Below are 57671 nucleotides of genomic sequence, written 5' to 3' on the forward strand. Positions count from 1 at the left end.
CCCGCTCGATCTCGGTGTCGATGTTGTACAGGTCGAAGATCGGGCGCTCGCCCTTGTAGTGCTGCAGCTTTTCGACCGAGGTGGGGGTGAACTCCTCGCCGAAACACTTGAGGGCGTCGAACTGGATCAGCGAATCGATGCGGATGCTTTGCACCTGCTCGCTGACGAGGTCGCGCAGCACGCGCTGGGCCAGGTTCAGCTCCTGGTACAGCAAGGTGCCCGGCGGGGCTTTCATGCCGTGTTCGCGGACGGTGGCCCACGTCTTGCGCAAATAGGCAATGTCCACCGCCAGCTCATCGTCGCTGGCGTCTTCGGCATTGGTGCGCAGGATGAAGCCGCCCGAGCGGGTGCGGCCCTCGCGGCTGTCGGCCTCGCCCAGCAGGCGCAGCATGCGTTCACGCAACTGGTCACGCAGCTCGGGTGAGCCAATCTTTTGTGAGATGCCCAGGTGATCGTCTTGGGGCAGGAACACCAGCAGGCGACCGGCCACACTGATCTGGGTGGACAGGCGTGCGCCCTTGCTGCCAATCGGGTCCTTGATGACCTGCACCATCAGGGTCTGGCCCTCATGCAGGCGCTTTTCGATCGGCACCTGCACCTCGGCCGAGCGCGGGTGTACACGCGCCGTGCCGTCTTCGCGGTGCAGGTCGGCCACGTGCAGAAAAGCCGCGCGCTCCAGGCCGATGTCGATGAAGGCCGACTGCATACCGGGCAGCACGCGCACGACCTTGCCAGCGTAGATGTTGCCCACCAGGCCACGCTCCAGCGTGCGCTCGACGTGCAACTCCTGCACGGCCCCGCTCTCGATGATGGCCACGCGGGTTTCCTGGGGCGTCCAGTTGATGAGGATGTCTTGTGAATGGGGCATGAGCGGCAATTTACCGCATGCCACGCAGATGGACGTTGCTCAACACATGCCAGCCGGGCCGCTCGTCGCGCGCCGCAGACAGCAAACCGGCCGCTACCTGGGCAGCCTGTACGGGTTTGTAGCGATCGGGCATCAACCAGCCCAAAGCCAGTCCCAGGCGTTCGGCCAGCCGGAACTCGCCGCGCTCGCCCGCCAGCAGCGAAGGCTGGGCCACGCACACGCTGCGATAGTCGAGCTCGGCCAGCGCGTCTTCCAACTCCCCCTTGACGCGGTTGTAGAACACGCGTGAGTCGGCGTTGGCCCCCATCGCGCTGACCAGCAAGAGCTGGCGCGCCCCTTGAGCGCGGGCCAATTGAGCCAGCTTGAAGGGGTAGTCGAAATCGACCTGGCGAAATGCGGCTTGCGAGCCGGCCTTGCGGATGGTCGTACCCATGGCGCAGCAAACCCAATCGACCTCGAACAAGGCCACGTGGCGATCCAGCCGGTCGAAGTCCACTTCGCAGACCTGCAGACGCTCGTCCCCGGTGGGGTGGCCCGCATGGCCGAGCAGATCACGGCGCGACATCGGACGCCGGGTGAGCGCCCTCACCTCCCCCACCGTCGGGTCGGTCAGCAACTGGCGCAACAGCTCACGCCCAACCAGGCCAGTGGCACCGGCCACCAGCACCCGGCGGAGCTCAGACGAGGATGGAACGGACGCAGACATGACCATGGCGCACCCGACAAGGCAAAAAACTAGAACGCCCAACCCAGCGGCTTGAGCAACTCGGCCGTCTCGAACAGCGGCAGGCCCATGATGCCACTGTAGCTGCCGTCGATGTGCTGCGTCCAGGCGCCGGAGCGGCCCTGGATGGCGTAGGCCCCGGCCTTGCCCATGGGCTCGCCGCTGGCCACATAGCGCCGGATCTCGTCGGCGTCCAGCGTGCGCCACGTCACGTGCGAGGTGCTCAGGCGAAGTTGCCCATGCACCACCACCGCCGTCAACACGCGGTGCGTGCGACCCGACAGCAGACTCAGCATGCGGGCCGCATCGGCGTCGTCCACCGGCTTGGCCAGAATCTGATCGCCCAGGGCCACCGTGGTATCGGCGCACAAAATAGGCGCCTCGACCCAGTCGTGGCCCACCTCGGCACGCCGGCGCACCAGACGCACGCACGCGGCTTCCCACTTGGCGAGGGTCACCCGCTGCACATAGTCTTCGGGAGACTCACCGGCACGCTCGGCTTCCAGCGCCTCGGCGTCTTCGTGCGCGTCGGGCAGGAGCAGGCGATGACTCACGCCCAGCTGGTCCAGCAACTGGCGGCGACGCGGACTTTGCGAGGCCAGATACAGCCAGGGAGGGTTGGCGTGATCAGACATCTCAGGCACGGTGATAGGGATGGTTGTTGCGCAAAGACCAAGCCCGGTACAGCTGCTCCAGCAGCAACACACGCGCCAAGGCATGCGGCAAGGTCATGTCCGACAGGCGAATGGCCTCATCGGCCGTTTGCTTGAAAGCCGGATCGATGCCGTCAGCCCCGCCGATGATCAGCGCCACATCGCGGCCATCGTGCAGCCACGCTTCGGTGCGCTCGGCCAGTTGCACACTGGTGAGACGCGAGCCACGTTCATCGAGGATGACGCGGCGCACGCCCCGGTCGATGGCCGCTTCCATGCGGACCGCCTCGGCCTGCATGATGACGGCCACGGGCTTGCCCTCACGGGGTTCGGCCTTGAGGGCCTTGACCTCCACCTTCCAGTCGGGCGGGAAGCGCTTGAGGTAATCCTCACACGCTTCGTTCGCCCAGTCAGGCAGGCGGTGGCCAATGGTGACCACCGTCAGCTTCATCAGCGTGCCGTCTTCTTGGCGGGCGCCTTTTTGGCAGCGACTTTCTTGGCCGCCACCTTCTTCACGGCCACCGGCTTGGCTGCAACCTTCTTGGCTGCCACCTTCTTGACGGCGACCTTGCGGGCCGGCGTCTTCTTCTCCGGCGCGTTGATGACCATCTTCTTCACGTTCGCCGCGGTCTTGGTGGCCACTTTCTTGGCCGCCACCTTCTTCACGGCCACCGTCTTGCTGGCAGTCTTCTTCGCAACCACAGGCTTGGCCGTTGCCGACTTGCTGGTGGACGCGGTACGGGTCGTGGTCTTGCTGGCGACCTTCGTGGCAGCAACCTTCTTGGCAGCAACCTTTTTCGTCGCCACCGGCTTGACGGCCGTCGCTGTCTTGGTGGCAGGCTTCTTGGCGGCAGCCTTCTTGGCGGCAGGCGCAGTGGTGGCCGCCTTGCGTGCAGGCGTGGTCTTGCCAGCAGCCTTCTTGGGCTTGGCGGGGGCCTCGTCTTCGGGCTCGGACGCCTTCACCAGGCCGGCCTTGGCCTTGGTCTTGATCGCCACGGGCTTCTCACCCCAGATCTCTTCGAGCTGGTAGTACTGGCGGATGGCGGGCTGCATGATGTGCACCACGGCAGCGCCACAGTCCACGATGATCCACTCGCCGTTTTCTTCGCCTTCGACGCGGGGCACCGGGAATCCGGCATCCTTGACCGACGTGCGCACGCTGGAGGCCAGCGACTTGGTCTGACGGTTGGAAGAGCCCGTCGCGATGATCACGCGCTCAAAGAGCGGCGACAGGTGTTCGGTGTTGAACACGGCGATGTCTTGGGCTTTGACATCTTCCAGGCCATCGACGATGGCGCGTTGCAGTTTACGGATGTCCATTCAGTGGGGTGCGCGCAGGGGCGTAGAGTTGATGGTTGGCAATATAGCGCGCCACTGGCAAGGACACCAGAGCGGGCACGAGGGAGAAAGGATCGTCACCGCGACCCAGACGTGTCCGGATTTCGGTAGATGAAACGTGTTGCGCCGGCAAAGGCAGGGTGATCACCCGGTGGGGGTGGGCCGCCAGTTCGGGCGAGGGCTGCGGTTGATCGTGGCCGCGACAGGCGACCGCCACGGTGACACGGGCCAGCAGCTCCGGCCAGTCGCGCCAGGTCGTCAGGTTGGCGTACTGATCCTGACCCATGATCAGGAACCACTCGGCATCCGTGCCCTGGGCCTGTTGCAGCGCCCGCACCGTGTCCAGTGTGTAGGACGGACCGGGACGCTGTACCTCGATGGCGTCCACCGTGAAACGGGGCTCGCCTGCGATGGCCGCCTGTACCATGGCGATGCGGTGCGCGCCCGCCACCAGGGTGCGTTGCTTCTGCCACGCCTGCCCCACCGGAATCCAGCGCACCTCGTCCAGTTGCAGGTGCGCCAGCGCGGTCTCGGCCAGCGCGACGTGCGCCACGTGAACAGGGTCGAAGCTCCCACCCATCAGGCCGATGCGGCGGGCCACGGGGCGAGCAACAGTCGCAGAGGTCGTCAAGGGATCAGACCCAGTCCCGCGCGGGCAGGAAGTCGGTGTACAGCGCGGCTTCGGGCGTGCCCGGCTCGGGGTGCCAGTCGTAGCGCCACTTCACGATGGGCGGCATCGACATCAGGATGCTCTCGGTGCGGCCACCCGATTGCAGGCCGAACAAGGTGCCCCGATCCCAGACCAGGTTGAACTCGACATAGCGACCGCGACGGTAGGCCTGGAAATCGCGCTCGCGCTCGCCATAGGGCGTGTCGCGGCGACGCTGCAGAATGGGCAGGTAGGCTTCGGTGAAGGCATCGCCCACCGAGCGGATCATGGCGAAGCCACCATCGAAGCCCAGCTCGGAGAAGTCGTCAAAAAAGATGCCGCCAATGCCGCGCGCCTCGTTGCGGTGCTTGAGGAAGAAATACTCGTCGCACCAGGTCTTGAAGCGCGGGTACTTGTCGTCACCAAACGGGGTGAGTGCGTCCTTGCACACCTGATGGAAATGCACGGCATCTTCCGCAAAGCCGTAGCTGGGCGTGAGGTCCATGCCGCCACCAAACCACGCCACCACGCTGCCGTCGGGCTTATGGGCCGCGAGCATGCGCACGTTCATGTGCACGGTGGGGGCATAAGGGTTGCGCGGGTGGAACACCAGGGACACACCCATGGCCTCGAAGGGGCAACCGGCCAGCTCGGGCCGGTGCTGCGTGGCCGAAGGGGGCAGTTGCGGCCCCTTCACGTGCGAAAAATTGCAGCCACCGCGCTCCAGCACCCGGCCCTCTTCGACCAGACGTGAACAGCCGTCGCCCTGCAAGCGTTCACCGGGCGCACGCGTCCAGGCATCCCGCACGAACGGGGTGCCGTCTTCGGCCTCGAAGGCCGCCACGATGCGGTCCTGCAGGCCGAGCAGGTAGGTGCGAACGGCATCGGTGTTCATGGGCGTGCTCATGGGGGTCGTGAGGGCGTCAGGTCAACGGGGGCCGGCAAGGGATCAGCGGGCCTTGATGGCACGCCAGCCTATGTCGGTGCGGAACTGCATGCCGTCAAACTGGATGCCGCGCATGTAGTCGTAGGCACGCTGCTGGGCCAGCTTGGCCGAATCGCCCAAGGCGGTCACGCACAGGACGCGGCCACCGCTGGTGCGAACCTGGCCGTCGTCGCCCATGGTTGTGCCAGCATGGAACACCATGGCATCGTCAGCCTCGGCCGGCAGGCCCGTGATGACGTCGCCTTTGCGCGGGTTGAGCGGGTAGTCGGCAGCCGCCAGCACGACGCCCAGGGCCACGCGGCGGTCCCAGTCCAACTCGACCTGGTCCAGCGTGCCATCGGTGGCGTGCAGGAACACGTCGATCAGATCGCTCTTGAGGCGCATCATGATGGGCTGGGTTTCCGGGTCGCCCATGCGGCAGTTGAACTCCAGCGTCTTGGGGTTGCCGTGTGCGTCGATCATCAGGCCGGCGTACAGGAAGCCGGTGAAGGGCACACCGTCCTTGGCCATACCGGCCAGGGTCGGGTTGATGATTTCCTGCATGGCCTTGGCGTACACATTGGGCGTGACCACCGGGGCGGGCGAGTACGCGCCCATGCCGCCTGTGTTGGGGCCTTCGTCGCCATCGAGCAGGCGCTTGTGGTCCTGGCTGGTGGCCAGCACCGACACGTTCTTGCCATCGGACATGACAATGAAGCTGGCCTCTTCCCCGGCCAGGAACTCTTCGATCACCACGCGCGCGCCGCCCGCGTTGTGCTGCACGCCCAGCGTGTTGTCCAGCAGCATCCAGTCGACGGCCTGGTGCGCCTCTTCCAGCGTCATGGCCACGACCACGCCCTTGCCCGCGGCCAGGCCATCGGCCTTGATGACGATGGGGGCGCCATGCTTGTCCACGAAGGCGTGGGCAGCCTCCACCTCGGTGAAGGTCTCGTAAAAGGCCGTGGGGATGCCGTGGCGCTTCATGAAGTCCTTGGCGAAGGCCTTGGAGCTCTCCAACTGGGCAGCCTTCTGTGTGGGGCCGAAGATGCGCAGGCCGCGGGCACGGAACTCGTCCACGACACCGGCGGCCAGCGGAGCCTCGGGGCCCACCACGGTCAGCACGATCTTGTTGGCCTGGGCGAAATCGGCCAGCGCCTTCACGTCGGTGATGGGCACATTGACCAGGCGCGCATCGCGCGCCGTGCCGCCATTGCCCGGCGCGACATAGACTTTGCCCGCCTTGGGCGACTGAGCCAACTTCCAGGCCAGTGCGTGTTCGCGGCCACCAGAGCCAATGACGAGGATGTTCATACGGGGACCTGTTCTCTCAGTTCACTCAGTTCAATTCGGCGTTGTGGAACACGTCCTGGACGTCGTCCAGGTCTTCCAGCACGTCCAGCAACTTCTGCATGCGGGTCGCATCATCGCCTGACAGCTCAATGGTGTTCTCCGCACGCATCGTCACCTCGGCCATTTCCGCCTGCAGGCCAGCGCCTTCCAGCGCGGCTTTCACCGCCTCGAAATCAGGCGGGGCACTCATCACTTCCACGGAGCCGTCTTCGTGGGTGATGACGTCTTCGGCGCCGGCCTCCAGGGCCACTTCCATGATCTTGTCTTCGCTCACGCCTGGGGCAAACAGGAATTGGCCCACGTGCTTGAACTGAAAGGCCACCGAGCCTTCGGTGCCCATGTTGCCACCGTATTTGCTGAATGCATGGCGCACATCGGCCACCGTGCGCACCCGGTTGTCGGTCATGCAGTCCACGATGATGGCCGCCCCACCGATGCCGTAGCCTTCGTAACGAATTTCTTCGTAGGTGACGCCATCGAGGTTGCCCGTGGCCTTGTCCACGTTGCGCTTGATGTTGTCGGCCGGCATGTTGGCCGCCTTGGCCTTCTCGATGGCCAGGCGCAGGCGGGGGTTCATGTTGACGTCAGCCCCCCCGGCGCGGGCGGCCACGATGATTTCACGGGTGATGCGGGTCCAGATCCTGCCGCGCTTGTCGTCCTGACGACCCTTGCGATGCTGGATATTGGCCCATTTGGAATGGCCGGCCATGGTGTCTTGCTCCGGATGAGAATGTGCGGTGTGAACGACAGAAGGCGCCCCGGTGAGGCACCGGCGCGCGCTTGAACAGAGCCACAGCACAAGCTGGGCGATACTGTGATTTTACCTGCCGGCGGACTTGACCCGGATCATGGGACCTGCCCGCACTGTCAAACCGACAGAAGTCCGACTATTTTTGACTGTTGTGGAGCCCAGCATCATGGCCAACCCCATCCTGATTGCCCGGAACAAAGACACCGAGTGCCACCTGCTGCCTGCCCTGGCCAACCGCCACGGACTGATCACCGGCGCCACGGGCACGGGCAAGACCATCACGCTGCAAGGCTTGGCCGAGGGCCTGTCGAACCTGGGCGTGCCCGTCTTCCTCGCTGACATCAAGGGCGACCTGACCGGCATCTCGCAAACCGGCAGCATCGCACCCAAGCTGGCTGCCATCCTGACCGAGCGCGGCATCGAACCGCCAGCGCCGCAGTCCTGCCCCACCACACTGTGGGACGTCTTCGGCGAGCAGGGCCACCCGGTGCGCGCCACCATCTCGGACATGGGCCCGCTGTTGCTGGGCCGCATGCTCAACCTGAACGAGACCCAGGCGGGCGTGCTGCAACTGGTGTTCAAGGTGGCCGACGACAACGGCCTGCTGCTGCTCGACCTCAAAGACCTGCGCGCCATGCTGCAGCATGTGGGCGACAACGCCAGCCAGTTCACCACCAGCTACGGCAACATCAGCCCGGCGAGCATCGGCGCCATCCAGCGCGGCCTGCTGCAGATCGAAGAGCAAGGCGGCGACCGCTTCTTTGGCGAGCCCATGCTCAACATCAGCGACTTCATGCAGACGGTCGATGGCAAGGGCGTGGTCAACATCCTGGCGGCCGACAAGCTGATGCACTCGCCGCGCCTGTACGCCACCTTCCTGCTGTGGATGCTGTCGGAGCTGTTCGAGACCCTGCCGGAGGTGGGTGACCTGGACAAGCCCAAGCTGGTGTTCTTCTTTGACGAGGCCCACCTGCTGTTCAAGGACGCGCCCGCCGCCCTGGTCGAACGCATCGAGCTGGTGGTGCGGCTGGTGCGCTCCAAGGGCGTAGGCGTGTACTTCGTGACCCAGAACCCACTGGACATTCCGGACACGGTGCTGGGCCAGTTGGGCAATCGCGTGCAGCACGCACTGCGCGCCTTCACGCCGCGTGATCAGAAAGCCGTGAAGTCGGCGGCCGACACGATGCGCGCCAACCCGGGACTGGACATCGCCACGGCCATCACCGAGCTGGCGGTGGGCGAGGCCCTGGTGAGCCTGCTGGACGAAAAGGGCCGCCCCGGTGTGACCCAACGCGTGTTCGTGGTGCCACCGGGCAGCCAGATCGGCCCGATCACCGCCGCGCAGCGCCAAAGCCTGATCACCCAGTCGCTGGTGGCCGGCGTGTACGAGCAGGTGGTGGACCGCGAGTCGGCCTACGAGAAGCTCAAGGGTCGGGCCGCCGCCGTGCCCCAAAAAGAAGCCGAAGAGCGCAGCCTGCGGGACGAGGTGCAAGACGCCGTGCGTGCGCCCCGCTCCACCCCATCAGGCGCGGGCCGCAGTGCCCCGGCTGAATCGGGCGGTGGCTGGCTGGGCGACCTGCTGCAAGGCAGCGGCCGCAAGGACTCGGTGCTGGAGACGGTGGCCAAGTCGGCCGCGCGCACGATTGGCTCGACCGTGGGCCGCGAAATCATTCGCGGCGTCCTGGGCTCCTTGCTGGGCGGCAGCCGCCGACGCTGACGGCCCGCGGGTCACCCGCCCGGATCAGCGGTCCCGCCAACCGCGGCGCCCCTCGTCGCGGTCGTCGCGGTCATCACGGCGATGATCGTGATGGTGGTGGTGACGATGACGGTCATCGCGATCCCAACGTCCGTCGCGGTCTTCACGGTACATGCGGGTGCGCTGCTCATAGACCACCGGGGCCGGACCGTAGCCATAGCCGGGCATCACGACCATGGGCGGACGCTGCGGATAGACCACCACGGGTGGCGGAGGCGCGTACACGACCACGCCGGGCTGCGTGTACACGCCACCGCGGGTGTTGGAGACGGCGGTGCTCACGCGCCCCATCCCCTGCACGGGTGCGTCCACATTGACGGCCCAGTAGACCCGATCTCCGGCCTGAGCCGACACCGCTGCCAGACCCAGCCCAACCATCGCCGTCAGACGCGAGAGCCAAGTATTCATTGAGGTACGCATGAAGATTCTCCTTTGAGACTTCAACGCACCATCGTCGCGCACCGCGGACACACCGTGTGTAAAGCGATGTAAGGGCTTGTGTCGGAGCGCCTCAATGGTGATGGCCGTCGCTGCGCGCAATGGCCAGCAGGCGCGCCAACTCGTCAGGGTGCTGGCGCACATTGCGACGGTGCCACAAGCCGATCAGCAACATGGTGCTGGCCACAAACAGGCCGAACGCCGTGATGGCCCCGTAAGCCGACAAGCCCGAACTGGTCAAGCCGGTGTACATCAGGCCCAGCACCAGGATGCAGGCCTGTTCATTGAAGTTCTGCACCGCAATCGAACGGCCAGCCCCCATGAGGTTGTGCCCCCGATGCTGCAACAAGGCATTCATGGGCACCACCAGGAAGCCACCCAAGCCGCCCAGGATGATCATGAAGGGGATGGTGGGCGTGATGTCACGCAGGAAGTTCATGCCCAGCACGAGCAGGCCCATCGCCACGCCCAGCGGGATCACCAGCGTGGCCTGGTCCAGTCGCATCTTGACCGAAGCCAGCACCGCCCCCACGGCCGTGCCGATGGCCACCACCCCGACCAAAGCTGACGCCTTCGTGGTGTCGTAGTGCAAGGCCACGGCCGCCCAGGCCAGCACGATGTAGCGCAGATTGCCCGACACCCCCCAGAACAGCGTGGTGGTGGCCAGCGAGATCTGCCCGAGCTTGTCATGCCACAGGCGCGAATTGCACGAGACGAAATCGCGCACCAGGAACAGCGGGTTGGCCGCGTAGGGCTGCAAGGGTGTGTCGGTGCGCGGAATGCGCAGGTTGAACAGCGACGCGATCACGTAAAAAATGATCAGGGTCGAGATGGCGGCTTCAGCCGGGGTGGTGATGCCCGTGTCCACCCATGGCAGATCGAGCGACAGCAACCACGGCGCGATGGTGTGCCCCATCAACTGCCCCCCCAGCACCACACCCAGGATGATGGAAGAGATGGTCAGCCCCTCGATCCAGCCATTGGCCTTGACCAGTTGGGAGGGAGGCAGAAGCTCGGTGAGGATGCCGTACTTGGCCGGCGAATACGCCGCTGCGCCAAGCCCGACCACCGCGTAGGCGATCAGGGGGTGAGAGCCGAAGAGCATCATCAAACAGCCCACCACCTTGATGGCGTTGGACATGAACATGACCTTGCCCTTGGGCCAGGCGTCGGCGAACGCCCCCACAAATGGGGCCAAAATCACATAAAAGAGCGCAAACATCGGCACCAGGGCCGCCCGCTGCCATTCTGGCGAGCCGTCGGTTCTGAGCAGTTCAACCGCCGCGACGAAGAGCGCGTTGTCGGCCAGCGAGCTGAAGAACTGCGCCGCCATGATGGTGAAAAAGCCTTTTTTCATGCGCGAGCGTCGTGAGAGATCGTTTTCGTGAGTTGCATGCCAGACCGACGAACATGTCCTGGCACCACGAAGCCCCGGTCACATCTACGGCCGCCGGTTATAGCACGGCCTCCCATTCTGCACGCCCGGAGCCCGACAAGCTGACGCATGAACAGAGGGAGCCGATGGCGCTGTGGCGTCAGGGTGGCAAAATCACGTTCATGCCGCGCCCGCTCCAAGCCCTGATCCATCTCGACGCCCTTCACCACAACTTGCAGCGAGCCCGCGAATGCGCCCCCGATGCCCGCGTCTGGGCGGTCGTCAAGGCCCACGCCTACGGTCACGGCCTGCAGCGCGTCTACGAAGGGCTGCGTGGCGCCGATGGCTTTGCCTTGCTCGACATCGCTGAGGCCCAGCGCCTGCGCGACCTCGATTGGCGCGGACCCATCTTGCTGATCGAAGGCGTGTTCGATGCGCGCGACTTGGAATGGTGTTCGCGCCTGGGCCTGTGGCATGTGGTGCACTGCGACGAGCAGATCAACTGGCTGGCCCAGCACAAGACCGAATGGCCCCACCGCGTGTTCCTCAAAATGAACACCGGCATGAACCGCCTGGGCTTCACACCACAGGCCTTCCGCAATGCCTGGTTGCGCCTGAGCGCCCTGCCCCAGGTCGAAGAAGTCTCGTTCATCACGCACTTTTCCGATGCCGACAGCCCCAAGGGCATTGCGCAGCAGGCCGAGGTCTTCCTGACCCACACGTCCGACCTGAGCGGCGAGCGCAGCCTGTGCAACAGCGCGGCCACGCTGCGCCATGCGCACGATCCGGCCATCCGCGGCGACTGGATCCGCCCCGGCGTGATGCTGTACGGGGCCTCGCCCGACTACCCGGAGCACGACGCCAGCCACTGGGGGCTGCAACCGGCCATGACGCTGCACAGCAAGCTCATCGGTCTGCAGTACCTGAAGGCAGGCGACACCGTGGGCTATGGCAGCACCTTCACCGCCGAGCGCGAGATGCGCATCGGCGTGGTGGCCTGCGGTTACGCCGACGGCTACCCCCGTCACGCCCCCACCGGCACCCCGGTGCTGGTCGATGGCGTGCGCGTGCCGCTGATCGGACGGGTGTCGATGGACATGCTGGCCGTGGACCTGAGCGCCGTGCCGCAAGCCCAACTGGGCACCGAGGTCACGCTGTGGGGACGCGGCCCGCACGACAGCTTGCTGTCCATCGACGAGGTGGCCCAGCACTGCGGCACGATCGGCTACGAGTTGATGTGCGCCCTGTCGCCGCGCGTGCCCGTGGAAGTTCTCCAACCCCATCAGGGGTGATCGAGCGCGATCCAGCGGCTTTTTCGCCGATTGGGCACACTGAGAGCCGCGCGCCGCGCACCCTTCTTGCTTCACCACTTTCGGCACCGCCGCCCTGTCTGCGCGCGGGCCGAATCGGAACCCCACATGGACATCGAACACCAACGCCACCAACTGCGCATGACCGTGCTCATGACGCCCGACATGGCCAACTTCTCCGGCAATGTGCACGGCGGCACCGTCCTCAAACTGCTCGACCAGGTGGCCTACGCCTGTGCCAGCCGCTATGCCGGCTCCTATGTGGTGACCCTGTCGGTCGACCAGGTGACCTTCCGCCAGCCCATCCACGTGGGTGAGCTGGTGACCTTCCTGGCCTCGGTGAACTACACCGGCACCTCGTCGATGGAAATCGGCATCAAGGTGATCGCCGAAAACATCCGCACCCAGGTGGTGCGCCACGCCAACAGCTGCTTCTTCACGATGGTGGCCGTGGACGAACACGCCAAGCCCACGCCCGTGACGCCGCTGACCCCCAGCACGCCGGAAGAGGAGCGCCGTTACAAAGCCGCCAAGCTGCGCCGCCAGCTGCGCCATGAGCTGGAACAGCGCTTCAAGGCCATCCAGTCGGGCGAGGCTCCCGCGGCCTGAGGGCGGGCTCCGCGGCGTCCCTGACAATAGGGGCATGGCCAAAGAGAAAACCGTCTACACCTGCAGCGAGTGCGGGGGCGTCAGCCCCAAGTGGCTGGGCAAGTGCCCGCACTGCAACGCCTGGAACACCCTCGAAGAGACCCGCGCCGAGCCTGCCGCCAGCAAAAACCGCATGCAGGCGCTCTCGCGCGGCCTGAACGCGGCGCAACCGGTCACCACGCTGTCGCAGATCGAGGCGGCGGACGTGGCACGCACGCCCACCAGCCTGGAAGAGCTGGACCGGGTGCTGGGTGGCGGCATCGTCTCCGGCGGCGTGGTGCTGATCGGCGGCGACCCCGGCATCGGCAAGTCCACCTTGTTGTTGCAGGCGCTCGATGCCCTCTCGCGCCAGATGCCCGTGCTGTACGTGACCGGCGAGGAAAGCGGCGCCCAGGTGGCGCTGCGCGCCCACCGACTGGGGCTGGATGGCTCGCAGGTGCGCGTGCAGGCCGAGATCCAGCTGGAGAACATCATCGCCACGATGGAGGCGGAAAAGCCCTCCTTCTGCGTGATCGACTCGATCCAGACCATCTACTCCGACCAGCTCACCTCGGCGCCCGGCTCGGTGGCGCAGGTGCGTGAATGCGCCGCGCACCTGACCCGCGTCGCCAAGGCCACCGGCTGCACCACGGTGCTGGTGGGCCATGTGACCAAGGAGGGGGCCATTGCCGGCCCGCGCGTGCTGGAGCACATCGTGGACACGGTGCTCTACTTCGAGGGCGACACGCACAGCAGCTTCCGCCTGATCCGCGCCATCAAGAACCGCTTTGGCGCGGTCAACGAGATTGGCGTGTTCGCCATGACCGACAAGGGGCTCAAGGGGGTGACCAACCCGAGCGCCATCTTCCTGTCCACGCACAGCGAGCCGGTACCGGGCTCGTGCGTGCTGGTGACGCTGGAGGGCACGCGTCCGCTGCTGGTCGAAATCCAGGCCCTGGTGGATGCCGGCGGTCCCAGCCCGCGGCGCCTGAGCGTGGGCCTGGAGCGCGACCGCCTGGCCATGCTGCTGGCCGTGTTGCACCGTCACGCCGGCATGGCCTGCTCCGACCAGGATGTGTTCGTCAACGCCGTGGGCGGCGTGCGCATCAGCGAACCGGCCGCCGACCTGGCCGTGTTGCTGGCGATCCAGAGCAGCCTGCGCGGCAAGCCGCTGCCCAAGGGCTTTATCGCGTTTGGAGAGGTGGGCCTGGCAGGCGAGGTGCGCCCGGCGCCCCGCGGTCAGGAGCGGCTCAAGGAAGCGGCCAAATTGGGCTTCAGCATCGCGGTGGTGCCCAAGGCCAATGCGCCCAAGAAGCCCATCGAGGGACTGACCATCCACCCGGTCGAGCGGGTGGAAGAGGCCATCAACCTGGTGCGTTCGCTGATGTGAGTGAGACGCTGGCGGGCGGTGCACCCCAGCCACCCACCCTGCGTCCCGTTGCCATCGCCCGACGCTTCAACGCCGGATCGCCTTGCGCAGGTTCAGGCCCGACAACGCCAGCGCACCGAAGTACACCACCGCCGCGCCGACCAGGCAGGCCACCATCGCACCGATGCGCACCATCGGTTGCGCGCGAAGGCCGATCCAGTCGATGTGGTGCACAGCCAGCCACAGCCCCACGCCCAGCACCGCCGAGGCCACGCCCACCCGCAGCGCAAACAACCACCAGCCCGAGGAAGGCTGGTAACGGCCGGTGCGGCGCAGGCCGATCAGCAACCAGGTGGCATTGACCAGCGAGCCCAGGCCGATGGACAGCGCCAGACCGGCATGATGAAGGAAAGGCACGAACACCGCATTGAGGCACTGGGTGATCACCAGCACCGCGATGCCGATGCGCACGGGGGTCTTGATGTCCTGCGTGGCATAGAACCCAGGCGCCAGCACCTTCACGCCGATCAACCCCAGCAGGCCCACGCCGTAGCACGACAGCGCCAGCACGGTCTGTTGCACGTCATGCGGGGTAAAGCGGCCATAGTGATAGAGCACCGCCACCAGCGGCTCGGCAAACAACAGCAGCCCCATGGCCGCCGGCAACGCCAGCAAGAGCACCAGACGCAGGCCCCAGTCGAGCATCTCGGAGAAACGTGCGTTGTCACCCGCGGCCTGCGCGCGCGACAGTTGCGGCAGCAGCACCACGCCCAGGGCCACCCCCAGCATGGCGGTCGGGAACTCCATGAGCCGGTCGGCATAGGTGAGCCAGGAAACCGAGCCCGCCCCCAGGTGCGAGGCGATCTGCGTGTTGATCAAGAGGGAAATCTGCGCCACCGACACGCCCAGGATGGCCGGCGCCATCTGGCGCAGGACGCGCTTGACGCCGGGATGCGACCACGCGCGTCGCCATGCACCCGGCATCAAACCGATGCGAGGCACCATGCCAATCTTGAGCAAGGCAGGCACCTGCACGCCCAGTTGCAGCATGCCCCCCGCCATGACCCCCACCGCCAGCGCGTACACCGGCTCAATGCCATGGCGCTCGAACAGCGGCGCCACGAACACCGCCGCGCCAATGGTGCACAGGTTGAGCAGCACCGGCGTGGCCGCAGGCACGGCGAAACGGCTCCAGGTGTTGAGGATGCCGGCGCTCAAGGCCACCAGGGACATGAAGCCGATGTAGGGGAACATCCAGCGCGTCATGACGACGGCCGCATCAAAGCCGCCACTCTCCTTCAAGCCCGAGGCCATGACCCAGACCAGCACCGGCGCGCCGACCACGCCCAGCACGCAGGTCACCAGCAAGGCGCCAAACAATACGGTGCCCACGGCATTGACCAGGTCATGGGTGGCCTGGTCGCCGCTCTGGGTGCGGCTCTCGGCCAAGATGGGCACAAAGGCCTGCGAGAAGGCACCCTCGGCAAACAGACGGCGCAGCAGGTTGGGAATGCGGAACGCGACGTTGAAGGCGTCGGTGGTGGCGCTGGCCCCGAAGGCCGCCGCGATCAGCAGCTCCCGAACCAGACCGGTGATGCGTGACGCCAGGGTCAGCAGAGAAACGATGGACGCGGATTTGAGCAAACTCATCGCGGCATTATAGGAAGCCGCACGCCCTGCCCGGCCCTCTGCGCTGGACGGATTCATCCGGGGCTGTTATGATGTTCGGCTTTCCAACCAACTTTGCCCTCGTGGGGTGCGAATTGGCCTGAGGTGGTGCTTTAGCTTGATTGCGAGTGCTGTGTCGGCCAGGCATCTACAGGGCCTGCATACCATGCCATCAGCATCCAAAGTCCAGAAGACTGTCCGTATCGCCTCCGGTCGCAAGCGCGTCCGTCAAGACGTCAAGCTGAACGCTGCCAACACCTCGCTGCGTTCCAAGTTCCGCACCGCCGTCAAGAGCGTGCTGAAGGCTGTGGCCACCGGCGACAAGGCCAAGGCTTCCGAAGCTTTCAAGACCGCCCAAAGCGTGATCGACTCGATCGCCGACAAGCGCATCTTCCACAAGAACAAGGCCGCTCGTTACAAGAGCCGTCTGTCTGCCAAGGTCAAGGCCATGGCCGCCTGATTCAGGCCTGCGTCACGCTGACCTCGGTCAGACCAAAACGCCCGATGCTTGCATCGGGCGTTTTGCTTTGTGTCGAATAGTTGCCAGTTGCGCGGCAAATTGCACATGCTGGATTGACGCAGGGATTCAGAATCACGGAAGTTGACTCGCCTTGCGCATCTGTCGCCGTCATTGCGGCGCAGTTGCTCGCCCTACCGATGATGTCGATCGACCTCCCTGACGTTGTTCGCATCAACCTGCCCGGATGTTCATGAACCAATTCAAAATCTCCACCCGCATCCTTCTGATGCTGGGCGTCCTTGCCACCTTGCTCATGGTTGTCGGCCTCTTGGGACTGCGGGGCATGAGCCACTCGAATGACAGCATGCGGTCGATCTACGAAGACCGAACGGTCCCGATCAAGCAACTGGCTGACATCAACTACCTGGCCAACCGCAACCGCATTCTGGTCATGGACATGATGCTCACGCTTGCAGAAGGCGGTGAGCAGGCACGACTGGACAAGCGCGTCAGTGAGGTCAACGCGAACCAGGCGAAGCTGTTGGACATCTGGAAAGCCTATAAGGCCACCAAGTTGACGCCCGAAGAAGCCCAACTGGCTGCCGATCTGGAAAAGCTGGGGGTGGCGTACACCGCCGAGGCCTTGGTCCCGACGGCCAAGGCGCTGGCCGGCAGAGATCTGGCGACCGGCACCCAGCTGTATCAACAACAGATCAGCCCGCGGGCGCCCGCCTTCCAGCAAACGATCACCGCCTTGATGGACTTGCAGGACAAAGTGGCCAGAGAGGAGTATCAGGCCGCGTCGGACAGCTATGCAGGCCAACGCGCCCTGTCCATCGGCGCCATCTTGGCCGGCGTCGCTGTTGCCGCCGTGCTGGGCTGGTCGCTGCTGCAAGGCATCCGCGCCTCGCTGAACGAAGCCATGGCGGCCACGCATGCGGTAGCCTCAGGAGACCTCACCCACCGCATTAAGATAGTCGGCCAGGACGAAATCACCGAGTTGCTGCGTGAGTTGATGAAGATGCAGCAGGCCTTGGGCGATGTGGTGTTGCGGGTTCGCACGGGGGCAGAGTCGGTGTCCACCGCGTCCGCCGAAATTGCTCAGGGCAATCAGGACCTGAGCTCCCGCACCGAGAGCCAGGCCAGCGCCCTGGAAGAGACCGCCGCCTCGATGGAGCAACTGAGCTCGACCGTGCAGCAAAACGCCGACAACGCCCGACAGGCCAACCAGTTGGCCAACAGCGCGTCCAGCGTCGCCATCCAGGGCGGCGAGGTTGTCGGCCAGGTGGTCGAGACCATGAAGGGCATCAGCGACAGCTCGCGCCAGATCGCCGAGATCATCAATGTCATCGATGGCATCGCCTTTCAGACCAACATCCTGGCCTTGAATGCGGCGGTCGAAGCCGCGCGAGCGGGTGAACAAGGGCGCGGTTTCGCCGTGGTCGCCACCGAAGTCCGCAACCTGGCCCAGCGCAGCGCCGAAGCCGCCAAGGAGATCAAGCACCTGATCACGGACAGCGTCTCGCGCGTGGAACAAGGCACCAGCCAGGTGGACCGTGCCGGCGCCACCATGAACGAGATCGTCACCAGCATCCGCCGTGTGTCCGACATCGTGGCCGAGATCAGCGCAGCCTCGACCGAGCAAAGCGCCGGGGTGTCACAGGTGGGTGAAGCGGTGATGCAGCTGGATCAGGCCACGCAGCAAAATGCTGCCATGGTGGAGGAAATGGCCGCCGCCGCCAGCAGCCTGCGCAGCCAGTCTCAGGACCTGGTGCAGACCGTCGCCGCCTTCAAGGTGGCCGGCCACTGAGCGCAGGCCGCGCAAGCGGCTCAGCTGAGCGCACGTCAGGCACAAAAAAGCCCGCTCTAAGCGGGCTTTTTGTCAGGCGCAGTGGAGACCGTGCCGGCCGGATCGAGCAAGCAGGCTTCGACCACCTGCAGGCCATTGTCCTTGGCAAAGTTCATCACGAAGTCCCAGGCCATGGGTTCGAGCGCGCGCAAGGCTTCGTTGACCACCACACATTTGACGTTGCCCATGGTGGTGGGGACGCAGTAGGGGGAATAGCCGATGTGGGCGCCCTGTCCTTGTGCGGCACCGCCGGGGCGGAAGCCCGACATCACGCCGGCCAGGCGCTCGGCCCAGTCACTGGGACGAAAGGTTCGACCGTTCTGGGTGATGCCCTGAATGAAGAATTCACGTGGCGGGGAGGATTTGGAAAAAGGGGGGAACGTCGACACGGTGGCGCTTCCGACGGCTGCTCAATGGGTGATTGACAGAAAAGAGGGCGACCACCAGATTGTGTCTGGCAGCCACGAACGACAAGGCACAGGCCCCAGCGGGTAGCCGGGCACTGCGCCTTGGCACAGAAGACGTCCGAAACGAGCGTTTCTGTACATGACAGGCCCTCATTGTCGTGGACGTGCGCCCCCACCGCAAGTCCACCCCGCAGAATCCGCACCCGGCGAGTGGGGCTCACGCGCAGGAACGCGCGCGCAAACGGGCACCTTTTACTTAGAATGTCCCTTGGCGCAGTGCCTGCTGCGCCATTTTTCTTTCCTGATGTGAGATTCCTGCCATGAACGCCCCCGTGTCGATGCCCCATGTGATGCCCACTTACGGCCGCCTGCCCATTGCGTTGTCGCATGGCGAAGGCGCTTACGTCTGGGACACCGAGGGCCGACGCTATCTGGATGGCCTCTCGGGCATCGCGGTCAACACCCTGGGGCACAAGCACCCCAAGCTGGTGGCGGCGCTGCAGGATCAGGTCAGCAAGATGATCCACAGCTGCAACTACTACCAGGTGCCGCTGCAGGAAGATCTGGCCCGCTTGCTGGTAGAGCGTTCGGGCCTGACCAATGCCTTCTTCTGCAACTCGGGCCTGGAGGCCAACGAGGCGGCATTGAAGATCGCCCGCAAGTTCGGTCATGACAAAGGCATTCACCGCGCCGAGGTGATCGTGTGCGAGCGCGCCTTCCATGGCCGCTCGATCGCCACGCTGTCGGCCACCGGCAACCCCAAGATCCACGCGGGCTTCGAGCCGCTGGTGGAAGGCTTCGTGCGCGTGCCGTTCAACGACATCGCCGCGCTGGAAGAGGCGGTTGCCACGCACCCGAATGTGACGGCCATCTTCATGGAAACCATCCAGGGTGAAGGTGGCATCACGCCGGCACGCATCGACTACCTGCAAGCGGCCCGCCGTGTGTGTGACGACAAGGGCATCTTGCTGATGCTCGACGAAGTGCAGTGCGGCATGGGCCGCACCGGCAAGTGGTTTGCCTACCAGTGGGCCGGCATCCAGCCGGACGTGATGCCGCTGGCCAAGGGCCTGGGATCGGGTGTGCCCATCGGCGCGGTGGTGTGTGGTCCCCAGGCCGCCCACGTGCTGCAAGCGGGCAACCACGGCACGACCTTTGGCGGCAACCCGCTGGCGATGCGCGCGGGCGTCACCACCATCCAGGTGATGGAAGAAGAACAGCTGCTGTCTCAGGCCGACCGCGTGGGCAAGCACCTGATGGCGGCGCTGCAACGCGAGCTGGGCGGCGTCAAGGGCGTCAAGGAAGTCCGCGGTGAGGGCCTGATGATCGGCCTCGAACTCGATCGGCCTTGCGGTGTGATCCTGACGCGTGCCATGGAAGCCGGCCTGCTGCTGAGCGTGACCGCCGACACGGTGGTGCGCCTGCTGCCACCGCTGATCTTCACCACCGAACAAGCCGACGATCTGGTGGCCATCCTGGCGCCGCTGGTGCGTCAATTCCTGTCTGAAAGCGTGGCCTGACCATGAAGCCCGGATTGAGTCTGATCAAGCATTACCTGCAGTTCAAGGACCTGCGCTCGCAAGAGTACGCCTACCTGTTCGAGCGCGCGGCCATCATCAAGAAGCGCTTCAAGAACTACGAGAAGTACAACCCGCTGGCCGACCGCACGCTGGCGATGATCTTCGAGAAGGCATCCACGCGCACCCGCGTGAGCTTCGAGGCGGGCATGTACCAGATGGGCGGCTCGGTGGTGCACCTGACCACCGATGGCAGCCAGTTGGGCCGCAGCGAGCCGATCGAGGACAGCGCCAAGGTGATCTCGCGCATGGTCGACATCGTGATGATCCGCACCTACGAGCAGGCCAAGCTGGTGAAGTTTGCGGCGAACTCGCGGGTGCCGGTCATCAACGGCCTGACCAACGAGTACCACCCCTGCCAGATCCTGGCCGACATCTTCACCTACATCGAGCACCGTGGCTCGATCGAGGGCAAGGTGGTGGCCTGGGTGGGCGACGGCAACAACATGGCCAACACCTGGCTGCAGGCGGCCGAGATCCTGGGCTTCACGGTGCACGTGAGCACGCCCAGCGGCTACGAGATCGACCCGGACGTCGCGGGCATCCAGTCCACCGACTGCTACAAGGTGTTCAAGGATCCGATGGACGCCTGCCGGGGCGCCGATCTGGTGACCACCGATGTGTGGACGTCCATGGGCTACGAGGCCGAGAACGAAGCGCGCATGAAGGCGTTTGCGGACTGGTGCGTGGACACCGAGATGATGGCCGTGGCCAAGCCCAATGCGCTGTTCATGCACTGCCTGCCCGCCCACCGCGGCGAGGAAGTCGAGGCCGAGGTCATTGATGGCCCGCAGTCGGTCGTGTGGGACGAGGCCGAGAACCGCATGCACGTGCAGAAGGCACTGATGGAGTACCTGCTGCTGGGGCGCATTGGCTGATTGGCTCGGCTGGCTTCCTCACGAAAAAGGGACTCATGCGTGAGTCCCTTTTGCATGGTGTCGTGGGTTTCGGTCAACGAAGCGCGGACACCGTGGCCTGGGTGTTGAACACCGACACGGCGGCGATGAGCTCGTCGGATTGCTGACGCAGGCGCTCGGCGGCGGCCGCCGTCTGCTCCACCATCGCGGCGTTTTGCTGCGTGGTCTGATCGAGCCGGCTGATGGCCAGGTTGATCTGGCCGATGCCCTCGTTCTGCTCGGAGCTGGAGACGGTGATCTCGCTGACCAGGGTGCTGACGCGACGCACCTGCTCGACGACCTCGCCGATGATCTCGCCAGTGTTGCCGACCAGGCTGCTGCCGGAGTCCACCTGTTCGACGCTGCGGGTGATGAGTTGCTTGATCTCCTTGGCTGCTTCGGCACTGCGCTGGGCCAGGTTGCGCACCTCGCTGGCCACCACGGCAAAGCCCCTGCCCTGCTCGCCGGCCCGCGCGGCCTCCACGGCCGCGTTCAGCGCCAGGATGTTGGTCTGGAAGGCAATGCCGTCGATCACCCCGATGATGTCGGTGATCTTGCGGCTGGACTGCTGGATGCCGGACATGGTGTCCACCACCCGGTGCACGGCCTCGCCGCCGCGGGCGGCCACGTCGGAGGCCTGCCCCGCGAGGTGGTTGGCCTGGTGGGCGTTGTCCACGCTGGCACGGATGGTGGAGGCGATCTCTTCGACGGAGGCGGCAGTTTGCGCGATGCTGGCGGCAGCGTCCTCGGTGCGACTGCTCAAGGACTGGTTGCCGTGGGCGATGTCGCCGCTGGCCTGCCGGATGGCATCGGCCGAACGGTTCACCTGAAGGATCGCGGTTTCGATGTGCTGCAAGGCGTCCACCAGTTTGCGGCTGACTCGCCCTTGGGCTGACAGGTGCGACACCTGCAAGTTGACCGTGCCGTCATCGCCCTGAATCTGCTCGACGATGCGCATGAGTTCTTCGGCGGTGGCGAAATCAGCCCGGGCTCGCAAAGCCAGCAGAACCAGCACGACCGATTCCACAACGACGTAGACGGCGTGCTCGACCACCCGCATGAAGCTGGGTTCGGTGAAGCACATAGGGCCCCAGCCCCAGGTCTGGAACTGGTTGAACGTCAGGTGGTGGATGGCGATGGCCACGGCCCCCGCGATGACCGCCACGCTGCTGCGGTAGACCACCAGGCAGGCCAGGAAGGCGAAGACGGCGAAGTGGGCCTCGCTGTGGCCGCGGGCGACGTGGATCATCAGCCCGACCATGGTCATGCCCAGCACCGGCAAGGCGATCCGGCTGAGTGTCCCAGCCTTGGACCAGGCGGCCACGCCCAGCGACAAACCCATGAACACCAGGCCGAGCACCAGGCCCAGCATCAGGTTGTTGTAGATCCAGCCGTAGGCCAGGGTGCCGATGAACACGGCGGCGATGCCCCACAGCACCACGATGTCGTGGCGGTGGAAAAGATAGCCTGGAGAGGAGTTTGCGCGCATGAAGGGTCCTTTTTCCGGGCGAATCTTAGAGGGTCAACCCTGAACTCGCGCGGCAATAAGCACGCTCATGGACGAAATCAGAAACATGCCCGCCATGACCTTGATTTGAATCAGGTCACAAGGTGGAATTCACCACTCGCGCAACTTGACGCGCAGGCGGGCGATCGACTGGCTGTGGAGCTGGCAGACGCGCGACTCGGTCACGCCCAGCACGGCCGCGATTTCCTTGAGGTTCATGTCCTCTTCGTAATAGAGGCTCATGACGAGCTGTTCGCGCTCGGGCAGTTTCTTGATCGCCTCGACCAGGGCGTGGCGCATGCGATCGTCCTGCAGCAGGTGCTGGGGGTCGCTGCCGCTGTCGGCGACGTGGCGGTCGAGGAAGTCGTGGTCGCCGTCGTCACCGCTCATGTCTTCGAGGTAGATGAGCTGGGTGCCACGCACCTTGCCGAGCATCTCCTGGTAGTCGTCCAGGCTCAGGCCCATCTCGGCGGCGATCTCGCTTTCGTGCGGGGCGCGCCCCAGGCGCTGCTCCAGACGGTGAACCGCCTTTTCGATGTCACGCTGTTGCTTGCGGGTGCCCCGGCTGAGCCAGTCGGCGCCACGCAACTCGTCGAGCATGGCGCCGCGGATGCGCTGGGTGGCAAAGGTTTCGATCTGCACGCCTTGCGCCGGGTCGAAGCGGCTGAGCGCGTCGGCTAGGCCGATCATGCCGACCTGGATCAGGTCATCGACCTCGACGTTGGCGGGCAGTTTGGCCATCATCTGGTGCGCGAGACGCCGCACCAGCGGGCTGTACTGCCGCAGCATCGCGTTGACGTCGAGACGTCCCTTGGCTGAGTACGTGCTGGGTTCCATGTACATCAATTATGGGCCGAGGCAACGCGGGCCGGCAAGGCCGAGCCCGGGGAAGTGAGGTGTTCGAACGCCGAATCGCCCAGGCTCAGGGGCAGCGCGCCATGCAACAGGGCGGCGGCCATCTCCATGAAGTGGGGGTCGGGGTCGGCGGTGGGGGCTTGCCGCGGGTCGAGCTGGTGGGCGCTGCGCTGGACCACACCCAGGAAGTCGTCGGCGCAGCGCGCCAGGCGTTGGGCCACAGGTTCGGCCTGGGCGCTCTCGACGGGAGCACACACGAGCAGGTCGTAGCTCATCCAGCCGCCGCGCTGGCTGAGGATCTTGACCGCGGCGTAGGCATCGGTGAGGCCCTCGGCCATGTCGTTGGTGAACACCAGCGGACGCAGCGAGAAGCCACGCGAGGGCTGGCCGAACAGGCGCACGATTTCGCTGGCCGAGGCGTGCACGAGCACCACGTCGCTGCGGGGCGAGGCATCGGCCAGGGCAGGCAAGAGGCTGGCGCAGGAGCCGCGGGCGTCGGCATGGCGCAGAGGCAGGCCCCGAGCGGCCATGTAGCTGACCTGGGTGGAGAGCGTCTCGATGCCTTCGGCCAGATCGAACTCGACCAGTTCGCTGGGGGCGCGGGCCTGGTCACTGGCGTCCACCACCAGGGTGTTGAGCCCGAAGCTGGCGTAGGCGGCGCACAGGCGCTCGAGCACCAGGCCACCGCAACCCGAGCGGCCATTGGCCACGACGGGGATGAAGCGCAGGACGCGCGAGACAAACATCTGCCGCAGCCCTTGCGCCTGGTCGACAGGAGGCTGGGCGCGGGTGCTGGCAGAGCGAGCCTGGGGGCGGGCGTGGCGTGTCATCGGCGCAGTCTGGAAATGGCGTACGAGCGTTCAGTGAACGGCGGCACCTCACATGGCGCGGGCGGACGTCTGGGATTCGGTGGGGCTGGGGGTCGAGAAGACCAGGCTGACCTCGGTGGGGTCGAGGCGGTAGGCCGGGTTCAGGCTGGCGCGCAAGGCGCGATGCACCAGGGCCTGCGAGGACAGGCGGTGCCAGTCTTCGGGCACGCGCTGGCCGTTGGCCACGCCGACCACCTTGAGCTTGTGGCGGATCAGGGCGTCCAGGGCCGGGCCGAGTTTGACGGCCTCGTCGAGCTTGGACAGGATGACGCCGGCGCAGGCATCGGCCTGGTAGGCGTGCATCACGTCTTCGATGGCGTCGCCCTGGGCAGCGGTGTTGATGACCAGCAGTTTCTTGATGCTGGGGTGGGCCAGCAGGTCGAGCAGTTCCTTGGTGCGGCCATCGCGTTGGGCCATGCCGGCGGTGTCGATGAGGATCATCTTCTTGCCGGACAGCAGCTCCAGCAGGTCTTCCAGCGCGGCGCGGTCGTGGGCCATGTGCACAGGCACGCCCAGGATGCGGCCGTAGGCGCGCAGCTGTTCGTGGGCACCGACACGGTAGGCGTCCAGGGTGATGAGGCCCAGGTTGGAGGCACCGTGCTTGGCGGCGAAGGTGGCGGCCAGCTTGGCGGTCGAGGTGGTCTTGCCCACGCCGGTCGAGCCAATCAGGGCGAACACGCCGCCCTGGTCTTCGATGGCGCGCTCACGGTCAGCGGTGTTCAGGTTGCGTTGCAGCACCTGGGTGGCCCACTGCACTTCGTCATGCGTGCCGTCGATGACTTCGGCGGGCATGGCGTCCAACATCTTGCGGATCAGCACGGCAGAGAAACCGCCGTCGAGCAGCTTCTGGGCCAGCGCAGCCTGCGCGGGGGTGCGGCCGAGCTTTTCGACGAAGGCCATGGTGTCGAAGCGCTCCTTCATCATGGCGCGCATGGCACGCAGCTCGCCCATCATGAAGGCGTTGGCGTCCTGGGCGGCCTTGAGGGCTTCGACCGTGGCGGTGTCGACGGCAGCAGCGCGCGGCGCTTCACGGCGGGCCTCGGGTGCGGCGGCCGGGACCATCTGCGCCATCGTCAGGTCAGCATGGGCGGCACGGGCCGGACGGGCCGGCGCAGAAGCACGGCTGATGGCAGCCGCAGCGGCGGCCTTTTCAGCCTGGTAGGCCTGCCAGTCGTCGGCAACGTCGTCGTCCATGACGGGCAGCGTGGTCGGACGGTGCACCAGGTCGGCACCCAAGTCCACGGCAGCGGTGTGTTCGGGCACGGGGGCGGCCTTGGGGGCGGCGAAGCGCTGGCTCAGCTGCTCTTCAGCGCTGGCGCTCAGGGCGGGTTCGGCACGCGACTGCATGGCAGCCTGGCGGCGCTTGAGCATGCGTTCGCGCACATAGTCCTGGAAGGACAAGGTGCTCATGGCCAGTTGCTTGACGTCGTCCTGCACCGAGCTGGCCAGATTCGCCATGGCCGAGCGGGCCGGTGCTGCCGCCGGGGCGTCAGCCGCCTTGCGGGAACCGGTGGGCAGGCTGACGTTCGCGGCGCGGGGGGCCGGGGTGTTGCTGACGTAGCTGTCGATGGCAGGGATGCTCTCGCCAGCCATGGCCAGGATCTCGATGCCGCCTTCGGCCGCGGGCTTGGTGGACAGGACCACGGCGTCGTCGCCAAAGGCCGCCTTGACCTTTTGCATGGCCTCGCGGCTGTTGCGTCCAATGAAGCGCTTGACGTTCATGCGTGGCCTCCGATCAGGGTACCGATGCGAATCGAGTGAGTCTCAGGGATCTCGCTGTGGCCCAGGACCTTCAGACGCGGGGCCGCACGCTTGAGCAGACGCGCCACCGAGGGGCGGATGGCGTCTGGCACGAGCAGGCAGGCCGGTTGACCCATGTTTTCCTGGCGCTGGGTGGCGTCGGCCGCCTGGCGCGTGAGGTGGTCGGCCACGCCAGGGTCCAGCATGGGACCGTTGGGCGAGGTCAGGGCCTGGGTCAGCAGGCGTTCGAGGTCGGGCTCGATGGCGATGACATCCAGCTCCTTCACCGGGCCATAGATCTGCTGCACGATGGCAGGAGCCAGGCCAATGCGAATGCGGCGGGCCAACTCGGCCGGATCCTGCGCCACCTGACCACCGGCCGAGGCGCTTTCCGCCAGGGTTTCGATGATGGAGCGCATGTCACGGATGTGCACACCCTCTTCCAGCAGGAGCTGGAGGACCTTTTGCAGGATGGGGATGCCGACCATTTTGGGAACCACGTCTTCGATGAGTTTGGGAGCCAGTTTTGTCACATGCTCCACCAGCTGTTGGGTTTCAACCCGGCCCAGCAGCTTGGCGGCGTGCAGTTGCATCAAGTGTGAGAGATGTGTGGCCACGACAGTCGATGGATCAACGACCGTGTAACCCGCCATTTGTGCGGCATCCCTTTGCCGCTCTTCCACCCACACCGCTGGCAGTCCGAAGGCGGGGTCGGTGGCCGCCGCCCCCTGAATGGGGTTCGTCACATGCCCCGGATTGATCGCCATCAGCATGTTGGGGAAGACCTCGCCCTCGCCCACCACCGCACCGCGCAAGGTAATGCGATAGTTGCTGGGGCGCAGTTCCAGGTTGTCCTTGATGTGCACCGAAGGCGGCAAAAAGCCGACTTCTTGCGCGAACTTGCGGCGAACGCCCTTGATCCGGTTGAGCAGGTCGCCGCCACGGTCCTTGTCGACCAGCTGGATCAGGCGGTAGCCGACTTCCAGGCCCAGGGTGTCGACGGGCTGCAGGTCTTCCCAGGTGGCTTCGCCGCCCGGTGCAGCCGCGGCAGCCGGCTTCTCAATGGGCTTGGGCGCCAAACGAGCGGCCTCTTGCTTCTCATGGTTGCGCCAGGCGCTGTAGCCCAGCAGGCTGGCCACCGGCAGAAACACGAGGGAAGGCATGCCCGGGATCACCCCCAGCAGGAAGATGATGCCGGCGGCCACACCCAAGACTTTGGGGTTGGCCAGCATCTGACCCATGATCTGGGTGCCGACGTCTTGCTCCTTGCCGACGCGCGACACCACCATGGCGGCCGCCACCGAGATCAGCAATGCTGGGATCTGGGCGACCAGGGCATCGCCCACAGCCAGCAGGATGTAGGAGCTGGCGGCCTCAGAAGCGGACAGGCCGTGCTGCACCACACCGATGATGAAGCCGCCGATGATGTTGATGAACAGAATCAGGATGCCGGCGACCGCATCGCCACGCACGAACTTGGAGGCACCGTCCATGGAGCCATGGAACTCGGCCTCTTCGCCCACTTCACGGCGACGGCGCTTGGCCTCGGCCTCGTCGATCAGGCCGGCGTTCATGTCGGCGTCAATGGCCATCTGCTTGCCGGGCATGGCGTCCAGGGCAAAGCGGGCGCCCACTTCGGCGATCCGCTCGGCGCCCTTGGTGATCACCACGAAGTTGATCACGACCAGGATGGCGAACACGATCAGGCCCACGGCGAAGTTGCCGCCGATCAGGAAGTGACCGAAGGACTCGATCACCGCGCCCGCGGCGCCGGTGCCGGTGTGGCCCTCCATCAGCACCACCCGGGTCGAAGCCACGTTCAGCGCCAAACGCAGCAAGGTCGTCAGCAGCAGCACGGCCGGGAACGCAGCAAAGTCCAGCGGCCGCAGCATCGTGGCGGCCACCATCATCACCATCAGCGCGGTGGCGATGTTGAAGGTGAAGAACAGGTCCAGCAGGAGGGGCGGCAGGGGCAGCACCATCAGCGCCAGCACCGCCACCACAATCAAGGGAGCGGCCATGGCCTGGAAGCGCTTGGGGTCGCCGCCCATCAGGGCCTGGATTTTCTGCAACGTCGGGTTCATGCTTCAGCCTCTGCTTGCATGGCGGCGGCGCGGGCCTTCGCCTTGTCGGACTGCTGGGGATCGAGTTCGCGCGGCACCTCCAGATCGGGCAGGTTGCCCGGCATCGGGGCCTGGCCGGTCAGGGCCTGACGCAGCTGGAACACATAGGCCATCACCTGGGCGACGGCGGTGTACAGGGCCACCGGCACTTCCTGGTCGATCTCGGTGTTGGCGTACAGCGCACGGGCCAGCGGCGGGGCCTCCAGCACGGGCACACGGTGTTCGGTGGCCAGGTCCCGGATCTTGAGGGCGATCAGGTCCAGACCCTTGGCCACGACACGCGGCGCCCCCATCGTGCCCTCTTCGTACTTCAGGGCCACGGCATAGTGGGTGGGGTTCATCACGACGAGGTCGGCCGTGGGCACGGCAGCCAGCATGCGCTTGCGGGCCTGCTCACGCATCAGCTGCTTGATGCGGCCCTTGACCTCCTGGTTGCCTTCCTGCTGCTTGAATTCTTCCTTTTGATCCTGATGGCTCATGCGCATGCGCTGGGCAAACAGGAACTTCTGCAGCGGCCAGTCGATCAGCGCGAACGCGGCGATCACCAGCAGCATCGAGCCCAGCACATCGGCCAGGGTGGCGCCCAGCGTGGCGATGGCCGCCGGCAGCGGCATGGCCAGCAGGTCCACCGTGCGGGGCCAGGCCTGGTACAACAAGGTGATTCCGACCACCCCCAGGATCAGGCCCAGCAAGCTGGCTTTCAAGGCATCCACCAGTTGCTGCTTGGAGAACACCCGCCCGATGCCACTGATGGGATTGAGTTTGCTGAACTTGGGTTGCAGCACCTTGAAGGACATCACCCAGCCGCCGGCCAGCACACTGGCCGCCACCGCCGCCAGCATGATGCCCGCTGCGAAGGGCAGCACCACCAGCAGGCCCTCAATGGCCCATTCGCTCAGCCGCTCGACCATCATCTCGGGCGCGGACACCGTGCGGGCATCGAAGCGCAAACCCGCGTGCAGCATCTTCTGCATGTGCCCCATCCACACCGGCGTGAGCCCCATCAGCACCCCGGTGGCGGCGAGCACGACCAGGAAGTGGCCCAGGTCCTTGGAACGGACCACCTGGCCTTCTTCTTTGGCTTTCTGCAGTTTCCGCGCGGTGGCGGGTAACTGCTTGTCTTGTGCGCTGTCGTCGGACATGATGGGGAAATACTCCTGCTTGGAGAGGATTGTTGGCCACGGCCGCGCAAACTTGAGCGAGATAAGCAGGGCCGCCCGCCCCCTTTTCCCCGCACTCCAGCTCCGAGGGAACCTCAGAGTGAGGGAAGGCTCTGACAAATGTGACAATTGCCTGCAAAATCAGGCTCAGACCCGCTCCACCCACACTGCCGCGTCGATGACCTCCGAAACCCCTCCGTTCCACGCCCACTGCGAGCGCCTGATCGGCCAACTGCCCGAACTGGCCAACAACGTGATCCGCCGCACGCTCGATGCCCTGCGTGCGCCCAAGGGCGATCTGGCCGTGGCCCAGGACCGACAACTGGTGTTCGGTGTCGCCAGCCTCCTCCAGCAGCACCAGTTGCGCTTCCACGAGGCCCTGACCCACCGCTTTCAGTCGGAGGTCGCGCTGGCACGGCAAGCCCGCCAGGCCGACCCGAGTGGCGCACGCAAGGCCCCCAGCCTCAAGCTGGACGAGCTCAGCCTGGTGGACGAATCCGCCGCGGAGACCACGATTGAGGTGGCGCGCACGGTGCAGTTGATCGACCTGGTCACCGAATGGTCGCTGCGTGAACTGCAGTCCTACACCGCGGCCTTGCGCGGTGACAACGACATCCGCGCCGAAGCCAACCCCTTCAGCCCGGCCGCCTTCGCCCGTGCCTTGAGCGATGCCGTGTCCGTGCTCCAGTTGCCCGGCGCGGAACGTCAGCTGCTGCTGCGCGTGGCGGGCAAAGAGCTGGCCCGCCTGCTGCACCGCTTTTACGGCGATGCCAACCTCCACCTGCACCACGAAGGTGTGACCCCGGTGGAGTACAAGGCCGTGATCAACCCGCACGCGCCGGCGCCCGCTGCGATGGACGTGACCCGTCCCGGTGCGCTCGACGCCCTGCTGCAACGCCTGCCCGCCGTCCTCCAGATGAGCCCGCCCGTGGTCACCGCCGCGCTCGACCGGGCCCTGCAGCAACTCCCGCTGAACCAGATCGGCACCCAGATTGACGATCCACGCGCCATCCAGAACCTGAGCCTGCTGCTGGAGCGCATGGTCAAGGAAAGCGCCTCGGTCCCCGCCGTGCAGCCCGTGGTGCAAGAGCTGCAGACCAGCATGATCCGCCTGGCCCTGCAAGAGCCTCAGCTGGTCGACAACCTCCAACACCCAAGCTGGCAGCTGATCAACGACCTGGTGTCGTATGTGAGTGGTTTCCGCCACGACGAGGCGGATGCACAGCACGCCTTCATCGAGCAGATCCGCCCCATCATCAACGCCCTGGTCACCAACACCAGCCCCCACGCCGACGATTTCATCCAGGCCCGCCAGGCCATTCAGCAAGCCATTGATGCCCAGAGCGCGGAGTTGCTCGAAAGCCGAGAGGCCACGCTCAAGGCCCTGGAAGAAGCCGACCATCTGGAAACCCTCAAGGGCTTGCTACACCAACAGGTCGAGCAGCACCTGGAAGGCCGCACCGTCCCCATCATCGTCAGCGACTTCCTGCGGGGCCCCTGGGTCGACGTCATGGTGCGTGTGATGACCCAGGCCGAGATGGACGATGAGGAAAGCCATGGCCTGATCAATGTGGTGGAAGACCTGGTGACCAGCCTGCAGCGTCCCACCACCCTGGACGAGCGCGACCGCTTGCGCACCATGCTGCCCTCGCTCACCGAGCGACTGCGCAAGGGCATGTCCCTGATCAACTGGCCCCCCAAGCTGCGTGGCGACCTGATGGAGCAGTTGATGGTGGTGCATGCACGCTACCTGCGCAGCCCGCCGACGCCGGCCACGCCCGCTGAGGCGTCTCCCGAGCTGACCCCGCAAGAAATCGTTTCGCAGATTCGCTCCGAGCACATCGACTCGGTATGGGCGCAGCTCAACCCCGATCCCGAGCCTCGGGTGCAAGTGGGCGCCCTGCCGACCGTGCCCATGGCCCTGACGGCCCCCGACGATGACACCCCCTCAGGGCCTGAAGCCGCCGAGGCCTGGGTCGAGGAACTGCACCCGGGCACCTGGTTCAAGCTCTCGCTGCAAGGTGAATGGGTCAACTCGCGGCTGATCTGGGTGAGCCGCAACCAACGCTTCTTCATGTTCACCGGCCGTCAGGCCGATGACATCCACACCCTGCCTCGCCAGGTGCTGTGCACACTGCGCGAGCAAGGCCTGGTCACCGCAGTGCAACAGCGCAGCCTGGTGCAGCGTGCGGCCGACAGCCTGATGGGCGACCTCGACGACTGAACTCAAGCCCCCTCGGACGGGGCCACCGTCCATTGCTGCCGGATCTCGCCCGCCTGATTGATGCTGTGCAGGTGCACCGGGAACCCCCACAGGCGGGCCACGTGCTTGAGCACCTCGCGGGTGCTCTCACCCAGGGGCCGGTCGTTGTGCTGGGTGTGACGCAGGGTCAGAGAGCGGTCGCCCCGCAGGTTCACACTCCAGACCTGGATGTTGGGTTCGCGCGAGCCCAGGTCGTACTGGTGTGACAAGGCCTCACGCAAGGCCCGGTAGCCGCTGTCGTCATGGATGGCGCTGACCTCGTATTCGGAGGCCGCCTCGTCGTCGCGGATCGCAAACAGGCGGAAATCGCGCATCACCTTCGGGCTCAGGTACTGGCCAATGAAGCTCTCGTCCTTGAAGTTGCGCATCGCGTAGTCCAGTGTCGGCAGCCAGGCGTGCGCCTCCTTGGGCTGCCCCTCGGCCGAGCCGGCGAAGTCCGGGAACCAGGCCCGGTCCTCCGGCGTGGGCTGCTCGCAGATGCGCTTGAGGTCGGTGTACATCGCAAAGCCCAGCGCATACGGGTTGAGCCCGCTGTACGCCCGGTGCCCTACCGGTGGCTGGTAGACCACATTGGTGTGCGACTGCAGCCACTCCATCATGATGCCGTCGCTCAGCCAGCCGTCGTCGTACATCGTGTTGAGCAAGGTGTAGTGCCAGAAGGTGGCCCAGCCCTCGTTCATCACCTGCGTCTGGCGCTGCGGGTAGAAGTACTGCGCCACCTTGCGCACGATGCGCACGATCTCGCGCTGCCAGGGCTCCAGCAGCGGCGCGTGCTTCTCAATGAAGTACAGCAGGTTCTCCTGCGGCTCGGCCGGGAAACGCTTGACGGTGTCCTCCTCGGCCTTGTCCGCGCGGCGCGGCAAGGTCCGCCACAGGTCGTTGACCTGCTGCTGCAGATAAGCCTCGCGCTCCTCGCGGCGCGCCAGCTCCTTGTCCAGCGAAAGCTTGCCCGGGCGCCGGTAGCGGTCCACCCCATGGTTCATCAGGGCATGACAGGAGTCCAGCAGGGCCTCGACCGCATCCACGCCATGACGCGCCTCGCATTGTGTGACGTAGTGTTTTGCATAAACCAGGTAGTCGATGATCGAACCTGCGTCCGTCCACATCCGGAACAGGTAATTGCCCTTGAAAAAGCTGTTGTGCCCATAGGCCGCGTGCGCGATGACCAGCGCCTGCATCGCCATCGTGTTCTCCTCCATCAGGTAACTGATGCAGGGGTTGGCGTTGATGACGATCTCATAGGCCAGGCCCATGAAGCCACGGCGGTAGTTCTTCTCGGTGGCGATGAACTCCTTGCCATAAGACCAGTGACGATAGTTCACCGGCATGCCCACGCTGGCATAGGCGTCCATCATCTGCTCGGCGGTGATGATCTCGAGCTGGTTGGGATAGGTGTCGAGCTGGAAGCGCTCGGCCGTGGCGCGGATGACGTCGTGGTAGTCCTCAATCAACTCGAAAGACCAGTCCGACACCCCGGGCAGCGGCTTGCGCAATGCAGACAGGCTCATGCGGACACCCCTTCCTTCTTGAACAGCTCCCGAAAGACCGGATAGATCTCGGAGGCGTCCAGCACCTTGCGCATCGCAAAGTGAGGGTGCGACTCACTCAGGGCCAGGTACTCGTCCCACAGGTTCTGCTCGGTCTGGGCGACCTGCACATAGGCAAAATAACGCACCAGCGGCAAGATCTTCTGCGCCAGGATCTCGCCGCAGCGGCTGGAGTCATGGTGCCAGTTGTCACCATCGCTGGCCTGGGCCACGTAGATGTTCCACGCGTGGCTCGGGTAGCGCGCCTGGATGATCTGGTCCAGCAACACCAGGGCACTGGAAACCACGGTGCCCCCGGTCTCGGTCGCATGGAAGAAGTCCTGCTCGCTCACTTCCTGAGCCTGGGTATGGTGACGGATGAAGACCAGATCGATCTTCTCGTAATGCCGGGTCAGGAACAGGTAGAGCAGGATGAAGAAGCGCTTGGACAGCTCCTTGCGCTGCTCGTCCATTGAGCCCGACACGTCCATCACGCAGAACATCACCGCCTGGGTCGTGGGCACCGGCACCTTGACGCGGCTGCGGTAGCGCAGGTCGATCGGGTCCAGATAGGGAATGGCCTGGATGCGCCCCTTCAGGTAGGCAATGCGCTCCTCCAGCTGGGCGACCTCGGCCGCGTGCTCGTGCGCCAGGGTGGCATCGCTGGGCGCAGTAGCGCACAAGGTAGCGAGCTTCTCCTCCAGCTCGTGCAGCTCCCGCCGCGACGAGGCCCCCAGAGCGATGCGCCGGCCCAGCGCGCCACGCATCGAGCGCACCACGTGCAGGTTGTTGGGCGTCCCCTCGCTGGAATAGCCGGCCCGTTGGCTCTTCCACTCCGGCACCTCGGCCAGGGCGGTGCGCACCAGGTTGGGCAGGGCCAGGTCTTCGAAGAAGACCTGCATGAACTCTTCCTTGCTCAGGGTGAAGACGAAATCGTCCTCGCCCTCGCCGCTGTCGCTGGCATCGCCTTGCCCACTGCCCTGCCCTTGGCCGCCCTGCGGTTTGCCAATGCGATCGCCGCGCACGTACTCGCGGTTGCCGGGGTGCACCACCTCGCGGCTGCCGCCTTCGCCATGGTGGAACACCGGCTCGGACAGATCGCGCTTAGGGATGCTGATGTCCTCACCCTTTTCCAGCTCACGGATGCTGCGTCCGTTGATGGCGCGCTGCACCGCCTCGCGCACCTGCGTCTTATAGCGCCGCAGAAAGCGCTCACGGTTGCCGATGGACTTGTTCTTGCCCGCCAGCCGTCTGTCGATGATGTGTTGACGTGTCATGCAGCGCCTTTGTCATGCGTGGACGGGTCATCATGACGACTTGCGGACGCGCAGATACCACTCGCACAGCAGCCGCACCTGCTTGGGTGTGTAGCCCTTCTGCACCATGCGGTTGACGAAATCCTCGTGCTTCTTGAGTTCGTCGGCGCTGGACTTGGCGTTGAAGCTGATGACCGGCAACAGCTCTTCGGTGTTGCTGAACATCTTTTTCTCGATCACCGTGCGCAGCTTCTCGTAGCTGGTCCACAGCGGGTTCTTGCCACCGTTGTTGGCCCGCGCCCGCAGCACGAAGTTGACAATCTCGTTGCGAAAATCCTTCGGGTTGGCGATGCCCGCCGGCTTTTCGATCTTCTCCAGCTCGGCGTTCAGCGCGCCCCGGTCGAAGCTTTCGCCCGTGTCGGTGTCGCGGTACTCCTGGTCCTGGATCCAGTAGTCGGCGTAGGTCACATAGCGGTCGAAGATGTTCTGGCCGTACTCGGAATAGCTCTCCAGGTAGGCCGTCTGGATCTCCTTGCCGATGAACTCGGCATAGCGCGGCGCCAGCATCTCCTTGATGTAGGCGATGTACTTCTGCTCGGTGTCGGCCGGGAACTGCTCGCGCTCGATCTGCTGCTCCAGCACGTACATCAGGTGCACCGGGTTGGCCGCCACCTCGGCACTGTCAAAGTTGAACACCTTGGAGATGATCTTGAAGGCAAAGCGCGTGGAGACGCCGCTCATGCCCTCGTCCACCCCGGCATAGTCGCGGTACTCCTGCATGGACTTGGCCTTGGGGTCGGTGTCCTTGAGGCTCTCGCCGTCGTACACCTGCATCTTGCTGAAAATGCTGGAGTTCTCGGGCTCCTTCAGCCGCGTCAGCACCGCGAACTGGCTCATCATCTTGAGTGTGCCGGGCGCGCACGGGGCCTGGCTCAGCGACGAGCTGCGGATCAGCTTCTCGTAGATCTTCACCTCCTCGCTCACGCGCAGGCAGTACGGCACCTTGACGATGTAGATGCGATCGAGAAACGCCTCGTTGTGCTTGTTGTTGCGAAAGGCCTTCCACTCGCTCTCGTTCGAGTGGGCCAGCACCACCCCATCAAACGGGATGGCCCCAAAGCCCTCCGTGCCCTTGAAGTTGCCCTCCTGGGTGGCGGTCAGCAGCGGGTGCAGCACCTTGATCGGCGCCTTGAACATTTCGACGAACTCCAGCAGCCCCTGGTTGGCCAGGCACAGGCCGCCCGAGTAGCTGTAGGCATCCGGATCGTCTTGCGCATAGGTTTCCAGCTTGCGGATGTCGACCTTGCCCACCAGCGACGAGATGTCCTGGTTGTTCTCGTCGCCCGGCTCGGTCTTGGCAATACCCACCTGCTTGAGGATGCTGGGGTAGCGCTTGACCACACGGAACTGACGGATGTCACCGCCAAACTCTTCCAGGCGTTTGACCGCCCAGGGGCTGAGCACGCGCTGCAGGTAGCGGCGCGGGATGCCGTACTCCTGCTCCAGGATCGGGCCGTCTTCCGCCGCATCGAACAGGCCCAACGGCGACTCGTTCACCGGCGAGCCCTTCAGTGCAAAGAAGGGCACATGCTCGGCCAGTTGCTTCAGGCGCTCGGCGATCGACGACTTGCCCCCGCCCACCGGCCCCAGCAGATACAGGATCTGCTTGCGCTCCTCCAGCCCTTGCGCGGCATGCCGGAAGTACGACACCACCTGCTCGATGGCCTCTTCCATGCCGTAGAACTCTTCGAAGGCCGGGTAGAGCTTGATGACCTTGTTGGCAAAGATGCGCGACAGGCGCGGATCGTGGCGCGTGTCCACCATCTGCGGCTCGCCAATGGCCTGCAGCATGCGCTCGGCCGCGGTGGCATAGGCCAGCTTGTCGCGTTTGCACAGGTCGAGGTATTCCTCCAGGGAATACTCTTCCTCACGGGTGCGCTCGTAGCGAGCGGCGAAGTGACTGATCACGTCCATGCAGACCTCCCAACATCGACTCACGCCATCGATGCCCGGAGACGGGGCGGACCACCAGCCGCGGTGACCCGGCGCGCCACGTCAGGCATCGCCTCAACACCAAAGATCGAGCAAACCCTCAGGTTTGCCAACCCGGCCTGCACCGGGCTTTCGGATTCAGTTAGCAACTTCCGTGCTGACTATCTTGCACCTTTTTCAAAATCCGTGTGTGGCAATGTGCACAACACTCAGACATTGCTGGTGGCCCGCACTTCATCCAGACTGGTGACGCCCGCCAGCACCTTCTCGATGCCGTCCTGACGCAAGGTCCGCATCCCTTCGAGCATGGCCTGGTGCTGAAGTTCCTCGGCCCGTGCACCGGTCTGGATCAAGCGACGCAGATCCCGGCTGATGCTCATCAACTCGTGGATACCGGCACGCCCGCTGTACCCCGTCTGGCTGCAATGCTCGCAGCCCTTGCTGCGGTAGGTCTTCAGTGCGCCCTCGACCGCAAAGCGCTGCAGCCAGTCGGCACGCACGTCTTCCACACGCATCACCGTGCTGTCCTTACCGAAGGCATAGAGGTAATCGCGCGCCAGCTCGTCCAGGTAGGCCTCGCTGGCCGGCTCGGCCACTCGGCATTTCGTGCACAGCCGGCGCACCAGGCGCTGCGCCAGCACCACCAGCAGCGAGTCGGCAAAGTTGAACGGGTCCATGCCCATGTCGAGCAGACGTGTCACCGTCTCGGGGGCGCTGTTGGTGTGCAGGGTCGACAGCACCAGGTGACCGGTCAGCGAGGCCTCCACCGCCATGCCGGCCGTCTCCACATCGCGCATTTCGCCCACCATGATCACGTCCGGATCGGCACGCAGGAAGGCGCGCAGCGCCTTGGCAAAAGTCCAGTCGATCTTGGGGTTGACCTGCACCTGGCGCAGGCCCGGCTGGGTGATTTCCACCGGATCTTCGGCCGTCCAGATCTTGCGCTCGGGCACGTTGATGAAGCTCAGCGCCGAGTGCAGTGTCGTGGTCTTGCCCGAGCCCGTGGGCCCGACGCACAGGATCATGCCGTAGGAGCGCTCCATGGCCTCCGACAGGCGATGAAGGTTGTTCGGGCTCAGGCCGATCTGGTCAAGCGGCAGCGGCCGCGCCGAGCTCAAAATCCGCATCACGACGTCTTCCAGACCGTTGTTGGTGGGCACCGTGGCCACCCGCAGCTCGATGCGGTACTGCGGCACGAAGCGCGCGAAATTGATCTTGCCGTCCTGAGGTCGGCGACGCTCGGAGATGTCGAGATCGCACATGATCTTGATGCGCGCGATCATGGCCGAGCGGTAGTTGTGCGGCAACTCCAGGTACGGCACCAGCACCCCATCCTTGCGGAAGCGGATCTTGATCTTCTCGCGACCGGGGTAGCTCTCAATGTGGATGTCGGAGACGCCCTGCGCATGGGCCTCGACGATCATGGTGTTGATCAGGCGCACCAGCGAGTTGTCGCTCTGCTCGATGGGACGATCCTCATCCTGCTGGGTGCGATCGAGCCCTTCCTTCTCCAGATCCTCGATGAGCCTGCCGGAGCTCATCTTCTCCAGCTCCAGCGGGCCACTGTCCGTGGCCGGCGTGAAAGGCAGATCCCAGACGTCGGCCCCCAGACGATGGTAGGCATCCTTGATCATCGTCTCCAGCTGCACGGCCTGTGCCAGCACCGGCACCACTTTGCACTGGGCAATGAACTCGATCTCCGACAGCACCAGGCGTTTGCTCGGGTCGTCGATGGCGATGATGAGGGCCCCATTGCGCAGCATCAGGGGCACGACCTTCAGCCGATTGGCCACGTTGTACGCCAGCTTGGTCAATGCGTCAGGGTCGATAGGGAACTGGCTCAGGTCCACCAGCGGATAGCCCATCTTGCGCGCCAAGGCGAGCAGCAGTTGCTCGTACGTGACCAAACCCATCTGCACCAGCAACTCGCCCAGCGGCACCGAGCGATCCTGGCTTTGGCGCTCCAGCGCACTGTCGAGCTGTTCCTCGTTGATCAGGCCCATGGCGATCAGCGCTTCGCCGATGCGCACCATCGGCATGCTGCTCTGCGTGTCGATGGCCATCAGCAGTTGCTCGCGGGTGACGACCAACTGGCTCTGCAAGACCTCGCTCAACTTCTCTTTGCGCTGCGCGGCCTGCGTCTCGACCGCCTGCGCGAGTTCTTCACCCGCCAACACCTCGGTGTCCAGGAATCCCGGTCCGCGAGGCACGCCGAAATCGGCGTCGGTCAGGACATCACGCGGCACAAACAGGCGGTTCACCGCCCCCTCTTCGCCAACAGGCGGGAAGAGAAACACCCCAAACGCGGTTTCGACATGCCCCACGGTGACGCCTTCCAGTACCGCACCATCCTGGATGGTCACACGGTAGGGGCTGACCAGGCACTCGTTGAGGGCGTCCAGAGCGGCCTCCGAACCCACCTTGTGGGTCTGGGGCAGCACCGCACGGGTCAGCCGAAGGCTGCGGAACTGGTTGAAATGCAGCGGCATCGTCGTGCGCGCGGGCGGCACCTGCACGTGGGCCACGCCCTCCTGGGGCACGAAAAAGCTCAGGCGGCCCCGCATCACCCGACCGTTGAGGCCCTCGATCTCGCAGGGCTCCGACTCGGTCTGCGGTGTGGCGGGGGGATACGCCACAAAAGGCGGCATCGGCCAGCGGAAGACCCCATTGTCCGGGCCCGTCACCTCCTCGCTGTCCTCGACGGCCAGCTCCAGGGGCGCCAAGCTCAGTGTGGGCTCCGGAAGTGGCGCAGGCGAAGAGAAAGTCAGGTCGGTATCAGGCATGTCATTCCAGGTCACGCGGTCGCCGCGGTTCAGCCTGAGGCACAGGCTTGCACCATGCTATAAAAAAAATGACCGGAATCGGGGGGCAAACGCAAATTCCCACCCGATCTGACTCAGAAATCGCGCGGTTTGAAGCTCAATTGCATCAGGGTCGGCACCCGGCCATCCACATCGGCCGGCAAGACCTCGGTGCGGTCCAGCGCGCGCAGCACGGCTTCGTCCCAGGCGGCCACGCCTGAGGAGGACACCAGCCGCCGCGACATGATGCGGCCATCGGGCGCGCAGCGCACCTCCACCACCGCCTGTGGGTTGCCGCTCAGGCTCTCGGCAAAGACGATGTTGGGCTTGATGCGCGCAATGATGCGACCGGCATAACCGGCCGAGGGGCCGCTGGAGCGCGCGGCGGTGCCAGGCCCGCCGCTGCCGCCCCCCAGCGAGGACATCATGCGCTGCAAATTCGCCTGGCGCTGGGCCTCCAGCTCCGCCGCAGTCTGGCTGCGACTCTGGGGGTCCGTGACTTTCGAGGGCTTCGCCACGGTCTCGGTCTTGGGCGCGTCTTTGCGGGGCTCCGGCTTCTTGGGCTCCGGCTTTTTCACCACGTCCGGCTTGGGCGCTTCGCGTTTGAGCTCTTCACGCTTGGGCTTGGGCTCGGGTTTGGGTTCCGGTTGGGGCTCCGGCTTGCGAAGCTCTGCCTTCTTGGGCGGCGTCTTGGCGATCACCAGGTCCGGTGGACGCTGGGGCTCCGGCTCAGGGTCCGCGGCCTTGACCGGCGCGGGCGCAGGGCGCACCACCGGCTGCTCACGCAGCACCGGAGGTGGGGGAGGCGGCGCAGCCCCCCCAGCCACGCGGGGAATCTCGGACCAGACCTCGGCCTCCACCGGTGCCGGATCGCTCATTTTCCAGTTCATGCTGAACGCCAAGGCCAGCAGCAACAGGCCATGCACGCCCAGCGCCAGCCACAGCCCCGGACCGGTCCAGCGCTCCGCTTCACGCGGACGCCCGCCCGGTGCCGCACCGATGACCATGCCGGACGGTGTGCTCACGCCTCAGCCCCCCGTGGTGCGCACGGACAGGCCCACCCGGGCCACGCCGGCCTTTTGCAACACGTCCATGATGTACACGACTTCCTCGTAGCGCACATCCTTGCGGGCGCTGATGATGACGGGCACGGTCGTCGGCCCCCCTTCGGCCTCGCCTTGCAGGGCCTTGACACGGTCGGCCAACTCGCCCACCGCCAGGGTGTCGGCATCCTGGTTGTTTACGCGCAGACGCACGCGCTGGTCGTCCTGCACCACCAACTCGATCACCTTATCGGGCGCCTGACGGGCCTTGCCCATGCTGGGCAGGTCCACCACGCCCGTGGGCATCAGGGGCGCACTGACCATGAAAATGATGAGCAGCACCAGCATCACGTCGATGAACGGCACCATGTTCATCTCGTTGCGGGTGCGGCGGCGGCGACCGCCACGGACATTGAGTTCGGCCACGGTCAGCGTCCCGCTGTCGCACGGGCCGCATCGGCCGCCCCGGGCATCGCGGGCGAGACGTTGCGGGCCAGGATGTTGGAGAACTCCTCGATGAAGGACTCCATCTGGATCGCCACCCGGTCAATGTCGCGTGCAAATCGGTTGTACGCCAGCACCGCCGGGATGGCGGCAAACAGGCCGATGGCCGTGGCCACCAGGGCTTCGGCAATGCCGGGCGCCACCGTGGCCAACGACACCTGTTGCACATTGGACAAGCCCGTGAAGGCGTGCATGATCCCCCACACGGTGCCAAACAGCCCGATGTAGGGCGACACCGAGCCGACCGAGCCCAGGAAATCCAGACGGGACTCGATGGCGTCCATCTCACGCTGATAGCTGGCGCGCATCGCGCGGCGTGCGCCGTCGAGCAAGGTGCCGACCTCGGCCACGCGGCGCTCGCGCAGCTTCATGAACTCGCGCATGCCGGCGGCAAAGATGCGCTCCTGCGGCGCGCTGGGGCCGCTCTTGCCGCTGGTGGCGTCCTGATACAGCTCCTGCAGCGTGCGGCCGGCCCAGAACTCACGGTCGAATTCGTCATTGTCCTGGCGCACCCGCTTGAGGCTGCTGACCTTGCTGAAAATCACGCTCCAGCTGGCCACCGACACCAGCAAAAGCAGCAACATCACGATCTGCACCACCATGCTGGCGTGCAGCACGAGGGTCAAGATGGACATGTCTTGGTTCATGGATCAACCTTTGGAAGCAGAAATCGGGGTAGGCAAAATGGCCAGGATGCGGGCCGGGATGCGGGCGGGGCGGAAGCTGTCTTCGCCCGAGGCCTCGTCGCCGGCCTGCGCCGCCGGCTCGCCACGCGCCGCCAGCGGCTGCACCCAGCCGATGCGCACCATGCCCTGGGTCAGCAAGGTGTCTGCGCGCCAAACCTCCTGCGCGAAGGTCACGCTGGCGCGGCCCACGTCGGTCACGGCCACGGTCACGGTCAACTGGTCGTCCAGCCGCGCGGGCTTGAGGTAGCGCAGCGTCGTTTCGGCCACGATGAACATGCCCTCGCCGGCGCGGCGCATGCTCTCTTGCCCAAAGCCCAGGGTCGAGAGCCACTCGGTGCGGGCCCGCTCCATGAACTTGAGGTAGTTGCCGTAGAAGACAATGCCACCGGCATCGGTGTCTTCCCAGTACACGCGAACCGGGTGGCGGTGGTGGTAGCGGCACGGTTCAGCGGGCACGGACGAGACAGGAGAAACACTCATAGACGCACATTATCGCGCCTCACACCCACGCCTCACAGGAAGTCGGGGGCTTGGACCGCATGCAAGGTCACCTGCGTCTGCCCATCGCGCTCGCGCGAGCGCAGCCACCACACCCCACCTTTTTTGACCGACCAGGCCAGATCCTGGCCAGTCAGCAAGCGGGCAGCCAGCATGCCCAGGGTCGGTTGGTGACCCACGATCAGCACCGACTCCTTGGCGTGAGGCCAACGTGCTGCGGCCAACAGATCGTCCACCGAGGCCTGCGGGTCGATGGAGGCCACGGTCTTGAACGGACGCTGCAGCGCCTGAGCGGTCTGCTGGGTGCGCTGTGCCGGGCTCACCAACACACGCGTCGACTCCGACAGGCGCTGGTTGAGCCACGCCGCCATGCGCTCGGCCTGGCGCTCGCCCTTGCTGGTCAAGCGCCGGGCCAGGTCCGCCTGGAAGTCGATGTGGACTTCGATGGGCTCGCCCGCCGCGCGCTGCGCGAGCAACATTTCGTCGTCCAGCGGCAGGTCTTCGGCCTGCGCGTGTCGCCACAAGATCAAATCCATGACATCCCCTTTGCCACGATGTGGGCACCCTGGCCGCTCATCATGCGGCCCGCCTGCGTCGCTCAGATGACAGCACCGTGCAGGGCCATCAGGGCCTGCTGAGCACTGTGCCCGGTTTGCGGCACACGCTCGTAATGCCCGTCGCTGAACTGGGTCCAGGCATCCTTGCCATCGAGCAGATAGGGCACCAGGCACTCGTCGATCACACGCTGGCGCAGCGCCGGGTCGCGCACCGGCCAGGCCACCTCGATGCGCCGCGTCATGTTGCGGTTCATCCAGTCGGCGCTCGACAGGTAGAGCACCTCGTCGTGCTCGGCCTCGCCCCAGCGGAAGTACAGCACCCGCGTGTGCTCGAGCATGCGCCCCACCACCGAGCGCACCCGGATGTGGTCGGTCTGACCCGGCACGCCCGGCGGCAAGATGCAGGCCCCTCGCACGATCAGGTCGATCTGGGCCCCCGCCTGGCCTGCGGCGATCAGCGCCCGCACCAGCGGCTCGTCGGTCAGCGAGTTGACCTTGACGACGATGCGCGCCGGCCCACCCGCGCGGGCCGAATCGGCCACCCGCTCGATGCAGCGCAACATCTGGGTGTGCATGCTCGACGGCGCCAGCAAGAGCTGACGGCTGGAGCGCATCTGGGTCAGGCTGGACAGCTGCTGGAACACGCGGTCCACGTCGGCCGTCAAGTCGGGCTGGCTGGTCAGGTAGCCCACGTCGGTGTAGAGCCGCGCGGTCTTGGGGTTGTAGTTGCCGGTGGACAGGTGGGCGTAGCGACGCAGACGCCCGCCCTCGCGGCGCGTCACCAGCATCATCTTGCCGTGGGTCTTGAGGCCCACGATGCCGTACACCACCTGCGCGCCCAGCGCCTCCAGACGCTCGGCCCAGTTGATGTTGGCCTCTTCGTCAAAGCGGGCCTTGAGCTCCACCACGGCCAGCACTTCCTTGCCACGGCGCACCGCCTCCAGCAGCAACTCCATCAGCACGGACTCGTTGCCCGTGCGGTAGATGGTCTGCTTGATGGCCAGCACATCGGGGTCGTAGACCGCCTCGCGCAGGAAGCTCACCACCGCGTCAAACGACTCGAAAGGATGGTGCAACAGACAGTCGTGGTGACGCAGATGCTCGAACATGCTGCCCCCACGCGGCAGGCTGTCAGGCCAGCCCGGCTGATAGGGGCGGAAATGCAGGTCTTCGCCATCGGCCTGGTCGATCAGCTGCGTCAGGCGCACCAGGTTCACCGGGCCATTGACCTGGAACAGCGCCTGCTGGTTCAGCCCGAACTGCTCCAGCAGAAAGTCCGACAGATCTTGATGGCAGCTGCGCACCACCTCCAACCGGATCGCCTGCCCGAACTGGCGCGTGCTCATCTTCGAGCGCAACGCCAGTCGCAGGTCGGTCACATCGTCTTCGTCCACATCCAGATCGGAGTCCCGCGTGAGACGGAACTGCGAAAACGCCTGGATCTCGCGCCCGGGGAACAGCTCGTCCAGATGAGCCCGGACCACGCTGGACAGCAGCACAAAGGCCTGCGTACCCGGATCGACCAGGTGCGCCGGCAGCTTGATGACCCGGGGCAGCACCCGCGGAATGCGCACGATGGCGATGTCGTTGTCGCGCCCGAAAGCATCGCGCCCGCCCAGGCGCACGATGAAGTTCAGCGTCTTGTTGGCGACCTGCGGGAAGGGGTGCGACGGGTCCAGCCCGATCGGCACCAGCAGCGGCTGCACTTGCTTGCGAAAGAAGCTGGCGACCCACTCACGCTGCTCGGCGGAGCGGTCGGCGTGGTTGAGAATGAGGATGCCCGCCTGGCGCAAAGCCGGCCCCACATCTTCATTGAAAATCTGGTACTGATCCTCGACCAACTGGTGCGACTGCTTGACCACCTCGGCGATGTACTGGCGGTCGATGTCACCCGCCCCGGCGCGCGAGGCCTCCAGCACGTCGGCATAGCGCACCTCAAAGAACTCGTCGAGGTTGGACGACACGATGCAGATGTAGCGCAGCCGCTCCAGCAGCGGCACATCGCTGCGCTGGGCTTGCGCCAGCACCCGACGGTTGAACGCCAGGATGGCCTGCTCTCGACTCAACAACTTCAAACGCGTGTTCTCTGACACCTGACGACACCCTCTCTGACAGCCCTGCCTCAACTGAACACCGCGCCAGATCCGGAGCTGGACATGGCGCGGCCGCTTTCAGTTTAGTCCGAGACAGTCATCGATTTGATGACAGTTTCATGTCAGTGCGCCGCTTCCCAATTGGGCCCCTCCCCCACCTCGGCCAACAAGGGCACGCGCAGATCAGCCACCGAAGCCATGATGCGCGGCACCTCGGTTTTGACCCAGTCGCGTTCGGCCTCGGGCACCTGGAACACCAGTTCGTCGTGCACCTGCATGATCATCAAGGTGGCCTTGCCTTGGGCGTCCAGCGCATCCTGCACCGCCACCATCGACAGCTTGATCAGGTCGGCCGCTGTGCCCTGCATGGGCGCATTGATGGCCGCGCGCTCGGCACCCGCGCGGCTGGGGCCGTTGGGGCTGTTGATCTCGGGCAGCCACAAGCGGCGCCCGAACACGGTCTCGACATAGCCCTGAGCCTTGGCCTGGGCGCGGGTCTCGTCCATGTAGCGCTTCACACCGGGATAGCGCATGAAGTAGCGGTCGATGTAGGCGGCCGCCGCGCTGCGCTCGATGCCCAGGTTGGACGCCAGGCCGAACGCGCTCATGCCGTAGATCAGCCCAAAGTTGATGACCTTGGCGTAACGGCGCTGCTCGCTGCTGACCTCGTCCGGGCTCACGCCGAAGATCTCGCTGGCAGTGGCGCGGTGCACATCCAGGCCTTCTGCGAAGGCGCGCAGCAGGTTCTCGTCTTGCGAGATGTGAGCCATGATGCGCAGCTCGATCTGTGAGTAGTCGGCGCTGACGATGACATGGCCGGGCGGCGCGATGAAGGCCTCACGGATGCGGCGGCCCTCGGCCGTGCGCACGGGGATGTTCTGCAGGTTGGGCTCGTTGCTGGACAGGCGACCGGTGACCGCCACGGCCTGCGCGTAGTTGGTGTGCACGCGCCCGGTGGCCGGGTTGATCATCAAGGGCAGCTTGTCCGTGTAGGTGGACTTGAGCTTGGCCATGCCACGGTATTCGAGGATGCGGGCGGGCAGCGGGTAGTCCTCGGCCAGTTTCTCCAGCACCTCTTCATTGGTCGAAGGCGCGCCGGTGGCGGTCTTCTTGATGACCGGCAGCTTGAGCTGGTTGAACAGGATCTCGCCAATCTGCTTGGGCGAGCCCAGGTTGAAAGGCTGACCCGCCAGCGTGTGGGCTTCGTGCTCCAGCGTGAGGATGCGCTGGCCCAGCTCGTGGCTTTGCTGCTGCAGCAAGGCCTTGTCGATCAGCACGCCGTTGCGCTCGATGCGCTGCAGCACCCGCGAGGTGGGCAGCTCGAAGCGCTCGTAGATGTCGCGCAAGGCCGGCTCGGCCTGCAGGCGGGGCCACAGGGTCTGGTGCACATGCAGGGTCAGGTCGCTGTCTTCGCACGAGTACTGCGCGGCCTTGTCCACCGCCACCTGGGCAAACGGGATCTGCTGCGCGCCCTTGCCGGCCACGTCTTCGTAGCTCAGGCCACTGCGATGCACATGGCGCTGGGCCAGGTCGCCCAGGTTGTGCTTGCGGTGGGCTTCGAGCACATAGCTTTCCAGCATGGTGTCGTGCGCATAGCCGCGGATGGCAATGCCATGGTTGGCCAGCACATGCGTGTCGTACTTGATGTGCTGACCCAGCTTAGGCCGGCTGGCGTCTTCCAGCCAGGGCTTCAAGCGGGCCAGCACCTCGTCCAGCGGCAACTGCGCCGGAGCATCCACCCCTTCGTGGCGCAGAGGGATGTAGCAGGCTTCGCCCACCTGATCGCTGAAGGACAGGCCCACGATGCGAGCCTGCATGGCGTCCAGCGAATCGGTTTCGGTGTCAAAAGCCACCAGTTCGGCTGCCTGCAGGCGGGCCAGCCAGCGATCGAAGGTCGGCCAGTCCAACACGGTGTCGTACTGCGTGGCGGCCACGGTCACGGGGGACGCCTCGGTCGCGTGCCCGGCCTCGTCGGATGCGCCCTGATCGAACAGGTCGGCGGTGGCGCTCGGCTTGGCTTTAGGCCTGGCCGACGGCGTCGAGGCAGGAGCCGGCGCCGCGCCGCCGCGCAGCTTGGCGGCCTCGGTGCGGAAACCAAAGCGCGTGAAGAAGTCCAGCAAGGACGCCGTGTCCGGCTCGCGCAGGGCCAGGGCCTCCAGCTCGGGCCAACGCGGCACGTGCGCACTCAGGTCGCAATCGGTCTTGATGGTGATGAGGCGGCGGCCCAGCGGCAGCCAGTCCAGGGCCTTGCGCAGGTTCTCGCCCGCCACGCCCTTGATGGCATCCGCTGCGGCTATCACGCCGTCGAGCGAACCATGCTCCCCGATCCACTTCACGGCAGTTTTGGGGCCCACCTTTTCCACACCGGGCACGTTGTCCACGGCGTCCCCGATCAGGGTCAGGTAGTCGATGATCAGGTGGGGGGGCACACCAAACTTGGCAGCCACGCCCGCCATGTCCAGCTTTTCGTTGGTCATGGTGTTGACCAGGGTGACGTGCTCGGTCACCAGTTGGGCCATGTCCTTGTCGCCGGTGGACACCACCACGCGGTGACCGGCTTCGGCGCCCACCTTGGCGAGCGTGCCTATGGCGTCATCGGCCTCGATGCCAGGCACTTCCAGAATGGGCCAGCCCATCAGCCGCACCACCTCGTGAATGGGCTCGATCTGGGCGCGCAAGTCGTCGGGCATGGGCGGACGGTGCCCCTTGTACTCGGGGTACCACTCGTCGCGAAAGGTCGGGCCCTTGGCGTCGAACACGCACACGGCGTGCTCGCAGGGCACCTCGTCACGCAGGCGACGCAGCATGTTGACCATGCCATGCATCGCGCCGGTGGGCTCGCCCTGCGGCCCGCGCAGATCGGGCATCGCGTGGAAGGCGCGGTAGAGGTAGCTGGAGCCGTCGACCAGCAGCAGGGTCGGTCGAGCTTCGGCAGCAGCGTCAGCAGAAGAAGGCATATCCGGGGTGTTCATGCCCCGGATTGTGGGGCCTGCAGACGCTGGGATCAGAACTCGGCCGACGCGCCCACCGTGAACAGGTACAGGCTTTCGTGGCCGTCAATGATGTAGTCGAAGCTCTGCAGCAGACGGACGTTGCGGGTGACGTTCATGGCCAGGCCGACGCCAAAGTAAGGCGCCTGGCGGTAGTCACGCACGCTCTTGTCAGCACCACCACGCAAAGCCAAGTCGCTGTCGATGCGCTTGAGGGCCCAACCGACACGGATCTGGTTGGTGAAGCCTTCGAGCAGCTCGACTTCCCAGTTGATGCCGGCAGTGAGCGCACGCACGTGCCGGCGCTCAGCGTTGATGCCCGTGGCCGTGGCCCGCGCTGTGTCGTTGGAACGGTCCATGCCGCCAAAGACCATGTAGTTCACTTCGGCGGCCAGACCGGGGGTCAGGCGCTTGCCACCGAAAATCTTGCCGCTCAGTCGGGCGCGATCGCACGCGGCATCGCAATCCCACTGAGCAGCGCCCACCCCCAGGTTGCCACCCACATAGACCCCCCAAGGGGCAGGCGCAGGCCGCAACTCCTCCTCGGCCATGGCAGAGGTGCCAAGCACAGACAAGGCGACCACCGCCAGGGTGGACAGAGTGCGGGAGATCTTGCGCGATGTGATGCTGCTCATGATGCGGAACCGGTTCCTCAGGAGGGGTGGATGGACAACCGTCACGCCCAAGCGCGGGGATGTCTTCACAATGTTGAAAAGTCTGCCAGATCGACATGCGCAGACTTCTACAATCACGGCTTCCGACACCCCTGCAGCCTGGGGGTTTTCGCGCAATCCCGGCGTTCAGGCCCTCACCTGCGGCCCGGGCTTTCCCCTAAACGTGTGTCCCAGGCGCGACTTCACCCCTCTTTGCTCCCTCCATCTCATGGCCGTTTTCACCGAAGTCTCCCCACAGGAAGCAGCTGGCTTGCTGTCCACCCTGGGTCTGGGCACCTTGCAGTCCCTGCAGGGCTGCGCCTCCGGCATTGAAAACACGAACTACTTCGTCAGCACCGACCAGGGTGACTTCGTGCTGACCCTGTTCGAACGCCTGAGCTTTGCGCAGCTGCCCTTCTATCTGAACCTGATGCACCACCTGGCGCAGCGCGGCATCCCGGTGCCGGCGCCGCAGGCCAATGCCCAAGGCGAGATCCTGCACACACTCAAGGGCAAGCCCGCCGCCGTGGTGACGCGCCTGAAGGGGCGCAACCAGCTCAGCCCCCAGGTGGCCGACTGCGCCCAGGTGGGCGCGATGCTGGCGCGCATGCACCAGGCCGGCAGCGACTACCCGCATCAGCAGCCCAATCTGCGGGGCCTGTCCTGGTGGACGGAGACCATCCCCGTGGTCCGTCCGCACCTGAACACCGAGCAGGCCGCGCTGATCGAATCCGAGCTGCAGTTCCAGCAAGAGCTGGCCCGCACCGAGGCCTACCAGTCGCTGCCGCAAGGCCCCATCCACGCCGACCTGTTCCGTGACAACGTGATGTTCGACGGCCCCACCCTGTCGGGCTTTTTCGACTTCTACTTTGCCGGCTGTGACACCTTTGCCTTCGACATCGCCGTGTGCCTGAACGACTGGTGCATTGACCTGGCCACCGGCGCGCTGGACCCGGCGCGCGCGCATGCCTTTGTCGCCGCCTACGACGCCGAACGCCGACTGACCGACGCCGAGCTGGCCTTGCTGCCGGCCCTGTTGCGCGCCGCCGCACTGCGTTTCTGGACTTCGCGTCTGTGGGACTACTTCCTGCCGCGCGATGCGGCCATGCTGCAGCCGCACGACCCCACCCACTTCGAGCGCGTGCTCACCCTGCGCCGCCAACAGCCCTGGTCCTACAGCCGCCAGGCCGACCTCGCATGAAGCTCCACATCGTCAAAGCCTCGCAAGGTTACGTCTGGCTGCGGCAGGGTCTGCAGGTGAGCCGCCGCCAGCCCTTCCAGTTTGTCGGGTTGCTGGGCCTGTGCGTCTCGGCGGCGCTGTTGCTGATCGGCCTGCCCGTGGTCGGCCCTCTGCTGGTGGTGGGCTGCATGCCCCTGATGTGGCTGGGCTTCATGCAGGCCACCCGCAAGGTGCTGAAGGGTGAACGCTTCCACCCCGGGGTGCTGTTCGAGGCTTTCAAAGGCGCCCACAGCCCACGCCGAACCTTGGCCCAGTTGGCAGGGGGCTACGTCATGGCCACCTTGTTGATCATGCAACTGGCGCAACTGATGGGCCCAGGTGCCGAAGAGGTTGCCGCGGTGTTCGAAGCCGCTGAGAACACCGCCGAGCTGGTCAACAATCCGCTCGTGCAGCAGGACATCCTGTGGCGCGTGCTGCTGACGCTGCCGGTCTCTCTGCTGTTCTGGCACGCCCCGGCCCTGATCCTGTGGGCCCGCCTGCCGGTGAGCAAGGCGCTGTTCTTCAGCATCGTGGCGTGCTGGCGCAACCTGGGCGCCTTCGCCGTGTATGGGCTGTGCTGGTTCGGCGTGGTGCTGGCCCTGGGCCTGTTCGACCGCTTCATCCTCAGCCAGATTCCCGTGCCCTTGCTGGGCAATGTGCTGGCCATTGCCGGTGGCATGTGGGTGGCCTCGGCGTTCTATGCCTCGCTGTACTTCACGGTGGTGGACTGCTTCGAGTCGCCCTCGGCCGCGGAAACACCCGCTTCAGAGTCTGATCACCAGCCGGGCGCCTGAACCCTCGGCGCCCCGGCAGCTCAGTCGGTCAGGCGCGTGACGCCTTCCAGCGGGCAGGCGTAAATGGCATTGCGCAAGGCCGCAATGGCCTCGTAGCGGGTGAAGCTGCGGCGCCAGGCCAGCACCACCCGGCGCGTGGGCGGCTCGCCCTCAAACGGCACATACACCACATGCGGATGCGGCTCGACCGGCACCGACAGGCGCGGCACCACGGTCACCCCCATGCCGGCGGCCACCATGTGCTTGATGGTTTCCAGTGAGGAGCCCTCGAAGCTCTTGCGGATGCCTTCGGTGGCGCTGGAGAAACGCGCGAACTCGGGACAGACCTCCAGCACGTGGTCACGGAAACAGTGGCCGGCACCCAGCAGCAGCATGGTTTCGCGCTTGAGCTCTTCGGCGCCGATGGATCCTCGCTGTGCCAGCGGATGGCTGCGCGGCACCGCCACCAAAAAAGGCTCGTCGTACAGCGGTGCCACGGCCAGGTTGGTGTCCGGGAAAGGCTCGGCCAGGATGGCGCAGTCCAGCTCACCGGCGCGCAGCATCTCCAGCAGCTTGGCGGTGAAGTTCTCCTGCAGCATCAGGGGCATCTGCGGCACACGGCTGATGGCCGAGCGCACCAACTCCGGCAGCAGGTAGGGGCCGATGGTGTAGATGACCCCCAGGCGCAGCGGGCCGGCCAGTGGGTCCTTGCCGCGCTTGGCAATTTCCTTGATGGCCTGCGCCTGCTCCAGCACCGCCTGGGCCTGGCGCACGATTTCCTCGCCCAGCGGGGTGACGGTGATCTCGGCACTGCCACGCTCGAACAGCTTGACGTCGAGCTCGTCTTCCAGCTTTTTCACGGCCACCGACAAGGTGGGCTGGGAGACGAAGCAAGCCTCAGCGGCGCGCCCAAAATGGCGCTCGCGGGCAACGGCAACGATGTAGCGGAGTTCGGTCAGGGTCATGGTGCGCACATTGTGCGGCATCCCGGGTGCCACGACCACGCCTCACAGCCTGTCAGCCGGCCTTCAGGCCTTCAGGTACTCGGACTTGTGCCCCAGCCAGCGGCCCACATGGCGCTGTGCGGCCTGGGGGTGCTCACGCAGCAGCACCTCAGCCACCCGGCGAGCGCGCGCCACCAGGGCCTCGTCTTCGTGCAGATCGGCAAAGCGCAGCATGGCCGCACCGGACTGACGTGCGCCCATGAACTCGCCGGGGCCGCGGATCTCCAGGTCGCGGCGCGCGATCTCGAAGCCATCGGTGGTCTCTGCCATGGCCTTGAGGCGCTGCTTGCCCGAGTCCGACAGGGGCGAGGCGTACAGCAACACGCAGACGCTGGCCACGGCACCGCGCCCCACCCGCCCGCGCAGCTGGTGCAGCTGGCTCAGGCCGAAACGCTCGGCGTGCTCGATCACCATCAGGCTGGCGTTGGGCACGTCCACGCCTACTTCGATCACGGTGGTGGCCACCAGCACCGACAGCTCGCCTGAGGAAAACTTCGCCATCACCTCGGCCTTCTCGGCCGCCGGCAAACGCCCATGCAGCAGCCCCACACCCACATCCGGCAAGGCTTCGCTCAGATCCTGGTGGGTCTGGGTGACGTTGCTCAGGTCCAGCGGTGGGCGCTTGGCGCTGTCGCGCCCCGCCACCTCGTCGGCCGCCTGGTCGCTGTCTTCGGTTTCGTCGATCAGCGGGCAGACCCAGTACACCTGGCTGCCCTTGGCCACCTCATCACGGATGCGCTCGATGACCTCCTCGCGCCGGCTGTCGGCAAAGACGCGGGTGACGATGGGCGTGCGCCCCGGCGGCAGCTCGTCGATGGTGCTGACCTCCAGGTCGGCCAGGTATGTCATCGCCAGCGTGCGCGGAATGGGCGTGGCGCTCATCATCAGCAGGTGCGGCTCCAGCTCGCGGCTTTGCAGCTTGCTGCGCAACTGCAGGCGCTGGGCCACGCCGAAGCGGTGCTGCTCGTCGATCAGGGCCAGGCCCAGCTTGGCGAACTCGACCTGGTCCTGGATGACGGCGTGCGTGCCGACCACCAGTTGCGCTTCGCCGGAGGCCACGGCGGCCAGTTGCTCACGCTTGACCTTGGCCTTGAGGCTGCCCGTGAGCCAGGCCACCTTGATGCCCAACGGCGCCAGCCAGTCCACCAGCTTGCGGAAATGCTGCTCAGCCAGGATCTCGGTGGGCGCCATCAGGGCGCATTGCCAGCCGGCGTCCATGGCCACGGCGGCGGCCAGCGCCGCCACCACGGTCTTGCCCGAGCCGACATCGCCCTGCAACAGGCGGTGCATGGGCACGGGGCAGGCCAGATCGGCGGCAATTTCGGCGCACACCCGCTGCTGCGCACCCGTCAGCTGAAAGGGCAGCACCGCCAGTAGGCGCTCGGGCAGCCCCTGGGTGTGCGCCTGCAGCACCGGCGCCTTGAGGTGCGAGCGCTCGGCGCGGGCCTGCATCTGCGAGACCTGTTGCGCCAGCAACTCCTCGAACTTGAGACGCTGCCAGGCCGGGTGGCTGTGGTCCTCCAGCGCCACCAGCGAGGTGTCGGGGCTCGGGTGGTGCAGGAAATGCAGCGACTCGCGCAAGCTGGGCAGGCGCGGTGGCAACAAGCCCGGCGGGATCAGCTCGTCCAACGGTGCCCGCGCCAGGCCCGCAGCCACCGCCTTGCGCAGATAGGCCTGCGGCAAGCCCGCCGTGGTCGGGTAGACCGGGGTGAGCGCCTGCGCCAGCGGCGTGTCCGCGTGCACGATGCGCACCTGTGGGTGCACCATCTCGCGGCCAAAAAAACCACTGCGCAACTCGCCTCGCACGCGCAAGCGCACGCCGGCCCCCCAGCTCTTTTGCTGCGAGCCGTAAAAGTTCAGGAACCGCAGCAGCACCTCGCCTGAGCCATCGTGCAGGCGCACGATGAGCTGCCGACGACCGCGCAACTCAATGCGGTTGTCACGCACCACGCCTTCCACTTGCACGGTTTCCCCGTCGCGGGCCTCGCGCAGCAGGGTCAGACGGGTCTCGTCCTCGTAGCGCAGCGGCAAGTGCAGGGCCAGATCGATGTCGCGCGTCAGACCCAGGCGCTCCATCGCCTTCTGCGGCGGCGAACGTTTGTCGGCGCCCGCAGACGAGCCCGTGCGCGCCTTGCCACGTGCCGAAGGTGAAGAAGGGGCTGCTGCCTCGTGCGCCACGCTGAATTTGTTGAATGGATAATCGATCGCCATTGTGCCCGCCCGCAGAGCGCACCGCCCCCGCGTCTGAGCGTGCGCCGCACCATACCGGTCGCCTCACAGGCAGGCAGATGAAGGACAATAGCGGGTTTCCTTGGCACGGGACCCGTCCGTCCCTCAATGGCATGACCGCTTCTGCTTCCGGTTACACCCTCAGCGATTTCGACTTCGAGCTGCCGCCCGAGCTGATCGCCCAGCACCCCGCTGCCGAGCGCAGCGCCTCGCGCCTGCTAGATGGCCGCGGCGCCAGGCCGGTGGACCGCGTGTTCCGCGATCTGCCTTCGCTGCTCCAGCCTGGCGACCTGCTGGTCTTCAACAACACCCGCGTGATCAAGGCTCGGCTCTACGGCGCGAAGCAGTCCGGCGGCACGGTCGAGGCCCTGGTCGAGCGCGTGCTGCCCAATCAAGAGGTGCTGGCCCACATGCGCGCCAGCAAGTCGCCCAAGCCGGGCAGCGTCGTGCGCTTTGCCGACGCCTTCGACGCCGAGGTGCTGGGCCGCGGCGGCCCCGATGGCGGCCTGTTTCACCTGAAGCTCTCGGGCGACCCGTTCGAATTGCTCGAACAGCACGGCCACGTGCCCCTGCCCCCCTACATCACCCACGCCGACGAAGCCGACGACGTGCGCCGCTACCAGACGGTGTTCGCCAAGGCCCCCGGCGCCGTGGCGGCCCCCACGGCGGCCCTGCACTTTGACGATGCCTTGCTGGCCGCCCTGCGCGAGCGCGGCGTGCGCACCGCCGAGGTGACGCTGCACGTCGGCGCGGGCACTTTCCAGCCCGTGCGCACCGACAACCTGGCGGAGCACAAGATGCACAGCGAGTGGTTCGAGGTGCCGGCCAGCACTGTGGCCGCCATCGAAGCCACCAAGGCGGCGGGCGGCCGTGTCATCTCGGTGGGCACCACCACCTTGCGCGCGCTGGAGTCCGCCGCCCTGCACGCGCCTGCCGGCCAGATCCTGCAAGCCGGCAGCCGCGACACCGACATCTTCATCACCCCGGGCTTCCAGTTCAAGGTGGTGGACCTGCTGGTCACCAACTTCCACCTGCCCAAGAGCACCTTGATGATGCTGGTGAGCGCCCTGGCTGGCTACGAACACATCCGGTCGATCTACCAGCACGCGATCGCACAGGGCTATCGTTTCTTCAGCTATGGCGACGCCATGCTGATCGAGCGTCGCGCGCCATGAAGACGCTGCTGCGCCTGGCCTGCTGGTGCCTGCTCTGGTTGGCGGGTGCGGTCGCAGCTGCGCCCACGCTGGTGATCGATGCCGCCACCCTCTCCCCCGGCGCCTGCGCTGAGCACCGCCTGGGGCAAGGCGTGACGCTGCCCGACGACTGGCGGCAACTGGGCATCCACCCTCCCGCGGTCTACTGCTACCGCGCCCAACTGGTCCTGCCTTCCGTGCCCAAAGAGCCCTGGGCCTTGCGCATCGACCGCCTGCCGGGCAACCACCGCATCACCGTCAACGGACACCATCTGTCCACGCGCCACATGCAGGGCGACGCCATCACCAGCATGGCCCCTCTGCCCTACCTGACCGAGCTGCCTGTCGACGTGCTGCACGCCGGGCACAACGAGATCGCCATCGACGTGCGGATGAACCCCTTCCGCAAACCGGGCATCGCACCCCTTGAGGTCGGTGCCCTCAGCGAGATGCGCGACGACTTCGACCGCACGGTTTTGCTGACGGTCGAGCTCCCTCAGATGCTCAACATGAGCGTGGCCGGCATGGCCCTGTTCGTGCTGTTTGCCTGGCGCTCCCGCCCGCGGGACGTCATCTTTGCCTACTTCGGCTGGATGATGCTCATCATGTGCGGCCGCAACGGTCTGTACTTCATCGAAACCATCGGCTGGCCCACGCCGCTGGTGGACTGGCTATTCTTCGCCACGCACTCCGTGACGACGTACTTCCAGGTGATGTTCGGGCTGGCGTACTCCAACACCCGGATCAGAAGTCTGATCAACCCCTTGCGGATGGTGGGCTTCGGCGTGCCCCTGATGGGCCTGTTTGCCATGGGCACGCCGTATCTGGACCTGCTGCGCCTCATTGCCTACCCGCTGATGATGGCCGGGGGGGTGCTGGTGGTCTACAAGATCCTCCAGACCGCCTGGACCCGTCACTGGATGGAGGCCTCGGCCATGACCCTGGGCCCGTTGGGCACGCTGGTGAGCATGGCCCACGATTACCTGTTCCTGACGCCCTACCTCGACGTCACCGACCTCTACTGGACACCATACTTCGCCCCCATCATCTTCCTGGGCTTTGCCCTGACCTTGATGAGCAAGTTCATCGAGGCGATGAACCTGTCCGAACGCATGAACATCACCCTCGAAGAGCGCGTGGCCGACCGCACCCGCGCCCTCGAAGTGGCCAACCAGTCCAAAACCCGCTTCCTCGCCGCAGCCAGCCACGACCTGCGCCAGCCCACCGCCGCCATCGGCCTGCTGGTGAGCCTGTTGCGCAAACAGGCCACCGAGCCGGAGGTCAAGGAGCTGACCAACATGCTCGACGAGGCGGTCACCTCGATGGAATCGCTGCTGGTGGGGCTGCTGGACATCTCACGCCTGGACGCCGGCGCCGTCAAGCCGGAATTCCAGTCGGTGCGCATGCACGACGTGTTCCAGGAAGTGAAGATCCACGAAGCCAGCGCTGCCGCCGCCAAGGGACTGGACCTGCGCTTTCGCTTGCCCAAGAAAAACGATGGCAAGCACCTGATGGTGCTGACCGATCCCATGCTCTTGCACAGCGTGCTGCGCAACCTGGTGGCCAACGCCATCCGCTACACCGAGCGGGGCGGCGTGCTGGTGGCCGCACGCCGGCGCGGCAAGCACCGCCTGCGGATCGAGGTGTGGGACACCGGCATCGGCATTGCCCCGGAACAGCGCGAGCGCATCTTCGACGAGTTCTATCAGGTGGGCAACAGCGCCCGCGACCGCACCCGTGGCATCGGCCTGGGCCTGGCCATCGTGCGGCGCACCGCCTCCATCCTGGGTGAGCAGATCAGCGTGCGCTCGGTTCCCGGCAAGGGCTCGTGCTTCGCCATCGAACTGCCGCTCAATCTCGTGACGCCCACCCAGACACAGGTCCACCAAGGCGAGGAGCACCCGCTGTCCGATCGGGTAATCTGGCTGGTGGAAGACGACGTGTTGCTGCGACGCGCCCTGGGCGAGATGCTGCACAGCTGGGGCGCGCATGTGCGCACCTGGTCCGATGGCGAGGCGCTGCTCGACGAGCTGCCTCACCTGTTGACCCACGTCGACCCCGAGCAACTGCCCGACACCCTGATCACCGACTACCGCCTGCCCGGCATCGACGGCCTTCAACTGGCGCAGCACGTGAGCCTGCAACTGCGCGCGCAAGATCAGCCGTCCAAGCCCCTGCGGACCCTCATCATCTCCGGCGACACGAATCCGACCGAACTGGCCCGCTTCGACGAATCGGGCCTGGCCGTGCTGGCCAAGCCTTTCCGCAGCGAACGCCTGCTGGAACACCTTCATGCCCGTCGCACCGCGGCCGCCAAGGCCTGACGCCCGCCCCGCCTGACACCCCACCCAGACCCGTCTCCATGTTGAATTTTGAACTGCTCAAGACCGAAGGCGAAGCCCGCCGAGGCCGCCTCACCCTCAACCACGGCGTCATCCAGACCCCCATCTTCATGCCGGTGGGCACCTACGGCACCGTCAAGGGCGTGATGCCGCGCTCGCTCGAAGAGATGGGCGCCCAGATCATCCTGGGCAACACCTTCCACCTGTGGATGCGCCCAGGGCTGGACATCATGAAGCAGTTTGGTGGCCTGCATAAATTCGAGAACTGGCACAAGCCCATCCTCACCGACTCGGGTGGCTTCCAGGTCTGGTCACTGGGCGAGATGCGCAAGATCAGCGAAGAAGGCGTGCGCTTTGCCTCGCCTGTCAACGGCGACAAGCTGTTCCTCACGCCCGAGATCAGCATGCAGATCCAGACCATCCTGAACTCGGACATCGTCATGCAGTTCGACGAGTGCACGCCCTACTGGAAGGGCGACAAGTCGCTGGGCCACATCACCACCGAGAAGGAAGCGCGCGCCTCGATGGAGCTGAGCCTGCGCTGGGCCAAGCGCTGCATCACCGAGTTCACGAACCTGGAGAACCCCAACGCCCTGTTCGGCATCGTGCAGGGCGGCATGTTCGAGAACCTGCGTGAAGAGTCGCTGGCCGGCCTGGTCGACCTGAACCTGCCGGGCTACGCCATCGGTGGCGTCAGCGTGGGCGAGCCCAAGGACGAGATGCTGCGCGTGATGAACCACATCACGCCCAAGCTGCCGGCGAACAAGCCCCGCTACCTGATGGGCGTGGGCACGCCGGAAGACCT

General features: G+C 65.6%; 47 protein-coding genes (2 of these 47 cut by a window edge). 14 read left to right on the forward strand and 33 right to left on the reverse strand.

What is annotated here, in order from left to right:
* The 9 genes in view from rng to AC3WW4_RS14505 are tightly spaced (at most 54 nt apart) and all read right to left on the reverse strand, a layout consistent with a single transcriptional unit that may run on beyond the window.
* On the reverse strand, nucleotides 1-868 hold the 5' portion of the coding sequence (gene rng / locus AC3WW4_RS14465) for a ribonuclease G (RefSeq protein ID WP_488829161.1). 635 nt of this gene lie to the left of the window's left edge; the window shows 868 of its 1503 coding nt (coding positions 1-868); its start codon is at nucleotides 866-868; its stop codon lies beyond the left edge, outside the window.
* Nucleotides 869-878: 10 nt separating this feature from the next.
* Complete coding sequence (locus AC3WW4_RS14470) at nucleotides 879-1574, reverse strand: NAD(P)H-binding protein (RefSeq protein ID WP_488829162.1); 696 nt, start codon at nucleotides 1572-1574, stop codon at nucleotides 879-881.
* Nucleotides 1575-1603: 29 nt separating this feature from the next.
* Nucleotides 1604-2227, reverse strand: coding sequence for a Maf family protein (locus tag AC3WW4_RS14475; protein ID WP_488829163.1), 624 nt, complete (start codon nucleotides 2225-2227; stop codon nucleotides 1604-1606).
* 1 nt (nucleotide 2228) lies between these two features.
* Entirely contained in the window at nucleotides 2229-2696 is a 468-nt protein-coding gene (gene rlmH / locus AC3WW4_RS14480) for a 23S rRNA (pseudouridine(1915)-N(3))-methyltransferase RlmH (protein WP_488829164.1), read from the reverse strand.
* Entirely contained in the window at nucleotides 2696-3565 is an 870-nt protein-coding gene (rsfS, locus tag AC3WW4_RS14485; protein WP_488829165.1) for a ribosome silencing factor, read from the reverse strand. The genes rlmH and rsfS overlap by 1 nt, the downstream gene beginning before the upstream one ends.
* Nucleotides 3552-4214 (reverse strand): nicotinate-nucleotide adenylyltransferase, encoded by a 663-nt coding sequence (nadD, locus tag AC3WW4_RS14490; protein ID WP_488829166.1) that lies wholly within the window; start codon nucleotides 4212-4214, stop codon nucleotides 3552-3554. Before nadD ends, rsfS begins: the two co-directional genes overlap by 14 nt.
* A 4-nt stretch (nucleotides 4215-4218) precedes the next feature.
* Nucleotides 4219-5127 (reverse strand): oxygen-dependent coproporphyrinogen oxidase, encoded by a 909-nt coding sequence (hemF, locus tag AC3WW4_RS14495; RefSeq protein ID WP_488829167.1) that lies wholly within the window; start codon nucleotides 5125-5127, stop codon nucleotides 4219-4221.
* A 54-nt stretch (nucleotides 5128-5181) separates the two neighbouring features.
* Nucleotides 5182-6468, reverse strand: coding sequence for a phosphoribosylamine--glycine ligase (purD, locus tag AC3WW4_RS14500; RefSeq protein ID WP_488829168.1), 1287 nt, complete (start codon nucleotides 6466-6468; stop codon nucleotides 5182-5184).
* Nucleotides 6469-6493: 25 nt separating this feature from the next.
* Complete coding sequence (locus AC3WW4_RS14505) at nucleotides 6494-7216, reverse strand: YebC/PmpR family DNA-binding transcriptional regulator (protein WP_488829169.1); 723 nt, start codon at nucleotides 7214-7216, stop codon at nucleotides 6494-6496.
* Nucleotides 7217-7424: 208 nt separating this feature from the next.
* Between AC3WW4_RS14505 and AC3WW4_RS14510 the strand changes: the two genes are divergently transcribed.
* Nucleotides 7425-8975, forward strand: a complete 1551-nt coding sequence (locus tag AC3WW4_RS14510) for a helicase HerA-like domain-containing protein (RefSeq protein WP_488829170.1) — start codon at nucleotides 7425-7427, stop codon at nucleotides 8973-8975.
* 24 nt (nucleotides 8976-8999) lie between these two features.
* Here the strand turns inward: AC3WW4_RS14510 and AC3WW4_RS14515 are convergent, their stop codons facing one another.
* A complete protein-coding gene (locus AC3WW4_RS14515) occupies nucleotides 9000-9434 on the reverse strand; it encodes a hypothetical protein (RefSeq protein ID WP_488829171.1) in 435 nt (144 codons plus the stop codon).
* Between the two features lie 91 nt (nucleotides 9435-9525).
* On the reverse strand, nucleotides 9526-10809 hold the full coding sequence (gene lplT / locus AC3WW4_RS14520) for a lysophospholipid transporter LplT (protein ID WP_488829172.1): 1284 nt from the start codon (nucleotides 10807-10809) through the stop codon (nucleotides 9526-9528).
* Between the two features lie 200 nt (nucleotides 10810-11009).
* Here lplT and alr point away from each other — a divergent pair, with 200 nt between their 5' ends.
* The 3 genes from alr (at nucleotide 11010) to radA (ending at nucleotide 14154) form a co-directional block, all read left to right on the forward strand.
* A complete protein-coding gene (gene alr, locus AC3WW4_RS14525; protein WP_488829767.1) occupies nucleotides 11010-12119 on the forward strand; it encodes an alanine racemase in 1110 nt (369 codons plus the stop codon).
* A gap of 126 nt (nucleotides 12120-12245) precedes the next feature.
* Complete coding sequence (locus AC3WW4_RS14530) at nucleotides 12246-12746, forward strand: acyl-CoA thioesterase (protein ID WP_488829173.1); 501 nt, start codon at nucleotides 12246-12248, stop codon at nucleotides 12744-12746.
* 34 nt (nucleotides 12747-12780) lie between these two features.
* Nucleotides 12781-14154 carry a DNA repair protein RadA gene (gene radA / locus AC3WW4_RS14535; RefSeq protein WP_488829174.1) on the forward strand — a complete coding sequence of 458 codons (1374 nt, stop codon included), beginning with the start codon at nucleotides 12781-12783 and terminating at the stop codon, nucleotides 14152-14154.
* A 66-nt stretch (nucleotides 14155-14220) separates the two neighbouring features.
* Here radA and murJ read toward each other — a convergent pair whose 3' ends face one another.
* Complete coding sequence (gene murJ, locus AC3WW4_RS14540) at nucleotides 14221-15783, reverse strand: murein biosynthesis integral membrane protein MurJ (protein WP_488829175.1); 1563 nt, start codon at nucleotides 15781-15783, stop codon at nucleotides 14221-14223.
* A 184-nt stretch (nucleotides 15784-15967) separates the two neighbouring features.
* Between murJ and rpsT the strand changes: the two genes are divergently transcribed.
* Together rpsT and AC3WW4_RS14550 are read left to right on the forward strand one after the other, a co-directional pair.
* Nucleotides 15968-16261 (forward strand): 30S ribosomal protein S20, encoded by a 294-nt coding sequence (rpsT, locus tag AC3WW4_RS14545; RefSeq protein ID WP_488829176.1) that lies wholly within the window; start codon nucleotides 15968-15970, stop codon nucleotides 16259-16261.
* A gap of 250 nt (nucleotides 16262-16511) precedes the next feature.
* A complete protein-coding gene (locus tag AC3WW4_RS14550; protein WP_488829177.1) occupies nucleotides 16512-18071 on the forward strand; it encodes a methyl-accepting chemotaxis protein in 1560 nt (519 codons plus the stop codon).
* A gap of 56 nt (nucleotides 18072-18127) precedes the next feature.
* Here AC3WW4_RS14550 and AC3WW4_RS14555 read toward each other — a convergent pair whose 3' ends face one another.
* Nucleotides 18128-18499 carry a DUF3579 domain-containing protein gene (locus AC3WW4_RS14555; protein WP_488829178.1) on the reverse strand — a complete coding sequence of 124 codons (372 nt, stop codon included), beginning with the start codon at nucleotides 18497-18499 and terminating at the stop codon, nucleotides 18128-18130.
* Between the two features lie 338 nt (nucleotides 18500-18837).
* Between AC3WW4_RS14555 and AC3WW4_RS14560 the strand changes: the two genes are divergently transcribed.
* Both AC3WW4_RS14560 and argF read left to right on the forward strand, forming a co-directional pair.
* A complete protein-coding gene (locus tag AC3WW4_RS14560) occupies nucleotides 18838-20037 on the forward strand; it encodes an aspartate aminotransferase family protein (RefSeq protein ID WP_488829179.1) in 1200 nt (399 codons plus the stop codon).
* 2 nt (nucleotides 20038-20039) lie between these two features.
* A complete protein-coding gene (argF, locus tag AC3WW4_RS14565) occupies nucleotides 20040-20972 on the forward strand; it encodes an ornithine carbamoyltransferase (RefSeq protein WP_488829180.1) in 933 nt (310 codons plus the stop codon).
* Between the two features lie 73 nt (nucleotides 20973-21045).
* Here argF and AC3WW4_RS14570 read toward each other — a convergent pair whose 3' ends face one another.
* The 6 genes from AC3WW4_RS14570 to flhB all read right to left on the reverse strand — a co-directional run bounded on the left by AC3WW4_RS14570 (nucleotide 21046) and on the right by flhB (nucleotide 29226).
* Nucleotides 21046-22479: a methyl-accepting chemotaxis protein gene (locus AC3WW4_RS14570; protein ID WP_488829181.1), complete on the reverse strand. Its 1434-nt coding sequence runs from the start codon at nucleotides 22477-22479 to the stop codon at nucleotides 21046-21048.
* A 129-nt stretch (nucleotides 22480-22608) separates the two neighbouring features.
* The gene (locus AC3WW4_RS14575; RefSeq protein ID WP_488829182.1) at nucleotides 22609-23334 is read right to left on the reverse strand and encodes an RNA polymerase sigma factor FliA; all 726 of its coding nucleotides are present in this window, start codon (nucleotides 23332-23334) and stop codon (nucleotides 22609-22611) included.
* Between the two features lie 5 nt (nucleotides 23335-23339).
* Nucleotides 23340-24182 (reverse strand): flagellar biosynthesis protein, encoded by an 843-nt coding sequence (locus AC3WW4_RS14580; RefSeq protein WP_488829183.1) that lies wholly within the window; start codon nucleotides 24180-24182, stop codon nucleotides 23340-23342.
* A gap of 48 nt (nucleotides 24183-24230) precedes the next feature.
* Nucleotides 24231-25943, reverse strand: a complete 1713-nt coding sequence (gene flhF, locus AC3WW4_RS14585; RefSeq protein WP_488829184.1) for a flagellar biosynthesis GTPase FlhF — start codon at nucleotides 25941-25943, stop codon at nucleotides 24231-24233.
* Nucleotides 25940-28012: a flagellar biosynthesis protein FlhA gene (gene flhA / locus AC3WW4_RS14590; protein WP_488829768.1), complete on the reverse strand. Its 2073-nt coding sequence runs from the start codon at nucleotides 28010-28012 to the stop codon at nucleotides 25940-25942. The genes flhF and flhA overlap by 4 nt, the downstream gene beginning before the upstream one ends.
* A gap of 29 nt (nucleotides 28013-28041) precedes the next feature.
* On the reverse strand, nucleotides 28042-29226 hold the full coding sequence (gene flhB, locus AC3WW4_RS14595; RefSeq protein WP_488829185.1) for a flagellar biosynthesis protein FlhB: 1185 nt from the start codon (nucleotides 29224-29226) through the stop codon (nucleotides 28042-28044).
* 196 nt (nucleotides 29227-29422) lie between these two features.
* On the opposite strand from flhB, the gene AC3WW4_RS14600 reads away from it, so the two are divergent.
* Nucleotides 29423-31468: a DUF1631 family protein gene (locus AC3WW4_RS14600; RefSeq protein ID WP_488829186.1), complete on the forward strand. Its 2046-nt coding sequence runs from the start codon at nucleotides 29423-29425 to the stop codon at nucleotides 31466-31468.
* A 2-nt stretch (nucleotides 31469-31470) separates the two neighbouring features.
* On the opposite strand, the gene AC3WW4_RS14605 is transcribed toward AC3WW4_RS14600, so the two are convergent.
* The 12 genes from AC3WW4_RS14605 to AC3WW4_RS14660 form a co-directional block, all read right to left on the reverse strand.
* Nucleotides 31471-33015, reverse strand: coding sequence for a SpoVR family protein (locus tag AC3WW4_RS14605; protein WP_488829187.1), 1545 nt, complete (start codon nucleotides 33013-33015; stop codon nucleotides 31471-31473).
* Nucleotides 33012-34310 carry a YeaH/YhbH family protein gene (locus AC3WW4_RS14610; protein ID WP_488829188.1) on the reverse strand — a complete coding sequence of 433 codons (1299 nt, stop codon included), beginning with the start codon at nucleotides 34308-34310 and terminating at the stop codon, nucleotides 33012-33014. Before AC3WW4_RS14610 ends, AC3WW4_RS14605 begins: the two co-directional genes overlap by 4 nt.
* A 30-nt stretch (nucleotides 34311-34340) precedes the next feature.
* Entirely contained in the window at nucleotides 34341-36263 is a 1923-nt protein-coding gene (locus tag AC3WW4_RS14615; RefSeq protein WP_488829189.1) for a PrkA family serine protein kinase, read from the reverse strand.
* Nucleotides 36264-36490: 227 nt separating this feature from the next.
* Nucleotides 36491-39064: a GspE/PulE family protein gene (locus tag AC3WW4_RS14620; protein WP_488829190.1), complete on the reverse strand. Its 2574-nt coding sequence runs from the start codon at nucleotides 39062-39064 to the stop codon at nucleotides 36491-36493.
* Between the two features lie 113 nt (nucleotides 39065-39177).
* Nucleotides 39178-40107, reverse strand: coding sequence for a cell envelope integrity protein TolA (gene tolA / locus AC3WW4_RS14625; protein WP_488829191.1), 930 nt, complete (start codon nucleotides 40105-40107; stop codon nucleotides 39178-39180).
* Nucleotides 40108-40110: 3 nt separating this feature from the next.
* Nucleotides 40111-40551, reverse strand: a complete 441-nt coding sequence (locus AC3WW4_RS14630) for a biopolymer transporter ExbD (protein WP_488829192.1) — start codon at nucleotides 40549-40551, stop codon at nucleotides 40111-40113.
* 2 nt (nucleotides 40552-40553) lie between these two features.
* Nucleotides 40554-41276 carry a protein TolQ gene (tolQ, locus tag AC3WW4_RS14635; RefSeq protein WP_488829193.1) on the reverse strand — a complete coding sequence of 241 codons (723 nt, stop codon included), beginning with the start codon at nucleotides 41274-41276 and terminating at the stop codon, nucleotides 40554-40556.
* Nucleotides 41277-41279: 3 nt separating this feature from the next.
* Nucleotides 41280-41795, reverse strand: a complete 516-nt coding sequence (locus AC3WW4_RS14640; RefSeq protein WP_488829194.1) for a tol-pal system-associated acyl-CoA thioesterase — start codon at nucleotides 41793-41795, stop codon at nucleotides 41280-41282.
* Nucleotides 41796-41827: 32 nt separating this feature from the next.
* The gene (locus tag AC3WW4_RS14645) at nucleotides 41828-42349 is read right to left on the reverse strand and encodes a SixA phosphatase family protein (protein WP_488829195.1); all 522 of its coding nucleotides are present in this window, start codon (nucleotides 42347-42349) and stop codon (nucleotides 41828-41830) included.
* Between the two features lie 62 nt (nucleotides 42350-42411).
* Entirely contained in the window at nucleotides 42412-44463 is a 2052-nt protein-coding gene (gene ppk1 / locus AC3WW4_RS14650) for a polyphosphate kinase 1 (RefSeq protein WP_488829196.1), read from the reverse strand.
* 122 nt (nucleotides 44464-44585) lie between these two features.
* Nucleotides 44586-47435: a DNA polymerase I gene (polA, locus tag AC3WW4_RS14655; protein ID WP_488829197.1), complete on the reverse strand. Its 2850-nt coding sequence runs from the start codon at nucleotides 47433-47435 to the stop codon at nucleotides 44586-44588.
* A 32-nt stretch (nucleotides 47436-47467) separates the two neighbouring features.
* Entirely contained in the window at nucleotides 47468-48088 is a 621-nt protein-coding gene (locus AC3WW4_RS14660) for a porin family protein (protein WP_488829198.1), read from the reverse strand.
* Nucleotides 48089-48335: 247 nt separating this feature from the next.
* Here AC3WW4_RS14660 and AC3WW4_RS14665 point away from each other — a divergent pair, with 247 nt between their 5' ends.
* Together AC3WW4_RS14665 and AC3WW4_RS14670 are read left to right on the forward strand one after the other, a co-directional pair.
* Nucleotides 48336-49307, forward strand: a complete 972-nt coding sequence (locus tag AC3WW4_RS14665; protein WP_488829199.1) for a homoserine kinase — start codon at nucleotides 48336-48338, stop codon at nucleotides 49305-49307.
* Nucleotides 49304-50119: a BPSS1780 family membrane protein gene (locus tag AC3WW4_RS14670; protein WP_488829200.1), complete on the forward strand. Its 816-nt coding sequence runs from the start codon at nucleotides 49304-49306 to the stop codon at nucleotides 50117-50119. Before AC3WW4_RS14665 ends, AC3WW4_RS14670 begins: the two co-directional genes overlap by 4 nt.
* A 20-nt stretch (nucleotides 50120-50139) precedes the next feature.
* Here AC3WW4_RS14670 and AC3WW4_RS14675 read toward each other — a convergent pair whose 3' ends face one another.
* On the reverse strand, nucleotides 50140-51063 hold the full coding sequence (locus tag AC3WW4_RS14675) for a LysR substrate-binding domain-containing protein (RefSeq protein WP_488829201.1): 924 nt from the start codon (nucleotides 51061-51063) through the stop codon (nucleotides 50140-50142).
* A 63-nt stretch (nucleotides 51064-51126) separates the two neighbouring features.
* The gene (gene recG / locus AC3WW4_RS14680) at nucleotides 51127-53313 is read right to left on the reverse strand and encodes an ATP-dependent DNA helicase RecG (RefSeq protein WP_488829202.1); all 2187 of its coding nucleotides are present in this window, start codon (nucleotides 53311-53313) and stop codon (nucleotides 51127-51129) included.
* Nucleotides 53314-53444: 131 nt separating this feature from the next.
* On the opposite strand from recG, the gene queA reads away from it, so the two are divergent.
* The 3 genes in view from queA to tgt are tightly spaced (at most 38 nt apart) and all read left to right on the forward strand, a layout consistent with a single transcriptional unit that may run on beyond the window.
* Entirely contained in the window at nucleotides 53445-54506 is a 1062-nt protein-coding gene (gene queA, locus AC3WW4_RS14685) for a tRNA preQ1(34) S-adenosylmethionine ribosyltransferase-isomerase QueA (protein ID WP_488829203.1), read from the forward strand.
* Nucleotides 54503-56848 carry an ATP-binding response regulator gene (locus AC3WW4_RS14690; RefSeq protein ID WP_488829204.1) on the forward strand — a complete coding sequence of 782 codons (2346 nt, stop codon included), beginning with the start codon at nucleotides 54503-54505 and terminating at the stop codon, nucleotides 56846-56848. Before queA ends, AC3WW4_RS14690 begins: the two co-directional genes overlap by 4 nt.
* A 38-nt stretch (nucleotides 56849-56886) precedes the next feature.
* A protein-coding gene (tgt, locus tag AC3WW4_RS14695; protein ID WP_488829205.1) for a tRNA guanosine(34) transglycosylase Tgt crosses the window boundary here: on the forward strand, nucleotides 56887-57671 show its 5' portion. Its footprint extends 355 nt past the window's final position; only the first 785 of its 1140 coding nucleotides appear in the window; its start codon is at nucleotides 56887-56889; its stop codon lies beyond the right edge, outside the window.

Source organism: Aquabacterium sp. TM01, assembly GCF_057808345.1.

Bases quoted from the DNA above. Each gene is read 5' to 3' on its own strand.
- radA (WP_488829174.1), top strand. From the start codon at position 12,781: ATGGCCAAAGAGAAAACCGTCTACACCTGCAGCGAGTGCGGGGGCGTC.
- AC3WW4_RS14640 (WP_488829194.1), bottom strand. From the start codon at position 41,795: ATGAGTGTTTCTCCTGTCTCGTCCGTGCCCGCTGAACCGTGCCGCTAC.
- AC3WW4_RS14605 (WP_488829187.1), bottom strand. From the start codon at position 33,015: ATGAGCCTGTCTGCATTGCGCAAGCCGCTGCCCGGGGTGTCGGACTGG.
- murJ (WP_488829175.1), bottom strand. From the start codon at position 15,783: ATGAGTTTGCTCAAATCCGCGTCCATCGTTTCTCTGCTGACCCTGGCG.
- AC3WW4_RS14550 (WP_488829177.1), top strand. From the start codon at position 16,512: ATGAACCAATTCAAAATCTCCACCCGCATCCTTCTGATGCTGGGCGTC.
- AC3WW4_RS14530 (WP_488829173.1), top strand. From the start codon at position 12,246: ATGGACATCGAACACCAACGCCACCAACTGCGCATGACCGTGCTCATG.
- purD (WP_488829168.1), bottom strand. From the start codon at position 6,468: ATGAACATCCTCGTCATTGGCTCTGGTGGCCGCGAACACGCACTGGCC.
- AC3WW4_RS14660 (WP_488829198.1), bottom strand. From the start codon at position 48,088: ATGAGCAGCATCACATCGCGCAAGATCTCCCGCACTCTGTCCACCCTG.
- AC3WW4_RS14515 (WP_488829171.1), bottom strand. From the start codon at position 9,434: ATGCGTACCTCAATGAATACTTGGCTCTCGCGTCTGACGGCGATGGTT.
- queA (WP_488829203.1), top strand. From the start codon at position 53,445: ATGACCGCTTCTGCTTCCGGTTACACCCTCAGCGATTTCGACTTCGAG.
- AC3WW4_RS14470 (WP_488829162.1), bottom strand. From the start codon at position 1,574: ATGTCTGCGTCCGTTCCATCCTCGTCTGAGCTCCGCCGGGTGCTGGTG.
- AC3WW4_RS14570 (WP_488829181.1), bottom strand. From the start codon at position 22,479: ATGCGCGCAAACTCCTCTCCAGGCTATCTTTTCCACCGCCACGACATC.
- AC3WW4_RS14690 (WP_488829204.1), top strand. From the start codon at position 54,503: ATGAAGACGCTGCTGCGCCTGGCCTGCTGGTGCCTGCTCTGGTTGGCG.
- alr (WP_488829767.1), top strand. From the start codon at position 11,010: ATGCCGCGCCCGCTCCAAGCCCTGATCCATCTCGACGCCCTTCACCAC.
- rlmH (WP_488829164.1), bottom strand. From the start codon at position 2,696: ATGAAGCTGACGGTGGTCACCATTGGCCACCGCCTGCCTGACTGGGCG.
- flhA (WP_488829768.1), bottom strand. From the start codon at position 28,012: ATGGGCGGCGACCCCAAGCGCTTCCAGGCCATGGCCGCTCCCTTGATT.
- AC3WW4_RS14510 (WP_488829170.1), top strand. From the start codon at position 7,425: ATGGCCAACCCCATCCTGATTGCCCGGAACAAAGACACCGAGTGCCAC.
- AC3WW4_RS14620 (WP_488829190.1), bottom strand. From the start codon at position 39,064: ATGCCTGATACCGACCTGACTTTCTCTTCGCCTGCGCCACTTCCGGAG.
- AC3WW4_RS14600 (WP_488829186.1), top strand. From the start codon at position 29,423: ATGACCTCCGAAACCCCTCCGTTCCACGCCCACTGCGAGCGCCTGATC.
- AC3WW4_RS14615 (WP_488829189.1), bottom strand. From the start codon at position 36,263: ATGGACGTGATCAGTCACTTCGCCGCTCGCTACGAGCGCACCCGTGAG.
- tolQ (WP_488829193.1), bottom strand. From the start codon at position 41,276: ATGAACCAAGACATGTCCATCTTGACCCTCGTGCTGCACGCCAGCATG.
- rpsT (WP_488829176.1), top strand. From the start codon at position 15,968: ATGCCATCAGCATCCAAAGTCCAGAAGACTGTCCGTATCGCCTCCGGT.
- AC3WW4_RS14670 (WP_488829200.1), top strand. From the start codon at position 49,304: ATGAAGCTCCACATCGTCAAAGCCTCGCAAGGTTACGTCTGGCTGCGG.
- AC3WW4_RS14575 (WP_488829182.1), bottom strand. From the start codon at position 23,334: ATGGAACCCAGCACGTACTCAGCCAAGGGACGTCTCGACGTCAACGCG.
- AC3WW4_RS14475 (WP_488829163.1), bottom strand. From the start codon at position 2,227: ATGTCTGATCACGCCAACCCTCCCTGGCTGTATCTGGCCTCGCAAAGT.
- AC3WW4_RS14610 (WP_488829188.1), bottom strand. From the start codon at position 34,310: ATGACACGTCAACACATCATCGACAGACGGCTGGCGGGCAAGAACAAG.
- flhB (WP_488829185.1), bottom strand. From the start codon at position 29,226: ATGTCCGACGACAGCGCACAAGACAAGCAGTTACCCGCCACCGCGCGG.
- AC3WW4_RS14645 (WP_488829195.1), bottom strand. From the start codon at position 42,349: ATGGATTTGATCTTGTGGCGACACGCGCAGGCCGAAGACCTGCCGCTG.
- AC3WW4_RS14560 (WP_488829179.1), top strand. From the start codon at position 18,838: ATGAACGCCCCCGTGTCGATGCCCCATGTGATGCCCACTTACGGCCGC.
- argF (WP_488829180.1), top strand. From the start codon at position 20,040: ATGAAGCCCGGATTGAGTCTGATCAAGCATTACCTGCAGTTCAAGGAC.
- AC3WW4_RS14665 (WP_488829199.1), top strand. From the start codon at position 48,336: ATGGCCGTTTTCACCGAAGTCTCCCCACAGGAAGCAGCTGGCTTGCTG.
- polA (WP_488829197.1), bottom strand. From the start codon at position 47,435: ATGAACACCCCGGATATGCCTTCTTCTGCTGACGCTGCTGCCGAAGCT.
- lplT (WP_488829172.1), bottom strand. From the start codon at position 10,809: ATGAAAAAAGGCTTTTTCACCATCATGGCGGCGCAGTTCTTCAGCTCG.
- flhF (WP_488829184.1), bottom strand. From the start codon at position 25,943: ATGAACGTCAAGCGCTTCATTGGACGCAACAGCCGCGAGGCCATGCAA.
- AC3WW4_RS14675 (WP_488829201.1), bottom strand. From the start codon at position 51,063: ATGACCCTGACCGAACTCCGCTACATCGTTGCCGTTGCCCGCGAGCGC.
- hemF (WP_488829167.1), bottom strand. From the start codon at position 5,127: ATGAACACCGATGCCGTTCGCACCTACCTGCTCGGCCTGCAGGACCGC.
- AC3WW4_RS14505 (WP_488829169.1), bottom strand. From the start codon at position 7,216: ATGGCCGGCCATTCCAAATGGGCCAATATCCAGCATCGCAAGGGTCGT.
- AC3WW4_RS14580 (WP_488829183.1), bottom strand. From the start codon at position 24,182: ATGACACGCCACGCCCGCCCCCAGGCTCGCTCTGCCAGCACCCGCGCC.
- rsfS (WP_488829165.1), bottom strand. From the start codon at position 3,565: ATGGACATCCGTAAACTGCAACGCGCCATCGTCGATGGCCTGGAAGAT.
- recG (WP_488829202.1), bottom strand. From the start codon at position 53,313: ATGGCGATCGATTATCCATTCAACAAATTCAGCGTGGCGCACGAGGCA.